Below are 42500 nucleotides of genomic sequence, written 5' to 3' on the forward strand. Positions count from 1 at the left end.
AAGTGCAGCGCGACAGTGGACTTGCCCGCGCCGCCCTTGAAGTTCGCGATGGCTGCCCGAATCGCGCGCTTGCCCGTCGGACGCACGGGCATCATGGATTTGCGGTTGATCCGAATGCGGCGGCGCAACTCGTTGATCTCGTCCAACGTATACCAGCGCTGCCGCCCGTCACCTTCAACCAGACCCTGGGGCAGGGAGGGGTCAGCCGCCAAACGCCCACGCAGGGTGGATTGGTTGACCTTGAAGATCAACTCCGCCACCTCCCAGGATGAAAAGCGGCGCAGCGTCTTCTCCATCTCGGGCGAATATGTCTGCTGCCTGATCCATCCCTGCATTTTCAGCGATTGCGCCTGTAGCTGCGCCAAATCTTCGTGGGTAAACATCCTGACTCCTGCTCTTATAGGACGTAAATTATCTGTGCTTTCTGATTTACGCGGAATTTGGGAAAAATGCAAAAGGGAAATCCAAATCAACGGTGAAAGCACCGCCCCAAGGGGACACCATTGTTTTCAAACGGTTTTCTTATTTTCTGCGCCATAGGCAGGCCAATAAAGGGACACAAGATGTTCGATTGGAATAGATTGGGGGACATATATCTCGTATTAAGGGACAGACAGCATGTCCCCCTATACCAATAAACCCTTTTTCTTTTTGATTTGAAAAGGTTTTGGGGCACATACCTGCAAGGGCTTGACAGAATCGCAGCCAAGGACGCTAATCAGAGCAGTGTTGGCAAAAGCGTTGAGTTCAGCGTAGACTGCCTTCAAATGACCGGGCGCCAGATTCGGTATTTGATAACACACCCCGGATATCACCGGGATCGAGGCAACCGCGAAAGCGGGCAGAACAGGCAAGCTGGGGGCAGTATGCAGCAGCTCAGGGCGACCGGTCGCAATGCGGCCGCGTTGAAATACGATCTTCTCACGGCCATGGGCGCCTACGCCCTGGCCGAAGGGAAAGGGCCGCAGCGGTTGGTGTTGCGACTGATGACCTTGGTCACGGCGCGCTACAACTGGGTGCGCAATGAACTGACCGTCGGCCAGCGCGAGATTGCGAGACTTTGGTCCGTTGATGAACGCACGGTGAAACGCGAGATGGCAAAGCTGCGCGCGATGGGCTGGCTGGTCGTCAAGCGACAGGGCGCGCGCGGACGCGTCACCCAATATCAGATGGATATCGAGAAGATCCTGCGGACCACTCAGGGCAGTTGGGCTGCAATAGGGCCTGATTACGAACAGCGCATGACCCGAGACGAGGTCAAGGACGACAATGTTGTGCCACTGCCGGTCGGATTATCGCGCGGTGGTGCGACCGGGGCAGGAGCGGGCGAAACCCCGCCGCCGGATATGACAGACGGAACCGAATGGACGATGGTCCAGACCTTGCTGCACGGCGAGGATCAGACCTTGTTCAACGCATGGTTCCGCGCCCTGTCCCGGCGGGGACGCGAAGGCAGCAAGCTGATCCTGCACGCACCCAGCCGGTTTCATGCCGATTATGTCGATACACATTTCCGCAATCGAATACTCTATGCCTGCCAATCCGTGGACAAATCCGTGGATGAGGTGGTGATCAGGCACTAATCCTGCACAAATGGTCAATCTTGACCGGGTCTAGTCGCCGGTTCTGCGACGATCGACCATGCGCTGCACCATCGGGGCGAAATGCCAGAAATCCGGCGTCTCCATATCATCGCGCTTGCCAGCATCGTCCAGATAACGCACCGCGATGATCTGCTTCAGGTTCGGGTTCTTTTCAAACGCGGCGATCTCTTCATCGCTCATCGGCCCACCTTGCAGCATCAGCGAATGCACCGAGGCTTCGCTGAGCCGGTCGAAATAGGCGGGCTTGGTGGCGCAGAGATAGCGTTTCGCGGCCACGTGATACCGCACGCAATCGGTGATGACGCTGGGAAAGAACCGCTCCAACACTTCGGCGCCGGCGTCTTCGTGGTGACGATCCTCGGTGTCGTCCATCGAGTACGTGCCGAATTCAGAGGTGAAATGGCCGATGTCGTGCAACAGGGCGCCGACGATGATTTCCTCGGGCTGGCCGCTTTGCTCGGCTATGGTCGCACCTTGCAGCATATGTTCGGCCATGGTGACAGGCTCGCCCAGATATTCCTCGCCGCCGCGCCGGTCGAAGATGCCGCCGATGAAATCGACAATATTGGCAGGCGAGAGCGTGTCGATATCGGGTTTCATTCTGCGGCTTCCTTCATGTCGGCGCGGCGCATCGCGGCGTAGGTTGACCGTAAACCGTCCTTGTCGGAATAACAGCCCTGAAGCCAGCGCGTCCCAGCGCCGGAATAGGCTTTGCGGGCGTGCAGAACGCGGGTGTTGTCGACGACGAAGGCTTCGCCGGGTTCCAGACGAAAGGTGACTTCCATGGCGGGATCGTCAATGATTTCGCCCAGGCGGCGATAGGCGGCGTAGTAGATCTGCATCTTGTCAAACGGCACGTCCGTCACCGCCGCCAGCGAGCGGTTGTTGAAGCGCACCGCGATCAGTTCGCCATCCGGGGCAAGCTCGATCATCGGACGTCGGGATTGCAAGCAAACGCCATCTTCCCCCGCATATTCAAACCGGGCGCAATAGGACGATAATGCGGTGAAATAGTCAGGGTATTCGTCGCGCAGACGTAAGGCAGCAGCAAATCCGTCCACCACCATGTTTTCCCCACCGGCCGCCGAGCTTTCCAGGCAATAGAGCACCTGAACCGACGGCACCGGGTCACGGTAAGGGTTGTCGGTATGCGCCTGAAGCCCAAGCCCGGTGAAGGCCAGGTTGGTCGGGTTCACCTCTGTGCGCACCTCGAACTTGCGGCCGTAATTCGTTTCGCGCACATAGCCAAACAGATCGACCACCTTGAACAGCGCGCCGTCCTCGATCGGGCCGTTTTCCAGCTTGCCGAAACCGTAGCGGTTGACCAGCGCGAGCCAGTCGCCCAGGGCCGCATCATCCTGCGTCATCCTGGCGAAGTCACCAACCGGAACGGACCCCATCAGGCGGGCGTCCCAAGGCTCTATTTCTGCGCTGGTCCAGCCTTTTTGCGCCGGGGCAGGGCGGTCATAGGCGTTGGCCGACAGCCAACCCGCCTCATAGGTAATCGTTTTACCTTCCGGGCTGAAACTCACGGTGATCCGGTCGTCGGACACGGCCACCTTTGTCATTTTCGTATCTGCCGGAATGTCGCGCAGGGCGACAAGCCGTTGGCCGTTGCCGGGCGCGCGGGTGTCTGCGTCCCACGCATTGTCGCGCAGCCACATGGCATGGAAGCGTTGGGGGCCGTCAGGGCCGGTGAGGGTCAGGATATGTCCTGTCGGGTCAAGCTGGGCATCAAACATCGCGCGTCTTTCCTTCGGGTGAATTTCAATGACAGTGTCGCGCGTTTGATAGATAAGCACAATTTAGACGAAACGTCCCTGAGGCATGGGTTGGCTTATGGTAAAAACACCGCTTTCAAATCTGCCCCTCGATTGGGTCCGCGCGTTCGAGGCCGCGGGACGCACCGGCAGTTTCACCGCCGCCGCAGCGGAAACGGGTCTGACGCAAGCCGCGATCAGCCAGCGGATCGGCAATCTTGAGACGCGTCTGGGTGCGACCCTGTTCATCCGCCAGCCGCGCGGCGTCATCCTGTCGGTCGAGGGCGAAGCCTGGTTGCCCTATGTCACCCATGCGTTGGGGACGCTGCGCCAAAGTTCGGAGGAGTTGTTCGGCATTCAACGGCGGCGGGTGACGGTTTGGGCCAGTGCGTCGGTCTTGCAATTGTGGATCGCGCCGCGCCTGTCCGGGCTGTCGCTTGGTGACGAGGTGGAGCTGAGCTTCAAGACGCTGGTTCTGGCGTCCGAGGATGGACCGGGCGCGTCGGGCGTGCGCATCCGATATGGCAACGGCGATTGGGACATCGCGCGGCGCGCGCGGCTGTATGACGAGGCGCTGACGCCGGTGGCCGCACCCGCACTGCTGACATCGGCAGGGCAGGGGGGGTGGCAGGGTTTGCCACGCCTTGGCTTGTCGGGGCCGCGCGGGGGTTGGCACGACTGGGCGCGCGCGACGGGGGATGCGCCGACGCCGGTGCCGTTGTTGCGGTTTGACACGTTCACCGCCGCACTGTCGGCGGCTGAGGCCGGGGCTGGTGTGCTTCTCGCCTCGTTGCCTTTGGTGCAGGGCGCGATCGAGGCAGGGCGGCTTGCGCGCCTGTCCGAGGCGGTGCTGCCATCGGAAAACTCCTATTGGATGGTGGCCGAAGATCGCGACGTGACCCGCCGCCAGTGGGAGGCGCTGACCCGTCAATTCTGCGCTTGACCTTACGTAAGGTAAAAGCGCGAGAAACACATTTTCTTGCGGCATTCCGTTGCATCCCCCGTTAAAAGGCGCGTGATAGGTGACGAAAGGGACGGAGTTCGGGTGAAAGACACGGGCGTTACGACACAGATTCGCTTTGACGCTGTCGATCATGTGATCGACGGACGAACGATTCTGTCTGACGTCTCGGTCAATCTGAGCGCGCGGCGGATCGGGGTGATCGGCCGCAACGGATCGGGCAAGACGACGTTCGCACGGATCCTGGCCGGCCTGATTGCGCCGAGCGCGGGCAAGGTGACAATCGACGGGATCGACCCGGCGAACGATCGGCGCGCGGCGCTGTCGCTGGTGGGCATCCTGTTTCAGAACCCCGATCACCAGATCATCTTTCCGACCGTGATCGAGGAGGTCGCCTTTGGCCTGCGCCAACAGGGCGTGGATGACCCTGATGCCCGCGCCGCGGCTGTCTTGACGCAATTCGGCAAGGCCCATTGGCGCGAGGCCCATGTGCACAGCCTGTCGCAGGGGCAAAAGCAGCTTGTCTGCCTGATGTCGATCCTTGCGATGACGCCACGCATCCTTATCCTGGACGAACCCTTCGCAGGGTTGGACATTCCGACCCGGATGCAGCTGGCCCGGTATCTGAACCATTACGACGGCACGCTGGTTCACGTCTCGCACGATCCGCGCGATCTGGCGGGATATGACCATCTGCTCTGGTTGGAACGTGGCGTGCTGCAAGGGCAGGGGGGTGATGTGCTGGACGATTTCACCAAGGACATGACGCGGCAAGGAGAGAGCGATGATATCTCTGACCTCGCCCGTTAGAACCCGCGCCCATGGCTGGCCCGCCGGGGTTAAGCTGGCGGCGCTGTGTGTGGCGACGGTGCTGTTGTTCAAAGCGCAAAGCCTGTGGGTTCATGGCGCGGCCTTTGCCGGGATGCTGGTGCTTTATCGCCTGCCCGGCCGGGTGTTTTTCCGGGCGGGGCTGCGGGCGCTGCGCGTGCTGTGGCCTTTCGTTGTGATGCTAGTGATCTATCACCTTGTGACGCGCACGCCCTATACGGGTGCGGTGATTGTCTTGCGGATGGTCACGGCGGTCGGTTTGGCGACGCTGGTCACGATGACCACGCAATTGTCCGACCTGATTGCCGTGGTGCGCTGGCTGGTGACGCCGCTGCGCACCATGGGGCTGAAAACCACCTATCTAGAGACTGCTATTGCGCTGGTCATCCGCTTCACCCCCGTTTTGCTGACCAAGGGCACCAAGCTGATCGACGCGTGGCGCGCCCGATCGCCGCGCCGCCCCGGTTGGCGGATCATCTTGCCGTTTACGGTCCTTGCGTTGGATGACGCGGACCACATCGCCGAGGCGCTGCGCGCGCGTGGCGGATTTGATGCTATGGAGAAGTAACGCATGGAAAAGAATGTCACCCTGATTGCCCTGTTTGCCGCCCTGATTGCGGCGCTGGGTCTGATCCCGCAAATCGCGCTGCCTTTCGGCGTGCCGATCACCGCCCAAAGCCTTGGCATCATGCTGTGCGGCACGGTGCTGGGCGCGAAACGCGGCGCGCTGGCGGTGCTGTTGTTCCTGCTTCTGGTGGCGCTGGGTTTGCCACTGCTGGCTGGTGGCCGTGGTGGTCTGGGTGTGTTCACCAGCCCAACGGCCGGGTTCCTTGTGGGCTTCCCGATTGCGGCTTTCGTCACCGGTCTGATCACCGAGACATGGCGCAAGGGGCCGCTGGCGGTCAGCGCGGGGGTCGCTTCGGTGATTGGCGGGATTGTGGTGCTCTACCTCTTCGGGATATCGGGCTTTGCGCTGGTCACGGGTAAAACCATGGGTGAAGCAACCGTGGTCATGGCGGCCTTCATCCCCGGCGACATCCTGAAAGCCGTAATTGCCGGGATGCTGACCGCAGCCCTGGCCAAGGCGCGCCCGGCCAGCGTCTTGTCGCGTGTCTGAACCGGGGGACTAGCCTTTATCAAACAGACGACCCAGCCCAGGGCGTGGGTCGTCGATCCCGGCCAGCCGGAGCATGTGCCACGCCAGCGCGGGATTGCTGGCGAGCACGGGTTTGCCGGTCACATCTTCGATCGTCGGGATCACGTCCAGACATCTGAGCGCCGTGCAGGACATCACGATCGCGTCGCAGGGCGCGGCGTCGGCCACTTGACGGGCCGCCGCGATGATGGATGCGGGCGCGATCCGCGACACGATCTGGTCATTGCTTTCCTCAAACGACCCGAAACTGGCGATCTGAAACCCGGCCTCGGTCAACCGGTCACGCATGGTTTGGGAAACCTCGGCGATATAGGGCGACATAAATCCCAGCCGCGTGACACCCAGATGGCGGCCGCCTGCGATGATCGCAGTCAGCGGGTCGGTGACGGCAGCACCGGGGCAGACCGACCGGATTGCGGCGGCGACCTTGTCCGGTCCGATGACCGAGGTGGCCGAGGTGCAGGCATAGCCGATGGCGTCAAAGCTCAGCGCCGGGGGCAGAAGCCGCGCGGCGGCGGGAAGGTCCGCCAACATTTGCGGCAGAGTGTCGGGGCGAATTTCCGGGCCCATCGGGATGCGCGTGTGGTAAAGTGCGACGCCGGGCACATCCATGATCCGCCGAAACTCGTTTTCCAGCGTTTCGTCGTTTTCCAGCACGATCACGCCCAGATTGGCGCGGGTGCCGATGCCCTGGTCGGTATCGAAGGAAAGTTTCATCTAGATCACCTGAAGGTCATGCGGCGCGCGGGTGGTCAGAAGCTCAGCCCCTTCGGCCCGCACGACGATGTTTTCTTCATGCACCATGATCCGCCCGTCGCCATAGCCAAGTGACGGCTCGAGCGTCAGAACCATGTTTTCTTGCAGCACAGTTTCGTCAAACGCGGCGTGGGACGGCCATTCGGTCAACTGCATCCCCAACCCGTGGCCCAATCGGCCCACATCGCCGCCCTGGTCGTCCATCTCGGCGATCACCGATTGCATCGCGTGGAACAGATCGCGGCAGGTGTTGCCGGGGCGAGCGGTGTCGATCCCGGCTTGGGTCGCGCGCCACAGCACGTCATAGGCGCGGCGGGAAGAGTCATCGGGCTGACCCACCGCCCAATTGCGGTCGAAATCGCAGAAATACCCGTCCCAGGTGGCACCGGTGTCCAGCATCACGATATCGCCATTCGCGAGCGGGCGCGAAGAGGGGGGTGAGATCACATCGTGATAGCCGCCCTGATCTGCGCCCCCGACCAGATAGGGCACATCGTCGGCCCCTTGCGCCAACGCCTCGCGTCGGAAGGCGCGAAACAGCGCGTCCAGCGGCAGGCCCTGATGCGCGATGTCCGGAACCTTGGCGAACGTGCGTGACCCGATGGCGCAGATATGGGCGATCTTTTCGATCTCGCGCCCGGATTTCACCATGCGCAGGCTGCGGATAATCCCGGTCGCGTCGTTGATGCGCAGTCCCGGCAGACCCGCCATCAGCCGTTCATAGTCTCCAAGGGGCATGCGCAGCATCGTCTCGTGCCCCTTCAGCACACCGATTACCGCCCCTTCGCGGGCCATGGGGCTGAGCAGATCGGTCAACAGGCTGATCCCGTCATCGTCGGGCGCGGGGGCGGACCAAGTGCGAATGTCGTCAAGCCACGTTGTGCGCATCAGCGCCGCGCCGATTTCGGGGATGATCGCGATGGGCGTGCCGGTGGCGGGCACGAACAGGAACCACGGACGGGTGGGGCTTTGCCAGAACAGCGTGTGAAAGCCCGAGAAATATCGCACCTCTGGTTCCGTCATCAATAGAAGCCCAGCCAAACCCGCGTCAGCCATCCGGGCCTGCGCGCGGGCGGTGCGGGCCGCAAATTCTTGCTTTGGAAACCCTCGGGCTGGGTCGGGCATATACGGTCCTTTCGGGCGCAAAAGAGTGCTCCGGCATAGACTAACCACAGATTTGCCCGTGGGAATAAATATTTCCACCCGCTCGGCAGACCGTGCATTCGCCAACCCGTTGGGTGGACCCGTTAATTTTGCATCAAATCGGCGAATCTGTCTGGCTTGGCCCTTGGCGCAAAAGCACATTCTGGCTAACGTAGGACGGTCGGTAAAACCGACAGAGGACATCACCGGGACAAACGCGATGGATCGGAAGAACACGTCCTCTCAGACACAGGAAGACAGTCTGACAGGAAGAACACGGGAAGAAGCGATCGAGCGGCTTTATGATGTGGCGCTTGATCCGACGCGGTATGAGACATTGCTGGATGTCTGGGAAACCGCCATCGCGCCCCTTAGGGAAGGCGCGGATTTCAGCGCGCCGCGCCTGTTGGACGATGCCACCATCTCAAGCCATTTTGAACGCGCGGGGGCCTTTCTGGATCGGCTGGATCAAAGCAGCACGCAGACCCAGTTAAGCGCGGTTCTGGCCCATTTCGACAAGGTGGCGGCCTTTCTGTTTGACGCAGATCACAAGGTGGCTGCGGTGAACCCGGCGGCGCGCGCGCTGTTGGGGCTTGAGGTCGGGGCCGAGCTTGGCTCGATGCTGGTCAACCCGGACGATATCGATAGCATCCTGACGACCTCGCACGCGTTGCTGAAAGGGCACGGGGAAAACGCGGCGGTGCTGCGGCTGAGGTCACGCGGCAAGGGGCATTTCATCGTGGTGCGCTTGCAGGTGCGGCAGGTGAGATCGGGCGAGCGTTATGTGCTGGCGGCCTCGTCCGAGGTCAGTTGCCCGGCGGGGTTTTCCGACATTCTGAAACGCGCCTTTGATCTGACCACCGCCGAGGCCGACGTGGTGCAAAGCCTTGTCGAATGTTGCTCGGTCAAGGATATCGCGGAACAGCGGGGGCGGTCGATCGACACGGTGCGGGCGCAGATCAGGTCGATCCTGTCCAAGACGGAAACGCGGTCGCAGGTCGAACTTGTGCGGCTGGCCTTGTCGCTGATGGACATGTCAAACCTGACGATCAAGGCGGACCCCGGTCCGCGGCTGTTGAGCCGCGGTTATGCCAGCCTGACGGAACGGCCCTTCAAGACGCTGGTCACGCCGGACGGACGGCGGTTGGATTACCTTGTGCTGGGCGCGGCCGACGGTGTGCCGCTGTTGTTTCTGCCGCTGGATTACGGGCTGGTGCGCTGGCCCGCCTCGGCCGAGGCGGAAGCGACCCGGCGCGGCATTCGCATCATCGTTCCGGTCCGCGCGGGCTATGGCATGTCGGACATGATCGCCAAGGCGCAGGATTACGATACGCTCGCCACGCAGGACACGTTGCAGATACTGGATGCCGAAGCGGTCACGCGTTGCCCTGTGATCAGCCTTGGATCGGACAGTTTCTATGCGATGAAACTGGCCACGCACGACCCGCACCGGATCAGCGCGATCATCGCCACGGCGGGCATTCTGCCGATGACCCGTCGCGAGCAATACGAGCGGATGGAAAAATGGCACCGGTTCATTCTGGCTGGTGCGAAATACACTCCGCATTTGCTTCCGTTCATGGTGAAGGCCGGGTTCTATCTGGCGCGCAAGATCGGCAAGCGGGGGTTCATCCATGCGGTCTATGGCAATTGTCCGGCGGATGTCGAAACCTTCGAAAATCCCGAAGTGTTCGAAGCCATGGTGACGGGGTCGGAAACCGCGCTGACCGAGGACTTTTCGGCCCACGAGGCGTTCTCGCGCATGGTGCTGGGCGAACAGAAAAGCGACTGGACCCCAATGGTCAACGCGTTGAGCGGCAGGTTGCCCGTGGTGTTTTTCAACGGCACCCACGATCCGCAGGTTCCGGTCGCGTCGCTGGACGAGTTTCGGCAGGACCACGACTGGATTGATTACCGTGTTTACGACGACAGCGGGCAGTTGATCTTTTTCCGGCATTGGCAAGACGTGCTGGACGAGGCGGAAAAACATCTGGCGCGTTAACTTTTACCCAATGTTGGGTATGACCTGTGCAGCCAATGCTTCTAACTTTTAATCTATTGAAACCAAGGATTTTAAGTTGCCAGACGTATTCTCAATTACAGGGATATTCCCGAACTGTTGCTGTGCAGGAGTTCATGGATCATTTGCCCATTTCGATGGGTTTCGCGTTGATCCGAGAAGGGGGTGGGCGTGTGGTGATGGCGCGGGGCTTTTGCTGTCGGGGATATCGACAGCAACCCCCGTGTTCTAGACCCATATTCATGCCACCGGACCGCGGACTTCCTGCCGTGGTTTGGTGGCATTTCTTTTTGGGTGATATTGGGGTGCTTTGCCGAGGGGTAGAGTGATACCAAAGGGCAACCCGCCGCTGGGCGCGTCAATTACTGGCTCGGTTTGGCAAGGCGGCGGGTTGCTTTTTACGAGCGCGCCCCAATGACCGGATGAGCCTAGCGCATCGGACCGCAGGCTTGTTCAACCGAACCGAAAACCGGTGCCACGGTGTCATAGAAATTCGCGATGGTCATATCCTCGGGCAGATTGGTGCGCAGGGTGGCGGGATCGAGTTGCCAATTGAGAGTTATGCCGAACATCCCGGGCGTCATCTGATCTTTCAATCCGGCAAATGAACACGGGCAGTTTGCAACCGCATCAGAATTATCCGACCAGTCATAGGCTTGAGCCATCTGCGTGCAGAAGGCTGCGGGATCGTCCAGGTCGATCATGTCCGCGCGGCCGACGGTTGCGGTGAGAATTGCAATCAGGATCGTCGAAAGCCGCATGATTTACACCTGAACAAAGAAATGAATGAAGACAGAATGCCTTAATCCGGCGCAACAATCAATTTTTGCTGATGAACGGAAAGCAGGCGCGGACTTTTTGCAGACAGCCGATTTCCTGTCAAAAACAGTCGGGAAACTTCGGTTTTGTTGACATATGTCAAGCTGTTTTCATCACGAATCCGTTATCCAGAAGCTTGGATAACTGAACTGGAGGCCAATATGCGAGAAGTCATGACCAAGACCATGGCGCGTAACGTGTTCTATGGCGGCTCGTTGTTTTTCATTGTGGTCTTTTTGATCCTGTCGGCGCATTCGGTGCGGTACGTAGTTACCAAATCGACAGCAAATGCCGAACTGACAGACAGCGTGGCGCGTGGCAAACATGTGTGGGAAAGAAACGCCTGCATCAACTGCCATACTTTGATGGGCGAGGGCGCGTATTTCGCACCCGAGCTGCAAAACGTGATGTCCCGATGGGGTGTCGCCGACGATCCCGAGGCAGCGTTCGAGGTGCTGAAGGGTTGGATGGAAGCACAACCGAGCGGCATCGAGGGACGGCGTCAAATGCCGCAATTCAACCTGAGCGACGAACAGATTCGAGAACTTGCAGACTTCTTCCTGTGGGTGAACACCATCGACGCACAGGGCTGGCCCCCCAACGAGGCGGGCTAAGGCCGGAAGAGGAGACGTGAAATGAAATACCAAACACAAAAAATTGCCTATTGGTACTTCCTGGCAGCGATGGCGGTGTTCGCCGTTCAGGTGCTGGGGGGTCTGTGGGCCGGCTGGATTTATGTCAGCCCGAACTTCCTGTCCGAGCTCATGCCGTTCAACATCGTTCGCATGTTGCACACCAACGCGCTGATCGTCTGGCTGTTGCTGGGCTTTTTCGGGGCAGCCTATTTCCTGATACCGGAAGAAGCTGAGCGCGAAATGCATTCGCCGATGCTGGCCTATATCCAGCTGGGCATCATGCTTCTGGGCACGGCCGGTGCAGTCTTGACCTATGTGTTCGACCTGTTCCACGGCAACTGGCTTCTGGGCATGGAAGGGCGCGAGTTCATCGAACAACCCGTCTGGGTCAAGGTGGGCATCGTCGTCGCCGCCTTGATCTTCCTGTTCAACGTGTCAATGACGGTTCTGAAGGGTCGCAAGACGGCCATTTCGAACGTGCTGCTTCTGGGGCTTTGGGGCCTGGCGCTGCTGTTCCTGTTTGCCTTCTATAACCCGGCCAACCTTTCGCTGGACAAAATGTTCTGGTGGTACATCGTTCACCTTTGGGTGGAGGGGACCTGGGAACTGGTCATGGCGTCGATCCTTGCCTTCCTGCTGTTGAAGCTGACCGGTGTTGACCGTGAGATCATTGAAAAGTGGCTTTATATCATCGTCGCGACCGCCTTGTTCTCGGGTATTCTGGGCACTGGGCACCACTACTACTGGATCGGTCTGCCCGGTTACTGGCAGTGGATTGGTTCGATCTTCTCATCGCTTGAGGTGATCCCCTTCTTCGCAATGATGAGCTTCAGCTTCATCATGGTGTGGAAAGGCAGACGCGACCACCCGAACAAGGCGGCCCTTCTGTGGGCGCTGGGGGCTGCAACTGTTGCCTTCTTCGGCGCTGGTGTCTGGGGTTTCCTGCATACGCTGCACGGTGTGAACTATTACACCCACGGCACACAGATCACCGCAGCCCACGGTCACTTGGCCTTCTATGGCGCCTATGTGTCGGTGAACCTGGCGATCATCACCTATGCCATGCCGATCCTGCGCGGACGTGATCCGTACAACCAGGTTTTGAACATGGTCAGCTTCTGGCTGATGACTGGCGGTATGTCTTTCATGACCTTTGTCCTGACCTTTGCAGGAATCATCCAAACGCATTTGCAACGTGTGCTGGGCGAGAACTACATGGATGTTCAGGATAGCGTGCAGCTCTTCTACATCATGCGGTGGGGCGCGGGCCTTACGGTTGTGATCGGTGCAATCCTGTTCATCTATTCGCAGCTAGTGCCGCGTCGTGAGATCATTGAACCGACCGATGAATATGAAAGCGAAGGTGCCTGATATGGCTGCCGTTGACAAGAAAACGGAGGGGGCTTCGGCCCCCTTCTACTCACCCGTTTCTGACGAATGCGATGTTTTCGAAGCCGCTGAACGCCATGGGCTGCCGCTGCTTCTGAAAGGTCCGACCGGTTGTGGCAAGACCCGCTTCGTCGCCCATATGGCCGCCCGTCTGGGTCGCCCACTTTATACCGTTGCCTGTCACGACGACCTGTCCGCGTCCGACCTTGTGGGGCGTTACCTGCTGAAAGGCGGGGAAACGGTCTGGGTCGATGGCCCGCTGACCCGCGCGGTGCGGGAAGGGGCGATCTGCTATCTTGACGAGGTGGTCGAGGCCCGCAAGGACGTTACCGTCGTTCTGCACCCGCTGACCGACGACCGCCGCATCCTGCCGCTGGACAAAACCGGCGAGGAAATCGAGGCCGCACCCGGCTTCATGCTCGTGGCAAGTTACAATCCGGGCTATCAGAACATCCTGAAAACCCTGAAACCTTCCACCCGCCAGCGCTTCCTTTCGATTGACTTCGATTTCCCCTCCCACGACCGGGAAGTTGATATTGTGACGCGTGAAAGTGGGCTGGATGCCAACCGGGCGACGTCCCTTGTCCGGTTGGCAAACAAATTGCGTGGCCTGAAAGGTCAGGATCTGGAAGAGGGCGTTTCGACCCGTCTGGTGATCTATTGCGCCACGCTGATCGAAGACGGCATGTCCGTCGACCGCGCCATTCGCGTGGCGATGATCGAACCTCTGTCCGATGACGACGATGTCAAGCAGGGGCTGATGGATCTGGTCACGGCGATCTATGGCTAGTGCCACATCCGCGACCGGCCAATAGGCCGGTTGCGGGTTCTTTTGCACAGGACGCAAACCTGACACCCGAGGTTCCCCATGTCCGAACGAATTTTCGACCCTTTCGAGCCGGAAGAAACCGTTGGCAAGCTCTGGCACAGATATGCCAGCCGACTGGACGCCCCCGGCATTCACGATGAAAACGCCGTCACCCTGACCGAAGTCGAGGGGCGTCTGGGCGTCTTCTTCCGTGGCCTTGGCGGGTCACACGCGACCGAGATCAAGCAGGCCACCGTTGCGGCCTCGCATCACCGCCTGTCGTTCCGCCGGTCGCTTGGCACATGGCGCGAAACGCAGGCGCGCCCCAGCTTTGACGGCGAGGCATTGCGCCTGCCCGAAATTATCGCGGAATTTCCGGCCCGCGAAGCCAATGCGGCGCTGTATTTCTGGCTGGTCGCATCGGTCGCACACGCGCCTGATCCGGTAGGCGACGCCGATCCGCTGCGTGCCGATCTTCGGGCGCTGCGCGCATCAATCGCGATGACGCAGGCGACGTTGAAGGAATGTCCCGGCCTGCGTGGGTTTTATGAAACGCTTGTCGGCGCGTGTCGTGCCATGCGACCGGATGCAAAGCTCCCATCCGTCGAGGCCGCGATGGAAGCGGCGATTGATCATCTTCTGGGTGGGCCGGAACCAACCCGCAAGATGGCGATGGAATTTGTGGCACTGATCCGCACGCCCGATGCAGACCTGTCGCATTTGGTGGCGCCGCGCGGCTATCGTCCTTTCCGACCTGTGCCGATGTGGCCCGACCTGCGCCCAATGGCGGCGCGGATGCCAGCGGACCGGCTGGACGAAGGCGACGAAGAACAAGGCAGTGGCCCCGGCGACGAGGCCGAGGGCACCAAGGCAGCGCGCCGGTCAGAAAGCGATCTGGCCGAACGCCGTGACAGCCTGATCCTGCACAAGTTCGAAGCGATCTTTTCCTGGGTCGAAAGCCTGAACATGAACCGTCGCATCGAAGATGACGACGAAGACAACGCCCGCCGGGCCGCCGAAGATCAGGACGAGCTGGCGCTGGGGCAGGTGTCGAAAAAGACCGCCACGCGGCTGAAATTCCACCTTGATCTGTCGCCTGAAGATGCTGAACGCGAGCGTCTGTCGGGCAAGCACCTCTATCCTGAATGGGACCACCGCACATCGAGCTATATCCCCGATCACGCCCGCGTCCTGTCCAGCGTCGCAGACGAGGTTGAGGTGATCGAACATGACCCCGCCACCAACCGCCGCATCCGCGCCGTAAAACGCCAGTTCGAGGCGTTGCGCCCGAAACGGGTGATCCTGCCGCGTCAACTGGACGGCGACGAACTGGATCTGGAAGCCGCAATTGCCGCGCAGGTCGAGCTGCGCGCCACCGGCCGATCCAGCGACCGGGTCTATCGCGCCACGCGGGTGATGGAACGAGATCTGGCGATCTCGGTCCTGATGGATGTGTCGCGTTCGACCGAAAGCGCGATTGGCGACCGGCAGGTGATCGACGTGGAAAAAGAGGCGCTGACCGCGATGGCGTGGGGGCTTGAGGCATGTGGCGATGATTTCGCGATCCACACCTTTTCATCCCTGAAGCGGGGCCGTGTCTTCGTGCAGGAATGCAAGGGGTTCGACGAGCGTATGGGACCGGTGGTCGAAGCACGGATCGGAGGGCTGACCCCTGCCTTTTATACACGGTTGGGCGCGGCGATCCGCCATGCCACCGCCGGGTTGGACGAGCGCCCGAACACCCGCCGCCTGCTGTTGGTCATCACCGACGGCAAGCCCAACGATCTGGACCATTACGAAGGCCGCCACGGCATCGAGGACAGCCGCATGGCGGTGCGCGAGGCGCGGATGAAGGGTCATGCCGTGTATGGTGTGGTCGTCGACCAGAAAGGGCAGGGCTGGGTGAACCGCATCTTTGGCGCGGATGGGTTTTCCATCGTGCCAGACCCCACGCGACTGACCGCCGCATTGCCCGAGATCTATCGCCAGATTACCGGTGGCGCATGACGGATCAAACCTCGGTGCTGGATGAATTGCCCGGTGATCTGATGATCTGGGTTCTGATCGTATCGGAGCTTCTGGTCTTCGGCGCAGGGCTTTTGGCATTCCTTGGCATGCGGGCGATGGACCCTGTGGGGTTCGCAGCTGACCAAGCGGCGCTGAACCGCGTGGCGGGTGCGGCCAACACCATTGTGCTTGTCACCAGCGGCTATTGCGCGGCGCGCGCTGTGCATTCGGCGCATTCTGTGCGTCATATGCGCTTGTGGCTGGCGGCGGCGATGGCGTTTGGCGTCGTGTTTCTGATCGTCAAATGGTATGAATACGCCGAGAAGGCCCGCCACGGCATCGGTATCGAGACCAGCGATTTCTTCACCTTCTACTATCTTCTGACCGGGTTTCACGCGCTGCATGTGGTGGCCGGGTTGATCATCTTCGCGCTTCTGATGCGCTGGGGAAACCCCCGCAACCTGGAAGCCGGTGCCGCGTTCTGGCACATGGTCGATCTGGTCTGGGTGCTATTGTTTCCTATCATTTATCTGGTGCACTGATGTCGAACGCTGTCCTGACCCGCGCGCTTGTGTTGCTGATCGCCCTGAGCATGGCGACCACTGTGTTTGCCGGTGTCCTGCCTGATGCCGGACCGATCTTCGTGCTGACCGTGCTGATCCTGTCGGGTCTGAAATCCTTCGTGATCCTGTCGGATTATCTGGGCCTGCGTGCCGCCCCAACATTTCGTGGCGGGTTCACTGCGTTTCTGATCGGTTTTCTGGGTCTGGCCGCACTGCTTTACGCGCTGCCCTTCGCGATGTAGGGGCGATTGACCATGATCAAGTTAACCAACCGCGAAAAACGCTAAACTCATCCAAGAACATGACAGGAGTCCTGAAATGAAAACGCTCTATCTGGCCATACTGGCCGGCATCATGGCCTCACCCGCCTTTGCCAATCACGACCAAACATTGCTGCACGAGGCGGTGAATGATGGACATTCGCACGGTGTTGGTGTGGCTACGGCCTGGCTGGGCGGCACTGCGGTTGCCATGATCATTGCCCTGGTCGCCGTGCAAAAAGTGGTATACCGCAAGAGATGACGGAACATGACAAAAACTCTGGCCGCTGGCCCGTTTGGGCCGTGGCCGCTGTGCTGTATCCGCTGGCCATGGGGGCGGCGGCGGTTAACCTGTTTTTCCTGTTTCTGATGCTGCAAGCTGTCGGCTTGCGTTCATTGACCCCGATCGAGGCTATCGTTGGCGGCATCGTCCTTGGCGTTCCCTTCACCTGGATCACCGGCAAATGGATACATGGTCTGATCGTGCAGGCGGAAGACGACGCCTGATACCAGGTGTTTTTCTGCCGTCCCCGCCGGACTTGACTTTGGTCATTCGGCCGAACCGATCAGCCCTTAACCTGCCGAACATATGCCACCAAAGGGGCTTCTCATGGCGAACCTGTTCAAACGAGTTTTCAGCGAAGGGTTTCGCGCCTTCTTTTTGGCGGCCGCGATCTGGGCGATCCTGTCTGGCGTGATGTGGGAGCTGTGGTTGGGCGCGCAAGCGTCAGGCGGCACGGCGGGCTTGTCGGATCTGTCGATGCCCCCCCATCTGTGGCACGCTCATGAAATGCTGTTCGGCTATGCAGGTGCCGCTGTCGCAGGGTTTTTCCTGACCGCTGTGGCCAGTGGGCGGGGCATGATCATCGGCGCGCTGGCTGCGTTGTGGCTGGCAGGGCGGGTGGTGCTCTGGTCCTCTGCCGCGCTGCCACCTGTGTTGGTCGCGGTGGTTGATTTGTCTTTTCTGGCGGCGCTGGTCGTGCGGATCGCAGGCCAGTTGCGCAAACGCCTGAACCCACAACACGCGATCTTTCTGGTCTTTCTTGTCACGCTGCTGGTCGCCAATCTTCTGGTGCATCTGGAGTGGGCGGGCGTCACGTTGGACACGGCCAGCGCGGGACTTCGCGTCGGGTTGTTGGCGCTGTGCGGGCTGATCGTGGTGCTGGGCGGGCGGGTTACGCCGGGCTTTATCCGCAATGCAATGAATCGCGCGGGAAAGCCGCCTGAAACCCTGCCGCCGCACACCCCGCGCCTTGATCGGCTGGCGGTGCTGATGGCGATCGCCCTGCCGTGGAGCGTGCTGATCCCGATGCTCGCACCCGTCGTGGCGCTGGCACTGGCTGTCATCCACGGGCTGAGACTCAGCCGGTGGCGCCCACATTGGGCGTTGCGCGACCCGCTTCTGTGGTCGCTGTTTGCCGCGCAATTCCTGATGGTGATCGGATTTGTTCTGTGGGCCTTCGCGGGTTGGGGCATCGGGGACGAAGTTGGCGCGTTGCACGTGTTGGGGCTTGGCGGCATCGGCGGCATGACGCTTGCGGTGATGAGCCGTGCGACGCTGGGCCATACGGGTCGCGCGCCCATTGTGCCGGGCATCGTCGCGGTGGGGTATGGGTTGATGATCCTGTCAGCCCTGACCCGATGGCTGGCCGCAGAGCTTTTGTATCGCTGGTATGACCCGCTGATCCTGTTGGCCGGGGCTGCGTGGATCGGGGCTTTTACACTGTTCCTGGTCGGTATGATTCCGGCGCTGACCGGACCACGGGTGGCGCGCGCGGCCCCACCCCCGCCGCCACCAACGCCACCGCATATGAAATCTTCGGCGACTTGACGTTGGTTAAGTGTGGCGGGGCAAAGCTGTGCCACAAATCGACCATGGCCCACCCAGCGAGGTTGTTCCCACATCCTCGTCCTGTTCTGCGAATACGGCCTCTGTGATCCTGTCGCCTCTGTTCTTGGGTGAGGCCGGCGGCGCAACCGATCACGTTCGGGTTTACGAACCCATGGACCAACCGCCCGGGCGCATCTGATGCGTTTCGAGGCCGGAGCCATCCGCAAGGGTGGCGGGCGGTTGGTCTATCTTACACCTTACCCGTCGATTCGCATTTCTGCCCGAGACTTGACAAACATCATGTCTGGCTGCGCCCCGGTGCGGTTCAATAACCAAACAGATAATCCACCCAAGGGGCACCCCATGAATTATCAGGACTATTTCAAAACCCGCCTTGATGCGCTGCGCGAGGACGGAAACTATCGGGTGTTTGCCGACCTGCAACGCAAACGCGGTGCCTTTCCCAAAGCCCACCATACGGGCAAGGATGGCGCGGGCGATGTGACGATCTGGTGTTCGAACGACTATCTTGGCATGGGGCAACACCCAGATGTTCTGGCCGCGATGCACAACGCGATTGATACGGTGGGCGCGGGGGCCGGGGGCACACGCAATATTTCCGGCACCACCCATGACCACGTGTTGTTGGAGGCCGAACTGGCCGATCTGCACGGCAAGCAAGCCGCGCTTCTGTTCACGTCAGGCTATGTCTCGAACTGGGCGGCGCTTGGCACGCTGGCGTCACAAATTCCCGGCTGCATCGTGTTTTCGGACGCGCTGAACCATGCCTCGATGATCGAAGGTATTCGCCATTCGAAAGCCGCGCGAGTGATCTGGAAACATAACGATCTGGATGATCTTGAGGCCAGGTTGGCCGCCGCCGACCCCGACGCGCCAAAACTGATCGCCTTTGAAAGCGTCTATTCGATGGATGGCGACATTGCCCCGATCAAAGAGATTTGCGACCTGGCAGAAAAATATGGCGCAATGACCTATCTGGACGAGGTGCATGCGGTTGGGCTTTATGGGCCACACGGGGCAGGGGTTGCCGAACGTGAAGGTCTGATGGATCGCCTGACGGTGATCGAAGGCACGCTGGGCAAAGCCTTTGGCGTGATGGGCGGCTATATCGCGGCCTCGGCCGAGCTGTGTGATTTCGTGCGCAGCTTTGCCAGCGGGTTCATCTTCACGACGGCGCTGCCGCCTGCCGTGGCCGCAGGCGCGCGCGCGTCGGTGCAGCATCTGAAACGCTCGAATGTCGAACGCGACCGCCAGAAGGAACGCGTCGCGAAGGTGCGCGAAGGGCTGGATGCGATGGGCATTCCGCATATCGACAACCCCTCTCACATCATCCCTGTGATGGTGGGCGATCCGGTGAAATGCAAGTTCATCTCGGACACGCTGATGCGCGATTATGGCGTTTACATCCAGCCGATCAATTATCCCACCGTGCCCAAAGGCACCGAACGTCTGCGCATCACCCCGTCGCCGGTGCATTCGGACGCGGATATCGCGCATCTGTTGGGAGCATTGGAAGAGCTGTGGCACCAGTGCGAGGTTGCGCGGGTTCCGATGGCGGCGCAGTAGGCGCCTAGCCCTTCCAGTCCAGCGCGATCGGCGGCGCGATGTGCAGAAGGTCCACCGCCCGCGCGGCGATTTGGTCGACCACCTGATCCACGCTTTTCGGCAGCATATAGAAGGCTGGCACCGGCGGCAGGATGATTGCTCCCATTTCCGTGGCTTGCGTCATGTTGCGCAGATGGGCAAGCGTCAGGGGCGCTTCGCGGGTCATCAGAACCAGCGGACGGCGTTCCTTGAGCTGCACACTGGCGGCGCGCGTCAGAAGGTTGTCGTCCAATCCGTTTGCGATGGCGGCCAGGCTGCGCATCGAGCAGGGCGCGACGATCATCCCCGCAACGGGGGCGGAGCCAGAGGCAATCGACGCGCCGATATTGCCACGTTCGTGGAACCGGGTCGCCACGGCGGTGATCTGGTCAAAGGCATCGGCGCCGCATTCTTCGGCCAAGGTGCGTTCGGCGGCGGCGCTGACCACAAGGTCGATCTCGGCCCCGATCGCCGCAAGGTGCCGCGCGGTGGCAAGGCCAAGCGCCGCCCCCGATGCGCCCGCGATGCCAAGGACGACGCGGGTCATTGGGACAGCTCTGGCAAATGTCGCGCCAGAATGTCGGCGGCAAAGGCCGCGTCTTGCGCGTTGGTGTGCATGACGTCGCCCCATTCGCGGCTGGTTTCTGCGCCGATCTTGTTGGTGGCGTCGATGCCGATCTTGCCGGCAAGCCCCGGCTCGGGCGACGCGAAATCAAGGTAATCCATCGGCGTCCTCTCCAATATCGTCACATCGCGCGACGGATCCATCCGCGTGGCGAGCGCCCATGCGATGTCATCCCAATTGCGCGGGTCGATGTCATCATCCACGACAATGATCATCTTGGTATAGCTGAATTGCGGCAACATCCCCCACAACGCCATCATCACGCGGCGCGCCTGCCCCGGATAGCGCTTGTCGATGGCAATCACCGCCATGCGATAGGACGCGGCGGCGGGGGGCAGCCACAGGTCGCGGATTTCAGGAATTTGCGCGCGGATCAGGGGCAGGGCGAGGCGGTTGAACACCTCGCCAATGATCGCTGGTTCGTCGGGCGGACGTCCGGTGTAGGTGGACAGATATATCGGGTCTTTGCGGTGGGTCAGCGCGCTGACCTGCATCACGGGGAAGGGGTCGACCTGGTTGTAATATCCGGTGTGATCGCCAAACGGGCCTTCGGGCGCGGTTTGGGTCGGGTGAACCCAGCCTTCGATCACCATCTCGGCATCCGCGGGCACCATCAGGGGGATGGTCTTGGCGGGCACAACGCGGGGCCGCGCGCCGGAAAACACGCCCGCGAAACCAAGTTCCGACACCGTTTCGGGCAGGGGAAGGGCGGCGGACAGAAGCGTGGCCGGGTCCGCGCCCAAGGCGATTGCCACGGGCATCGGTTCACCTTGCGCGGCCCAGCTTCGGTGATGCGCAGCGCCGCCCCGATGCGCCAGCCAGCGCATGATGATGCGGTCGCGGTCAATGACCTGCGCGCGGTAGACGCCCGCGTTGTAGCGGTTCACGTCGCCTGCATCGCCGCCAAATGGGCGGGTCAGAACAACGGGCCATGTGATCAGCGGCCCTGCGTCGCTGGGCCAATGGGTCTGGATCGGCAGGGCGGAGAGGTCCACGGCAGTGTGAACCTCGGCCTGCACCGGCGCGCGGCGCATGATCTTCGGTCGCGTGGCAAGGGCTGCTTTCAGCATCGGCCAGCGCGACAGTGCGTCGCGCATCCCGTCGGGCGGCGTGGGTGCGCGTAAGGCGGCCAGAAACGCGCCAAGCTCATCCAGCTTGTCTTGTGTGATCCCCAGCCCTGCGGCGACGCGTTCGGGCGTGCCGAACAGGTTCACCACGACCGGAATGTCGGACACGCTGCCCCCATCCAGCACGGGTTTGTCAAAGCGCAGAACCGGGCCGCCACGGTCCAACACCGCGCGGTGCACGGCGGTCATCTGGTGACGCACCGACACGGGGTCGGGCACGGCGGTCAGGTCGCCGCGCGCCGCCGCCCAATCGAGATAGGCGCGCAGGGTGGGGAAGGGGGGCAGGGTGCGGATGGTCGGCTCCTTTTGGCTGATCGTTTACCGCTATCACCCGGCTGTGATCGGGCAATTGACCTTGATCAAGTTGCTCCGCGCTGGGGCTGTTATCAAGGCCTGGCGGAAACACCCGTTTGCCCGTGTTCAAGAGGTGCGCCATGCAGGACCATGCCGTCCAACTGCCTGTTTTTCCACGCCTTCCGGCATTCGCCCTGCGCGGGTTGCCATTGACACCTATCGCACTTGCGCTTGGCGCGTTTGCCCGCCGGATGGGCGCGCGGCACCCGTCGATGTTCAAGCGGCTGGGCGACTATGGCAATGCGCGTTTCGTGCTGGACCCGACCGACCTGCCCGTCACGCTTTTGCTGGAACCCCGCGCGGGCCATCCCCGCCTGCGCCTGTCGCGCAAACCGATTGAGGGCGACGCGCGGATCGCCGGGCCTCTGTCCGGGCTTCTGGGCATGGTGCACGGGGCCTACGATGGCGATGCGCTGTTTTTCTCGCGTGATCTGGTGATTGAAGGCGACACCGCCGCGGTTCTGGCCCTGCGCAACGCCATTGATGATGCCGAGCTTGATCTGGCCGCCGAAGCCGAGGCGATGTCCGGTCCGTTCGCGGCTCAGGTCAAGCGCCTGATTGGGCTTGCTGAAACCAAAACCGGCGTGGCCCTGTCGCGCCACGAGGAGGACCCCCTGTGGTAATGGAAATCGTTTGCCCCGCCGGCACGCCCGCATCCCTGCGCGCGGCTGTGAAAGCGGGGGCGCATACCGTCTATTGCGGGTTTGCCGATGAAACCAACGCGCGCAACTTCCCCGGTCTGAACTTCGACCGGGACGAAATGCGCGAAGGCGTGAAATTTGCCCATGACCACGGCGCGCAAGTGCTGGTGGCGATCAACACTTACCCCCGCGCGGGGGCCGAGGCGATCTGGCACCGCGCGGTGGCGGACGCGGAAAAATGCGGCGTCGATGCGGTGATTCTGGCCGATCTGGGCCTGCTGGCCTATGCCGCGAAACACCACCCCGGCTTGCGTCGGCACCTGTCGGTGCAAGCCGCCGCTGCCAATGCCGATATGTTGAATTTCTATGCCAGCGAATTTGGCGTGAAGCGCGTCGTGCTGCCGCGCGTTCTGTCGGTGCCGGAAATTGCCGCGATCAACGCCGAAACCGAGGTCGAGACCGAGGTGTTCGTCTTTGGCGGCCTGTGCGTGATGGCGGAAGGGCGCTGTTCGCTCTCCTCTTACGCCACTGGGCTGTCGCCCAACATGAACGGCGTGTGTTCACCCGCAAGCCATGTGGAATACCACGATGACCACGGCGCGTTGTCGGCCAAGCTGGGCGGGTTCACCATTCACAAGGTTGGCGCGGATGAACCCGCGCCTTACCCCACGCTGTGCAAGGGGTGTTTCAGCGCAGGCGACGCGACCGGGCATCTGTTCGAAGATCCGGTCAGTTTGAATGCCGAGAAGCTGATCCCTCAACTGGCGAAGGCCGGGGTGACGGCGTTGAAGATCGAGGGGCGGCAACGCTCGCGATCCTATGTCGCGCAAGTGGTGCGCAATTTCCGTGCCGCTGTCGAGGCGCAAGCCGCAGGCCGCCCCATGCCCCAGGGGATGTTGGCACAACTGACCGAAGGGCAGGCCGCGACCGCGGGTGCCTATAAGAAAACCTGGAGGTAGCCATGCAGTTGACCGTCGGACCAAACCAGTTTTTCTGGAAAGCAGACGCGTGGAGCGCGTTTTACGACCAGATGGCCGCCGCCCCCGTGGACCGCGTTGTGCTGGGCGAGCTTGTGTGCTCGAAACGCTTGCCATTCTACCAGGACCGCATGCCGGGCGCGATTGAAACGCTGCTGGAGGCGGGGAAAGAGGTTGCCGTGACCTCGCTTGCCCTTGTGACGTTGAAACGCGAACGTAAACTGACCGCCGAACTTGTCGATGCAGGTGTCGAGGTCGAGGTGAACGACCTGACCACGCTGGCCTATCTGCCCAAGGACGTGCCGTTCTCGGTCGGGCCTTTGGTCAATGTCTATAACGAAGGCACGCTGGCATGGCTCGCCGATCGTGGGGCCACGCGCATTTGCCTGCCGCCGGAATTGCCGTTGGCATCTGTCACCGCGCTGGCGGCTGAGGGCGCGGCGCGCGGCGTGGCGATCGAAGTGTGGGGGCATGGCCGTTTGCCGCTGGCGATCTCGGGCCGTTGCTATCACGCGCGGCTGCACAAACGCACCAAGGACAATTGCCAGTTTGCCTGCGAGGATGACCCCGATGGGCTGTCGGTGCGCACCTTGGAAGACCAACCATTCCTGGCAATGAACGGCGTGCAAACCCTGTCGGACAGTTGCGCCAGTATGGCCAATCAGTTGGAGGTGTTGGACAAAGCCGGCGTGAATGCGCTGCGACTGTCACCGCAAACCGGTGATTTTCTGCGCGTCTGTCAGGCGTGGCGCGACCGGATTGACGGGACGCTGGACGCAGCCGCATTGTCTGAAAAACTGGAAACCCTGTCGGGCGGTATGCGTCTGTCGGATGGATTTTTGACCGGTGCACGCGGTGCCGATTGGTCGCGTGCCAAAGAAGGAGAACCCGCATGAGGATTGCGTATATCACCGCAGACGGGCGGGGCGAAACCGACCGCCTGATCGCCGAGGCCGCCGCCACCCTGGAAGCCGAAGGCTTTTTGCTGAACGGAATCGTGAAAGTCTTGCAGGACCAGCCCGCAGGGTCGCATCATTGCGATATGGACGTGCGGGTGCTGGCGGACAATCGCACCATTCGCATCACGCAATCCTTGGGCGCAGGGTCCGAAGGATGCCGTCTGAACCCCGAGGCGATAGCCGAAGCCGTGGCCGCCGTCGATCAGGCCAGCGTCAATGAGGCCGACGCGTTCATCCTGAACAAGTTTGGCCCGGAAGAGGCCGAAGGGCGCGGGTTTCGCGCTGCCATCGCGGCCGCATTGGAGCAGGACATTCCGGTGTTGGTCGGGCTTGGCGGGGGGGAGGCCAGCCGCAAAGGCTTTGCCGAGTTTGTCGGCGATATGGCCGAAACCCTGCCCGCCGACCCCGATGCGATCCTGACGTGGGTGCGCGGCTGACCTGTCAGGCCGATGCCGCTTTGCGCGCGCCGGTCAATTCTGCGCTGATCGCAGCGGCAACCATCGCGTCCACGCCGGGCAATTGGCTGATCACCGGCAACAGGCGGCCTTTGAAGGCGCAAGCGCCCAGTTCCTCGTGCACGTCCTCGCGCACATGGTCGCCCTCCATCGCGAAGAAGGGCAGGCACAGGATGTTGTCTGGCAGGGCTTTCGCGACCTCGGGGATGGTCGGGGATTGTTCCAAAAAGCCCACCGAGATCGCGGCGTCGGATAAAGCCGCGGCCAGCAGGTCTGCAAAATCATAGGTGGCGCGCGCGGGGGCGTGACGTCCGCTTCCCGACCCATGCGCGACCAGCAACAGCGGATCGCCATCGTTCCAGCCCTCGGCCCGCAGGCCAGCGGCGGCCAGACCAGGCAGGGCCGGGTCCATGCCAAATGGCGTCATCACAGCGTAAGGTGCGTCGCCAAGCCGTCCGGCCAGACAGGTGCGCACGAACCAGCCGTCGGACATGAACAGCGGATAGACCACCGCACCGGGGGACATCTTGGCAAGCTGCGCCTCAAGGCTGCCGGGCCTGGCCAGTGTGGCCGATCCCAGCCGCAGGTCGGGCATATGGGCTTGCACCTTTGTGACATAATCCGCCAACGCGGCTTCGGCCGGGTCGGGCAATGACGGTTGCCCGTGCGAGACGATCAGGGCGTCGATATGGTCCAATGGCTGGCTCCTTTTGAAAGCTGGCGCGCGGTTAAGGCGTTTCCACAACAACCTGGTTCATCTGCTTTTGTCAAAACGCCTGCGACAAACGAGTTGTGCGAGCGTTTCGAGGTATCTTCGTGTCTCAAGTATAACTCGAAACGCTTTAGTGGCTGGTGCCTTCTTCGAAGGTGATCTTGTTCCAGACGTTGTATTTGCCCGAAGGCTTGCGCATCGGCAAGCGTTTCACGATCTCAAGCGTTTTGGCGTCATAAACCAGAACTTCGCCATCGTCTTCCCAGACGGACACCAGTGCGCGGCTGCCATCCTTGGTAAACTCGACATGTGCGACCGTTGCGCCCGGCACGGGTTGCAGGGTGCGCACGATCTCAAGCGATTGTTTGTCGATGATATGAATCTTGTCCTTGTTCGGCCCGAAGAACACATCGGCCCAGACATAGGGCGAATTCTTGTGGCTGCGCATGAAGAAGCCCGGCCCTTCGGTGGTGATCCGCTTGACGGTTTTCCAGCTGTTCATGTCGATCACCGACACCACGCCTTCTTTCAGGTGCGGGGTCGCCATGACCTTGGTGTCATTCCAGTCCCATGTAATGCCGGATCCAAGGTGAGGCATCCCCGGCAAGTCCAGGTCGGCCACTTTCTGGCCAATCACAAGGTCGATGACCAAGCCATCTTCGCCTTTGCGGGAGGCGCCCATGATATGTTCGTATTTCTGATCGAAGAAGAAATCGTCCAGATAATCGGGCGTGGTGATCTTGCGGATCGGGAAGGGTGTGTCCTGCCTGGTCGGGCCTTCGATGCGCCAATCATGGGTGAAGCCCGCAGCAAACAATCCCATGTCGGGGTTGTCGCTATAGGACACTTCCCAGATTTCCGGCACGTCTTTCAGCGCCAGCACGAAACTTTCGCGCGGTGGGGCCTGATAGACGGCCGACACCCGGCTGGGCGTGCCGTCCTTGCCCACAACCTCGTGCACCTCGGCGACCGACAAATCATCGGTGGACAGGATGGTCAGCGTGTTGGGCAGGTAGTTCGCCACCGCCAGCCATTTCCCATCGCCTGACATGGCAATGTTTCGGCTGTTCAGACCGGCCCGCACGCGGCCCACCTGTTTCAGGGCGTAGATGTCGTATTTCTGCACCCAGCCATCGCGCGACATGATGAACACGAACTTGCCGTCGGGGGTGAACTTGGGTCCGCCATGCACGGCAAAGGGGGTTTCGAACCGGTCCAGAACCTCGAACGTGTCGCCATCCAGGACCGAGACGTGGTGATCGCCCGTTTCCACCACCAGCGTGATGTTCATCGGGTCCGACGGCCAGACCGGCGCACCCACCGGCGCGTAATCTTCATCCATCACGCGGCTGGCCATGATCTCGGGTTCAGTCCAAGGCGGAATGACATCCAGCGGCGTATTCAGATAGGCGGCGAGTTCGGCAATTTGTTCACCCGACAGCTCTTCGCCATAGGCGGGCATCTGGGTGGTGACGCGGCCATCGCGGATTACCGCCTCGATCTTCGGGCCGCGCATTCGGGCCAGTGTTTCGGGAATCAAGGCCGGACCTTGCGCACCCAGCCGGTTATCGGCGTGGCATTCGGCGCAATAGTCCTGATAATCCTGCGCCGGATCGGCGCTTGCCGCGAAAGGCAGGGCGGTCAGGGCTGCCGCCAGCGCAAGAGCTTTAGAAAAACTGGTGTTTCGGGTCATTGCTTTTGCCTCGGAAGGGGGTGACTTCAAGCCGGTCGGCATCGGTCACGCCGATTTCGTCATTCGTCAGATAGCAGGCCGGATCTTCGGCCCACGGATCGCCCGTCACCTGCAACGCGCGGATGCGGGTGTTGCCGCCGCAGACATCCTTGATCGCGCAGGCGCCACACCGACCTTTCAGCGGGCGGGGCCGGGTGCGCAGGGTGGCAAGCATCGGGTCATCGCCGGTCCACAGTTGGGAAAACGGCGTGTCCTTCACATTGCCGACGGTGTAGTCGGACCAATATGTGTCGGGGTGAACCTTGCCCAGAAAGTCGATATTGGCGACCCCCATGCCCGAGGAGTTGCCGCCCCAGGCCACAAGATGTTCGCGCAGATGGGCGACTTTCTCGGCGTCAAAATTCTCGGCCGCCCATTGCAGGAAATAGCCGGCATCGGCATCATTGTTGCCGGTGACAATGTCCAACTGCCGCCCGCCCGACGCGCTTTCCCACGCGCGGTCGATCAGCATATCCATGCCCTTGCGGGTCATCAAATGGTGCGCATCTTCGCCCCGGTTCTTGTCGCCGCGACCGGCATAGACAAGGTGGGACAGGTAGAATTTATCAACCCCTTCGTCATCGCAGAGTTTCAGAAGATCGGGCAGATGGTGCTGCGTGCCTTCGGTGAGGCAAAAGCGCAGGCCAACGCGAACGTCACGCTTTTTCAGCTCGCGCACACCGCGCACGGCATCGTCAAAGGCACCATCCACGCCGCGGAACCAGTCGTTGGTTTCGCCAATCCCGTCGATCGAGATGCCGACATAGTTGAACCCGATCTCGGCCACCTGATCGGCGGTCTCGCCATGGATCTTGGTGCCGTTGGTGGACAGGGCCAGAACGCGTGTCAGCTTGCGGGCGCGCTTTGCCAGTGGGAACAGATAGGGGCTGTCCAGCGGCTCGCCGCCTGACAGGATGATCGCGGGAACCTTGAATTGGCCGAGGTCCTCCAACGTGTCCATCGCTTGCGCTTCAGACAGTTCGCCGGGGAAATTCACGTCTGCCGACACCGTGTAGCAGTGACGGCATTTCAGGTTGCAGCGGCGCGTCAGGTTCCAGATCACCACGGGTTTCACCATCCCGTCGCCCCGGCGCTGGCGCACGGGGGTGGGTTTGGCAAGTTGGTGCATGTATTCGGTCAGGCGGAACATATCAGCCCCCTTTCTTGCGAAGCCGAAGCCCCGTCTTTTTCAGAATGCGAGTGGAATAAAGCGTGTCCGAGCCGCGCAGCGCATCGCCCAGAAGCTCGACGATCTGCTGGCGCTTTTCCTCGACCTCGTCGCGCGATGATCCGTGGACCATGGCAAACAGGTTATAGGGCCAGTCGGGCAGCGCGCGCGGGCGTTCATAGCTGTGGGTGACGAAGGGCAGTGCGCCGATCTTGGGGCCGACTTCGGCCAGCACCGCGTCATCCACATCCCAAACGGTCATGCCATTGGCGGTCATGCCCAGTTTGTAATGGTTTGGCGCTGCGGCGATACGGCGGATGACGCCGCTTTCCTTCATCGCGGCAAGGCGGGCGGTCAGGTCGGACTCCGCCAGCCCCAGTTTCTTGGCCACTTCGGCGTAGGGGGCAGGGACCAGCGGCAGGCCGGATTGCAGCGCTTCGATGATCGCGCGGTCTGTTGCGTCAATGCTCATGCCGCCACCCTGAAGCCGATGAAGAATTCCTGAAGTTTCGGGAAGCGGAACACGGGCAGGCCGGTTTCATCCTCGATCTGGTCGGCGATGTCGGCGATGCCTTCGGGTGTTTCACAAGCCAGCACGAACCACATGTTCAGCTTGTGGGTGCGTTCATAGTTGTGGGCCACTTCCGGGTGCGCGTTCACTTGGTCGCACACTGCGTCAAACCGGTCGGCGGGCACATTCATGGCGCACAGGCAGAACGCCCCGCCCATGGCGGCGGCGTCAAAGAACGGGCCGAAGCGGGTCAGGACGCCGGAGGTGCGCAGGGCGCAGACACGGTCCAGCAGAGCCTGTTCCGTCAGACCAAGTTTCTCGGCCAACGGCGCGAAGGGGCGGTGATCCAACGGCAGGTCGTCTTGCAGGGCGTTGACCAGTGCGCGGTCGATATCGTCAAGGGCGGTCATTCGGCGGCCTCCTTTTCTTTCGCGATCATCGCGCCGGTTTGGCGGAAGCAGCGGGTGGAAAACAGGACCTTGTGCTTGATGTTTTCCAGTGCGGGCAGGGCGCGGGCTTTCTCCAGCACCGCTATTGCAGCCTCGCGCGATTGGGCGTGGATCATGCAATACAGGCGATAGGGCCAGACATCCGCGACCGGGCGGCGTTCATAGCACAGTGTGACACCGGGCAGGGCGGCCAGTTGGGTGCCTGCTTCAGGAATGTCGTCTTTGGCCACGTGCCAGACAACCATGGCGTTCGACGTCCAGCCCAGCTTTCGGTGGCGCACGATGACACCCAGACGCGACAACACGCCGGCCTCGGTCAAGGCAGTGACGCGCGACAGAACCTGAGCTTCGCTCTGGCCAAGTTGATCGGCAATCACGGCATAGGGGGCGGGAACCAGGGGCATACCTTTGGTCAGGATGTTCATCAGGGTCTTGTCGCCGTCGCGGATCGCGGACAGATCCAGCGCCCGTGGGGTGGCGTGCATGACCGGCGTGTCTTGTCCCGCCATCTTGAAGCCAAGGTCGATGTTGAAGGGTTGCACCAAGCGCAGGTCGATCACCCGCAGCCCGGTGCGTTGAGAAATACGATCAAGCGAGGCGTTCACCGCGTCCCGATCCGGCCCGGTGGCGACGAACCAGATGTTCCACTGGTCCTCACGCTCGTATGAATGGTTCACGCCGGGGTCTTCGTTGATGATCGCCGCGACCTCTTCTATGCGGGTTTCGGGCGCGGCGACGGCGGCGAGCGTGGAGGCAGACAGCGTGTTCGGCGCACAGGTCGCGCCAACCCGCGTGATGGTGCCGTTTTCCTGCATGTCCGCCAAGCGGTTCAGCACGTCAATTTCGCTGGTGCAAAGCGTGTTTGCCAAATGCGCAAATGGGCGCGGGATCGCGGGGAAGTCGCGCTGCCAATCGTCCAGCAGGGCGCGGTCAATGGGATCGGCGACCTCTCTCATAACCTACAGTCCCGTCCGGTGCGCGCGGGCGGTGAAGAAGATGCCTGACGGGCTGTCGGCCTCAATCTCGCGCAGAAGCTCGAAGGTTTGCGTGTCGTAGACCTTGACCTTGTTTTCGTCGCGCACGCTGATCCAGATTTCGTGACCGCGCGGGGTAAACTCCATGTGCAGCACGGCGGGGCCGGGTTTGAATTGGTGGATCACCGCTTTCGTTACCGTGTCGATCACCTGAATGGTGTCGTTCATCGGGTGGGCGAAATTGACCCAGACCTGACGGCCATCGGGGCGCGCCATGGCGAAAACGGGTTGGGAATAGGTCTTGGTGCGGCCGGTTTCCTTTAGCGTCTGGGCGTCGATCCACAGAACCTCGTGGTGGCCCACGGCGGGCAGCACGAATTCGGACCCGGTCAGTGCCCAGCCTTCAAGGTGGGGCATTTTATAGACCGGCAGTTCCTCCTGTCCGCGACCATAGTTCGGCATGACGCGGATCGGTTCGGGATCATCCTCCCACAGGTCCAACGCGGTCAGACCATCTTCGCCAAACAGACCGGTGATATAGGTGCGACCATTGCCTGTGACCAGCGCGTCATAGGGGTTTTTGCCCATGTCGGCGATCTTGGTGATCTCAGGCTCGTTGCCGTTTGACATATCGGCAATCCATGTTTCGCCCGTGTCCCACATGGTGAACACGAAGCGGCGGCCAGGGATGTCGACAAGCCCGATGGTTTTCGACCCCGTGGGAATGTCCGCCACCAGTTCCAGCGTATCGGCGTCAAAGACACGGACGCCGCCGGGTTCATAGTTTGACACGGCGACCAATTTGCCGTCGTCAGAAATTGCCCCGCCGATCGAGTTGCCGCCCTGCACCACGCGGTTGGCGATCTTGCGTTCGACGATATCGACCTTGGTCAGCCCGCCGTCACGGCCAAACACATAGGCGAACCGTTCATCGGGCGAATAGACCAGCGAGGCATGGGACAGATCGCCCAGGCCTTCGATGCGGGCCAGCGATGCGCGGTCGGATTGATCGACCAGCAGGACCGAACCTTTGGCCCGTTCGATCACCAGCCCCAGATCGCCCGTGGCAATGGTGTCGGAAAGCGCCGCAGTGCCAAGGGTGGTGGCCAGCGCAAGGGCGGAAATCAGCGTTTTCATTCGGTGTCGCCTTTCAGAAGATAGTCAGCGATCCATGCGGCCTCGGCCTCGGAAATCAGCGGGCGCCAAGGGGGCATGGCGGTGTCGGGGATGCCGTCGAGGATCACCGATTGCAGAACCTCCGGGTCATAATGCTCGATGGTCTCGGGGCGGATGTCCGGCCCCAACCCGCCTTTCAGGGTCAACCCATGACAAGATCCGCAATCCTGTTGCACCAGACGCGTCAGGGCGATGGGGTCAATCGGCGCTTCGCCCGCATGGGCGGCACCTGACAGAAGAAGAAGGGCCAGAAGGCTACGCATGGGCGGCGAGCTCTGGCGCGGGATCGAACCGGGCGGCGTCATAAAGCGACACGACCTTGCCGATGATGAACAGGGTGGGGGGCTTCAGCCCGGCGCGCCGGGCATCCTGTGCCACGTGATCGAGGGTCGAGATCATGCGCGCCTCGTCAGGTGTTGACGCGCGCGAGATTGCCAGGACAGGCGTGTTGCCCGGCAGGCCTTCGGTCATCAGGCCCACGGCGATCTGGCCGATATTGGCCACGCCCATGTAAACGACAAGCGTCGTGTCGGGGTTGGCCAGGCATTTCCAGTCAAGATCCAGCACGCCATCCGCCTGTCGGTGGCCGGTGACATATTGCACGCCGGTGGCCAGACCCCGATGGGTCAGCGGCACGCCGGTCACACTGGACGCACCCTGGGCTGCGGTGATGCCGGGGGCGTATTGGACTTCGACCCCTTGCGAGACGGCATAGCCCGCCTCTTCCGAGCCGCGCCCGAAGATCAGCGGGTCGCCCCCCTTCAGACGCGCCACGGTAAGACCGGCGCGCGCCTTTTCGACCAGAATCTCGTTGATCCGGTTTTGCGGCACCGTATGACATTTCGAGGCTTTGCCGACGAAAATCATCTGTGCATCGGGCGGGGCCATCGCGACGATGTCATCGGACACCAGCCGGTCGTAAACCACCACGTCAGCCTCGTTCAGCATACGGATGGCTTTCATGGTCATCAGCTCGGGGTCTCCGGGTCCTGCGCCAATCAGATAGATTTTGCCGGTCATATCGTGTCTCGCTCGTCCTATGGATGGCTGGAAGCCAGATACCCGAGGAGCGTGACAGCATCGAACATGCGCCAGAAGACAGACATCGCCAGCGGGTGAGGCTTGGGCCGGTTTGTAAGGCTAAAATGGCCCGTCCGGTGATCTGCTTCCTTGATCTAAGTTAAGGCGCAGCCAATTAACCGCGCCCTTTTTCATGTCAAAAAAGGTATAAAACAATCAGTGGGTTGTGCCGACTACTCGTCGGTCACAGTGACCATACCGATCATTTTTTGCGTTTCCCAATGTGGACCACAAAGATATTGCTGCTCGCCTGCGGTCAGAAAGGTGAATTCGACGCTTTCTTCGGGGAAGGCGCGGTCGCTTTCGGGTTGGTCAGGCAGAATCACACTGTGGCTGGTGCGCTTGTCGACATTGACCCAGCGCACGGTCGTGCCGACGGGCACGGACAGATTGCCGGGGCAGAAGTTATACTTGTACATCTTGACGATGGTAACGCCTTCGGCCTCGGAAGAAGGGGCGCCAAACAGTTCGACATATCGGTCTTCGGCTTCGGCACAAAGCTCGGTTTTGTCTTCATCTGCGAAAACGGGAAACGCCGTGGAAAGCACGGCGGCAGAGGACAGGGCAAGTGCATGAACAGAGCGTTTCATAAGCGTTCCTTTCTGAGCCTCGGGGAAAGACGCTGCGGCTGGTTGAGGCAGCCGCAGCGCAGTTCTTATTGTTTGACCACGTTAATCGTGGCTTCTGGATTGTCCAGTGCAAGGCTGGTGTCCAGCGTCACATGGTGGAAACGTGCCGCCGCATAGTCGTCATGGATCGCAAAGCCGACCGTGTAGGTCTTGCCAGCTTCCAGAGCGACATCGCCTTCGCCACCCATCAAGGGCCGCGAGAACGTGACGGTCCACATGCCATCGGCACCCAGGTTGGCTTCGGCGGCCATATCGCCGTCGTTCACCACGCGGCGATCCAGCAGATAGCCGTTTTCAGAGGAACCATCCGCATAGACGCGCATCAGGTCCAGGAAAGTGCCATCGGCCAAGAGCTGATCGATCTCGGCGGGATCTTTCACCTTGTCCCATCCACCCAACGGTTTGTCGCCGCGGCCTTTCAGCTCGATCTCTGTGCGGCTTTCAGCCAGATACTTGGTGATGGTTTGTTCGGCCTGAAGCTGCGTGGCGATGTCGCCGCTGGCGGCAATCGCGTCCGCACCCGGGTCGAAGGGCATATAGGTGTTGTCAGCGTGACAGCTTGCCCAGCAGCCCACTTGCTCACCCATCTCGATCCCTGTTCCGGTGATCATCATACCAACCTTGATCTGGTTGTCCGGGTCCATCTTGCCACCGTCCACAAACGGAACGGGGTTGTGTTCGGCATTCATCCATTGCAGGCGGAAATAGACGTTCTCGTCGTCATATGCGGCCTTCAAGGTGGCGGCGATCGTGCCGCGTTTGCCGGGGATGGGGGTCGGCTCAAGCCCGCCTTCGTCCGAACCGGTGACAATCTTGTTGCCGATGGTTTCCAGTTCCTTCGCGTGACAGGTGGAACACTGGTCGCCGCCTTTGGTCAGCGGGCGTGCGCCGCCGTGATTGCGACCGTTTTGCACCCATTCGAACGAGGCCTGGCCCGGATAGAACAGCGTCAGGTCAGACGATGCGACAGCGTCCCAATCGACATTCGCCCCAACCGTGCCACCAGCACTTGCACCGTCGGATGCACCCGCGTCACCGCCTGCCGATCCGTCCGTGGCAGAGCCTGACATTTCGGCTTCAACCTTGGCGCGTTCATCTGCACGAGCGGCTTCGACGGCGGCTGTTACACGGGCGCGGGCGGCTTCGGCCTCGGCCTTGCGGGCGGTTTCTTCCTCGGCTTCCGTCGCTTCTATTCGGGCAAGGCTGTCCAGATAGGCCTGCGGCACTTCACGTATGAATTTCGGGTTCGGCGCTTCCAGCGCTTCCAGATACCCTTCTTCGGCGCGGTCGCGTAGATCCGAGTGTGCGATGCCTTTGTGGCAGTCGATACAGGTCTGCCCGGTTTCCATCGCGTTCAGGTGTTGCTGACGGGCGCGCGGGGCCTGGAATTCCGGCATCATCGACTGGAAGTCGTGACAGTTTCGGCATTCCCGGCTATCGGAGTTTTTCATCCTTTCCCATTCGTTCATTGCCAATTTCAGTCGTTTGGCTTCGAACTTCTCTTCGGTGTTGATGGTCCCGATCATCTTGCCCCAAAGCTCTTTCGAAGCTTTGATCTTGCGGATCATCTTGTGGGTCCAGTCCTTCGGCACGTGACAGTCGGAACACACCGCGCCCACGCCCGAGCGGTTCACGTCGTGAATCGTGCCCTGGTATTCCTGATAGACGAAATCTTCCATTTCGTGGCAGGAAATACAGAATTCCTTGGTGTTTGTGGCTTCCATGGCGGTATTGAAACCACCCCAGAAGATGATACCGGCGACAAAGACGCCTAGAATCCCGGCAAGCGGCATTCCCCACAGGAAATACCGCCGCCAGATTGGCTTTTTCGGGTCGCTACCGTTGGTCTGGGGCATGTCCAGGCTCCGTTCTGGCTTCGTGTTTGGTCCGTGTTCAGACCTGCTTATCAGAAAAGGGGCGGGCGCTGTGCCCGCCCCCCTGGGTTCGTTTCAACTCACCGTCAGGTGACGTGGTTCGACCGGTTATAGACGTTGAATTTGCCGGTCGGGGCATAGAGACCTTTCACGCGGGCTTTTTCTTCCAGCGTTTCGGCGTCGTAGATCACGATCTCGCCATTTGGCTCAAGCGAATCTGCGAGGTTCCAGTTCGAGACCCAGACTTCGGTGCCGTCTGCGTTGAACTCGAAGTGCACAGCGGCGTTGCCCTCCGTATCTGTCACCTGAATCGTTTTCACGATTTCGCCGGTCTCTTTCGAGATGACCTGAACAGATTGCTGAACTTCAGGATCGGGGTGTTTGGTCTGGTCCGCCCATACATACTTGGAGTTCGGGTGGGTCCGGATAAACAGGCCAGCGCCGTCGGTTTCAACTTCGTAACAGGTTTTCCAGGCGTCATCCGGGCGACCTTCGGGGTCGTTGCCCCAAACCGTCACGGTGCCGACACCCAAGTGGGTGGTGCCTGCAACCGGGCCACAGTTCGGATCTTCCCAGTTGGCGCCGGGGCCGGGGTGCGGCAGGGCGGCAACGTCGATCATGGATTCCAGCTTGCGTTCCTTGGTGTCGACGACAACCATTTTGTTCGAGGCGTTCGCCGCGATCTGGAAGTAGCGACCTGTCGGGTCAAAGAACCCGTCGTGCAGGAACTTGGCGCTGTCGATCTTGTCGATGCGAAGATTGTCGAGGTCGGAGTAATCGACCTGCCACATCTGTCCCAACTCCTTCACGGCAACCAGCCATGTCGGTTCATTGGGTGTGTTATAGATCGCGGCCACACGGGCCTCTTCAACATAATCACCATCGATGTTCACGCCGCGTGTCGAAACGACCTTCAGCGGTTCCAGCGTTTTCGCATCCGCAATCACGAAGTGCGGGGGCCAGTAACCACCACCGATCACGTATTTGCCGTCACCGGATACCGCCACGTCGCGGGCGTCGTAGGCGATCTTGACTTCGGAAACCAGCATCTTGTCCGGTGTTTGCCACAGGTCGATCTTGGTCATCTTGCCGTCACGGCCCATAGTGTACCAGAACCGGCCAGGGTTTTCCGGTTCAGAGATTTCGCTTTTCTCTGATGCTTTGATCACGTGCACGGCATAGCCGGTCGGGATGTGGGTCAGAACTTCTTTGGTGTCGCCGTCGATGACAGCCACTTTACCGGCATCACGTTCGATGACGACGAAGAAGTTTTCCCAGTTGCGCCCGTGCAGCGGCTCGGTCGGATAGTCGGCTTCTTCGACATAGACCTTGCGGGTCTCTTTCATCTGCGCCAGCGACATTTCCGGCGGCTTGGGCGGATCCATCTGGATATAGGTCGCCATGTCTTTGATCTGCTCCTCGGTCATGATGTCCGAGAAGTTGTTCATACCGCCTTCGGTGCCCCACTGAATGATTTTCTCAAGACGTTCTTGTCCGAGTTTCAGCGTGCCGCCTTCGGTCACTGTGCCGTCAGCAGCTGTTTTCTTCCATTGGGGTTCCAGGTTCTTCCCTGTCGCACCTTTGCGAAGCACGCCGTGACAGCCGGCACATTGTTCAAAATATAGTTGCTTGGAAGCTTCGAATGCTTCATCGCTCAACGTCGGCTCTTGGGCAAAAGCCGGCATTGCAACGCTGCTGAGCATCATGGCAAAGCCGATCCCTAGCGAACTGCGGATTTTCTTTTGGGTGGTTCCAAGTGACATGATCACTCTCCGTTTGCTTGGTGAGGCAAGAAGAAGATGACGGTTCTGGACAAAACGCGTCTTGATATATGTCAACGAAGTTCACGAAAACGAGAGCAGCTTTGTTAAGTGTCTGGGAAGTCTGCTCTTTATGTTTTGGTCACGGTTCAAGTTTGTCAAACAAGACCGGGTTACTGAGTGTCAGTTTGCAAATGAATTTGTTACCGAGCCGACAAATTTGGCAATCAAACTGATTGGGTGCCCCTGAATTCTTTGGATCAGGCTATCGAAGTTCTTGTCGAGCAGAGAGTGTGCAAATCAGATCTTCAAGTGCTTTTTCATAGGCCAGAAGCTTTTGCTGCCCCAACTTGAACGCCTGTGCCATTTCATTTGCAACCAGTGACCTGTTCTCAAACGCACTGAATATATCTTCGATGATGGTTTCACTTGCGTCGGCGGTGCAGTCGACTGTGTAATGGTATCCCAAGCTGTCAAACAATCCTGCAAATTTTCGGCTGTATGCCATTGGCACAACGGGCACACCGGACGAAAACGCAGCGATGCAACTGTGCATTCGGGCGCCCATGAAAAAATCCAAACCCGAAATATAAGATTTTGCTTCACTTGGAGACCGGAATTCGGGCGCTACCTTCGCTGACGGGTATGTCTTTGCAAGTTCATTGCAGGCATGAAGGTCGTCTTCCACACTTCCTTTTACTGCGGAAATAACGTGTGGAACCAAATGGAGTTCGCAGTCAATTTTGTGATTGATAAATCGTTCGATAATATCTGTGATGAGCTTTCGGTAATCGATATGCAGACCAAACATGTTCTTGCCTGTGTAGCCGCCGCTCATCAGCAGGCCTGATACGTTAATTCCCACTTTGACCGGGCCGCCCTCGGCCTTGGATGTTTCAGTGTAGGGCAAGCGCAGAGCAACATCCGATGCCTCGATGATCGAGCCATTTATCCCCAGTTCACGCGCGCATTGAGTGGAAAGCTTGTCGCGTGTCGCAACGATGGCGGATCTACGTAGCGAGCCTTTTGCAAGAAACCTTGAAACGGGTTTGGTGAATGGACCAATTGTTTGCGGCGCGGTCACCAAAGGACACCGTGTGATATGAGCAATATATTTTAGTATGAAAAGGACATTAAGCCGCCTGCGCCCATAAATATCGGTAAAGCTGTCGCCAGCACCGATATCGATCACCAAATCTGCCTGACGCATCAAACGCAGAACCTTGTGAGGTTGGCGCAGCACACGAACATTCTCGACCGTGATGTCCGGGCCGGTTATATAGGCTTCTCGCGTTCCTAAAGCATCGATGACTGTTATTTGCACATCGATGCCGGTTCGTTTGGCAATTCCCCGAAGAATCTCTACTTCCGACGCAGTAAGAGCGCCGACACCAAGGTTGTCATTGCGTGCTCCGTGGAACGTGAGGACAACATTAATCATCAAAAAACCTGCCTGAAATTACCTGCTCGCGCCTTCCACGACGCTATTTATCTTGGCGCCTGTTGGGTCTATAGCACGGTTTTCCCGCTCCGCGATATCCCGAAAATTCACCGCTGCATACTGTGCCAAAACTGCAAAGAACGAGATCTTCTGGAAGGGCGCCATGGGAAACAGTCACTCTTCCCGTGGGCTCGCAAGTCTGGCACCAAACACGCAGTTCCGGGGGCAGATTTTGGAATAGATGCAGTCCGGACGCAGAGTGGGGAAGGCGCTTCATGAACGCCGGGGCGGTCCGGATACAACCCGCACCTTCACCCATAGGATCGCCGGCCGGTAAAAATGGTTCGATCATTACTCAATAGACTTGCATCTGAAAGCGTGCGCCCATTCTTCTGTTTGTGCGTAACACTGTTGACCATGCTCTCACTTTCTACAGCAAGTTTGAATGTTACGAAAGCATGGAGCCTGGCCCAGAAGTGTCGCCATGCGGCTTTCTTGTCAGAGCTTGACTGCCCAGCAAGATGATTGAACAAAGGCTTTGGGCGGGATGCAGATTGTGCCGGTTCGACTCCAATTTGAGCGCTAGGATATTGTCATATGTTTAGGTCTGCCCTTCTTATTTTGTCTGGCAATGCTTCCACATCAATTTTGTTGTTTGCACGAAACTTACTTGTGGCGCGGTTGGTCAGCGTTGAAGACTATGGGATTGCAGCTACATTTGCCATCAGCATGGCCATCGTGGAGATGATGTCGACGTTGGGCTTGCAGTCGTTGATTGTGCAAGACCGTGAAGGGGATGACCCCGCTCTTCAGGCCGGACTTCAAGGGTTTCACCTTCTGCGAAGCGTCATATCAGGCGCGGTGCTTTTTTTCATTTCTCACCCGATTGCAAATCTTCTGGGTATCCCAGAGGTCGCCTGGGCATACCAAGTTTTGGCTGTGGTGCCAGTTCTGCGTGGTTTCATCCACTTTGACATCTACAGAATGCACCGCAGTATGGTTTTCCTGCCCTCTGTGATCAGCACGTCTGGACCCGCGCTTCTTGCGGTTCTGATAATCTGGCCGCTGTATCAGGTTCTTGGCGACTACCGGGTAATGCTGTATTCTGTGGTGGTTCAGGGTTTTGCCCTGATGATTGTTTCTCACCTGACGGCAACCCGGACATATAGACTGGCTTTGGATGGCACCATCGTTCGGCGCGCGTTGTTGTTCGGATGGCCGCTGTTGATAAACAACATTCTGTTGCTGGCTATTTTTCAGGGCGAGAAATTGATCGTTGGCAGCGAACTCGGGTTAGAGTCGCTGGCGATCTTTGCGATGGGTATGACGCTGACATTGACCCCCACGTTGCTGTTCTCGAAGAGCTTGCAGTCCTTTATGCTTCCACAACTCTCTGCCGTGAAGGAATCTCCGAAAGAATTTCGCCACCTCGCCAGAGTGTCGCTGGAGGCGAGTTTGTGCTTTAGCCTTGTCCTGGTGTTGGGGTTTGTCCTTCTTGGGGCACCAGTCGTGAATATCCTGCTGGGCGACAAGTACAGTAACCTCATCCCGTTTCTGACATGGTTGGCTATATTGCAGGCCTTGCGCGGTTTTAAGACAGGCGCGTCTGTCGTGGCGGTTTCACAAGCCAAGACGGAAAACGCGATGATATCGAATGCCATTCGGGCGGCACTGCTGATCCCCGCGTGGTACCTGGCAACACGTGGTTACAGTCTTGAGGTCATCGTATGGCTTGCGATTGTTGGCGAGTTTCTGGGTTATCTCGCGTCCATGGTCTTGCTGCGATATCGAATAGGATTGCCCTTGCGCAAATCCATTGTGTCGGCGATGTGCGCGATTGCGGTTCTGTTTGTTGTCGCCGTTTTTTCGTGGCAGCCGTTCGGTGATGGGCAATCTTCTTCAGTTATTTCCGCGATTGCATTGCTTCTATTCTCGACCGCTTCTTTCATGACAATGCGTGATCTTCACCGATATGTCCGGGAGCACTTTCTGAAAAAGGTCTTAGGGTAGTCTGGCAGACGCCGTATCGACAAAAACTTTCTACCTATGTCGCGCATAGTCAGCCAAGGGCCATTCAGATCATTGCGTGCATATCGTCGCGAGGAGCTAAGCGCTCTTGGCGCAGAGCAGCGTTGACAGCGCCGCTGAACCGTTGGCTGCTTGATCCTGACCATAGGATGCCAGGGCCAGATTCGGAATCCGGTCCGCGCAATATGTCTTGTGGTTTTTGGACGGTGTTGGATGTCCGCAGGGTCGCAGGATACGGCCCCAATTCTACGGATTTCATCTTCGGGCTGAGCGAAAAACCACTTACCTGCCACAATCTCGGCGCTAATCTGCCGCATAGCGAAGGAATGTTCACCTTCGGGGTGCTTTTATCAATTCGCCTGCGTAGTGACACGCGGGAAACCGAGATTTGCAGGAGAAAATGAATGGCAGTCTTCAATGTTAGCAATGCAGCCGAACTAAAAGACGCGCTTAGCAAAGCGAATGGTGGCGATGAGATCGTATTGGCTTCCGGTGACTACGGTCACTTGGGATTGGACTCCAAGACCGATTTCAACGTGAAATACTCTTCGGAGATCGTGATCAGATCAGGGAACTCTAATGATCCTGCGGTCTTCTCATCGATGAAGCTGGGCCAAGTCGAAAACATCACATTTGACGGAATCCTGTTCGACTATGAGTATAGTTCGGGCGACACCAAATATTCGAAACCGTTCCTGGTAACGAAAAGTGAAAACGTCACAATCAAGAACTCTGAGTTCCGTGGTGATGTTGCAGGAAGCGAAAATCTTGGAACGGCACAAGGCCTGAACGTCAAGGAAAGTACCGGTGTAACCGTTGAAAGCACAGAGTTTTCTCTGTGGCACCGCGGGCTTATCGTCACTGATAGTTCGGACATCAAGGTGTTGAACAACGACGTGCATTCCATGCGATCCGACGGTTTGGACTTCGCAGCGGTCCAAAACGTTCTGATCGAAGGCAACTACATCCACGATTTCACCGGCTCATCTGATCCGGGTGATCACCGCGACTTCATTCAGTTCTGGACCAACGGAACAGACGTCCCCAGCACCAATGTGACCATTCGGGACAACATTTTGGATATCGGCGAAGGAAGCTGGGCCCAGTCGATCTTCATTCGCAATGAAGAAGTCGACAACGGCCGCGCTGGCGAAGAAATGTTCTATCAGGACTTCGTGATCGAAGGAAACTATATCAGGAACGTTCACCTGCACGGAATCACCACCGGTGAATCCAATGGTCTGACCATCAAGGACAACGTGCTGATCTCTGCCGAGCCCAATCTGGACGATACCGCAAACGCATATCACTTCGATACATATGGTGATCGCTCACTGATGCGGGTTCCAACGATCCGCGTGAATCCAGAAAGCGACGACGTTTCGATAAAGGGCAACCAGTTCTTCGGTTCTGAAGGCTATGCCGAACGCAGCGACGATCGCATTTTCGATACCCAGACGGACAAAGGTATCGACAATGTTCCCAACGGTTGGGAAATCAGCAACAACTCGATAGATGCGAGCTCGCAGGGACCTGCCGTACCTGATTACGCGTCGAGTTCTTCGTCAAACAATAACTCAGATGCCGCAGATGATGCAGCGGCTCAGGCAGCAGCAGAAGCGGCGGCTCAGGCAGCAGCAGAAGCGGCGGCTCAGGCAGCAGCGGAAGCGGCGGCTCAGGCAG

43 protein-coding genes (1 of these 43 cut by a window edge) are annotated in these 42500 nt (G+C 59.8%); 22 read left to right on the forward strand and 21 right to left on the reverse strand.

Features of this window, described 5'->3' with window-relative positions; translation table 11 throughout:
• Window positions 1-383, reverse strand: partial view of an AAA family ATPase gene (locus BMY55_RS16435; RefSeq protein ID WP_091433546.1) — the start only. The gene continues 922 nt to the left of window position 1, outside the view; 383 of the gene's 1305 nt are visible here — the first part of the coding sequence; it begins with the start codon at window positions 381-383; the stop codon falls past the left edge of the window.
• A 483-nt stretch (window positions 384-866) separates the two neighbouring features.
• Between BMY55_RS16435 and BMY55_RS16440 the strand changes: the two genes are divergently transcribed.
• Complete coding sequence (locus BMY55_RS16440) at window positions 867-1583, forward strand: DnaA N-terminal domain-containing protein (RefSeq protein ID WP_091433756.1); 717 nt, start codon at window positions 867-869, stop codon at window positions 1581-1583.
• A gap of 30 nt (window positions 1584-1613) precedes the next feature.
• On the opposite strand, the gene tmpB is transcribed toward BMY55_RS16440, so the two are convergent.
• Together tmpB and tmpA are read right to left on the reverse strand one after the other, a co-directional pair.
• The gene (gene tmpB / locus BMY55_RS16445; RefSeq protein ID WP_091433547.1) at window positions 1614-2204 is read right to left on the reverse strand and encodes a (R)-1-hydroxy-2-trimethylaminoethylphosphonate oxygenase; all 591 of its coding nucleotides are present in this window, start codon (window positions 2202-2204) and stop codon (window positions 1614-1616) included.
• Complete coding sequence (gene tmpA, locus BMY55_RS16450; protein ID WP_091433759.1) at window positions 2201-3346, reverse strand: 2-trimethylaminoethylphosphonate dioxygenase; 1146 nt, start codon at window positions 3344-3346, stop codon at window positions 2201-2203. Before tmpA ends, tmpB begins: the two co-directional genes overlap by 4 nt.
• An 85-nt stretch (window positions 3347-3431) precedes the next feature.
• Here tmpA and BMY55_RS16455 point away from each other — a divergent pair, with 85 nt between their 5' ends.
• From BMY55_RS16455 to BMY55_RS16470, 4 genes are all read left to right on the forward strand, one after another.
• Window positions 3432-4307 (forward strand): LysR family transcriptional regulator, encoded by an 876-nt coding sequence (locus tag BMY55_RS16455; protein ID WP_245744805.1) that lies wholly within the window; start codon window positions 3432-3434, stop codon window positions 4305-4307.
• Window positions 4308-4409: 102 nt separating this feature from the next.
• On the forward strand, window positions 4410-5135 hold the full coding sequence (locus tag BMY55_RS16460) for an energy-coupling factor ABC transporter ATP-binding protein (RefSeq protein WP_245744806.1): 726 nt from the start codon (window positions 4410-4412) through the stop codon (window positions 5133-5135).
• Window positions 5110-5721 (forward strand): energy-coupling factor transporter transmembrane component T family protein, encoded by a 612-nt coding sequence (locus BMY55_RS16465; RefSeq protein ID WP_091433550.1) that lies wholly within the window; start codon window positions 5110-5112, stop codon window positions 5719-5721. The genes BMY55_RS16460 and BMY55_RS16465 overlap by 26 nt, the downstream gene beginning before the upstream one ends.
• 3 nt (window positions 5722-5724) lie before the next feature.
• Window positions 5725-6270: a biotin transporter BioY gene (locus BMY55_RS16470; protein WP_091433553.1), complete on the forward strand. Its 546-nt coding sequence runs from the start codon at window positions 5725-5727 to the stop codon at window positions 6268-6270.
• 9 nt (window positions 6271-6279) lie between these two features.
• Here BMY55_RS16470 and BMY55_RS16475 read toward each other — a convergent pair whose 3' ends face one another.
• Together BMY55_RS16475 and BMY55_RS16480 are read right to left on the reverse strand one after the other, a co-directional pair.
• Complete coding sequence (locus BMY55_RS16475) at window positions 6280-7026, reverse strand: maleate cis-trans isomerase family protein (protein WP_091433554.1); 747 nt, start codon at window positions 7024-7026, stop codon at window positions 6280-6282.
• The gene (locus BMY55_RS16480; protein WP_091433557.1) at window positions 7027-8190 is read right to left on the reverse strand and encodes a M24 family metallopeptidase; all 1164 of its coding nucleotides are present in this window, start codon (window positions 8188-8190) and stop codon (window positions 7027-7029) included.
• A gap of 238 nt (window positions 8191-8428) precedes the next feature.
• Between BMY55_RS16480 and BMY55_RS16485 the strand changes: the two genes are divergently transcribed.
• Window positions 8429-10210, forward strand: coding sequence for a LuxR C-terminal-related transcriptional regulator (locus BMY55_RS16485; protein ID WP_091433769.1), 1782 nt, complete (start codon window positions 8429-8431; stop codon window positions 10208-10210).
• 446 nt (window positions 10211-10656) lie between these two features.
• Here the strand turns inward: BMY55_RS16485 and BMY55_RS16490 are convergent, their stop codons facing one another.
• On the reverse strand, window positions 10657-10989 hold the full coding sequence (locus tag BMY55_RS16490; protein ID WP_091433559.1) for a hypothetical protein: 333 nt from the start codon (window positions 10987-10989) through the stop codon (window positions 10657-10659).
• Between the two features lie 219 nt (window positions 10990-11208).
• Between BMY55_RS16490 and BMY55_RS16495 the strand changes: the two genes are divergently transcribed.
• The 10 genes from BMY55_RS16495 to hemA all read left to right on the forward strand — a co-directional run bounded on the left by BMY55_RS16495 (window position 11209) and on the right by hemA (window position 20127).
• Window positions 11209-11661, forward strand: a complete 453-nt coding sequence (locus BMY55_RS16495) for a c-type cytochrome (RefSeq protein WP_091433773.1) — start codon at window positions 11209-11211, stop codon at window positions 11659-11661.
• A 21-nt stretch (window positions 11662-11682) separates the two neighbouring features.
• A complete protein-coding gene (locus tag BMY55_RS16500) occupies window positions 11683-13053 on the forward strand; it encodes a cbb3-type cytochrome c oxidase subunit I (RefSeq protein WP_091433562.1) in 1371 nt (456 codons plus the stop codon).
• Window position 13054: 1 nt separating this feature from the next.
• Entirely contained in the window at window positions 13055-13861 is an 807-nt protein-coding gene (locus BMY55_RS16505) for a CbbQ/NirQ/NorQ/GpvN family protein (RefSeq protein ID WP_091433776.1), read from the forward strand.
• Window positions 13862-13939: 78 nt separating this feature from the next.
• The gene (locus BMY55_RS16510) at window positions 13940-15886 is read left to right on the forward strand and encodes a nitric oxide reductase activation protein NorD (RefSeq protein ID WP_091433663.1); all 1947 of its coding nucleotides are present in this window, start codon (window positions 13940-13942) and stop codon (window positions 15884-15886) included.
• Window positions 15883-16428, forward strand: coding sequence for a cytochrome c oxidase subunit 3 (locus tag BMY55_RS16515; RefSeq protein ID WP_091433665.1), 546 nt, complete (start codon window positions 15883-15885; stop codon window positions 16426-16428). Before BMY55_RS16510 ends, BMY55_RS16515 begins: the two co-directional genes overlap by 4 nt.
• Window positions 16428-16691, forward strand: a complete 264-nt coding sequence (locus BMY55_RS16520) for a hypothetical protein (protein ID WP_091433667.1) — start codon at window positions 16428-16430, stop codon at window positions 16689-16691. Before BMY55_RS16515 ends, BMY55_RS16520 begins: the two co-directional genes overlap by 1 nt.
• A 76-nt stretch (window positions 16692-16767) precedes the next feature.
• A complete protein-coding gene (locus tag BMY55_RS16525; RefSeq protein WP_091433669.1) occupies window positions 16768-16971 on the forward strand; it encodes a hypothetical protein in 204 nt (67 codons plus the stop codon).
• A gap of 41 nt (window positions 16972-17012) precedes the next feature.
• Window positions 17013-17216: a hypothetical protein gene (locus tag BMY55_RS16530; RefSeq protein WP_245744807.1), complete on the forward strand. Its 204-nt coding sequence runs from the start codon at window positions 17013-17015 to the stop codon at window positions 17214-17216.
• A gap of 103 nt (window positions 17217-17319) precedes the next feature.
• Window positions 17320-18540, forward strand: a complete 1221-nt coding sequence (locus tag BMY55_RS16535) for an NnrS family protein (protein WP_091433676.1) — start codon at window positions 17320-17322, stop codon at window positions 18538-18540.
• A 363-nt stretch (window positions 18541-18903) separates the two neighbouring features.
• The gene (hemA, locus tag BMY55_RS16540) at window positions 18904-20127 is read left to right on the forward strand and encodes a 5-aminolevulinate synthase (RefSeq protein ID WP_091433779.1); all 1224 of its coding nucleotides are present in this window, start codon (window positions 18904-18906) and stop codon (window positions 20125-20127) included.
• Window positions 20128-20131: 4 nt separating this feature from the next.
• Here hemA and BMY55_RS16545 read toward each other — a convergent pair whose 3' ends face one another.
• Both BMY55_RS16545 and BMY55_RS16550 read right to left on the reverse strand, forming a co-directional pair.
• Window positions 20132-20692: a UbiX family flavin prenyltransferase gene (locus BMY55_RS16545; RefSeq protein ID WP_091433679.1), complete on the reverse strand. Its 561-nt coding sequence runs from the start codon at window positions 20690-20692 to the stop codon at window positions 20132-20134.
• Window positions 20689-22191, reverse strand: a complete 1503-nt coding sequence (locus BMY55_RS16550) for a UbiD family decarboxylase (protein ID WP_091433681.1) — start codon at window positions 22189-22191, stop codon at window positions 20689-20691. The genes BMY55_RS16545 and BMY55_RS16550 overlap by 4 nt, the downstream gene beginning before the upstream one ends.
• A 140-nt stretch (window positions 22192-22331) precedes the next feature.
• Here BMY55_RS16550 and ubiT point away from each other — a divergent pair, with 140 nt between their 5' ends.
• Genes ubiT through BMY55_RS16570 form a run of 4 tightly spaced genes read left to right on the forward strand, consistent with a single transcriptional unit; the run spans window position 22332 to window position 25265 of the window.
• The gene (gene ubiT, locus BMY55_RS16555; protein WP_091433684.1) at window positions 22332-22874 is read left to right on the forward strand and encodes a ubiquinone anaerobic biosynthesis accessory factor UbiT; all 543 of its coding nucleotides are present in this window, start codon (window positions 22332-22334) and stop codon (window positions 22872-22874) included.
• Complete coding sequence (ubiU, locus tag BMY55_RS16560; protein WP_091433685.1) at window positions 22874-23851, forward strand: ubiquinone anaerobic biosynthesis protein UbiU; 978 nt, start codon at window positions 22874-22876, stop codon at window positions 23849-23851. Before ubiT ends, ubiU begins: the two co-directional genes overlap by 1 nt.
• A gap of 2 nt (window positions 23852-23853) precedes the next feature.
• Window positions 23854-24765 (forward strand): ubiquinone anaerobic biosynthesis protein UbiV, encoded by a 912-nt coding sequence (ubiV, locus tag BMY55_RS16565; RefSeq protein ID WP_091433688.1) that lies wholly within the window; start codon window positions 23854-23856, stop codon window positions 24763-24765.
• Window positions 24762-25265 carry a DUF2478 domain-containing protein gene (locus BMY55_RS16570; RefSeq protein ID WP_091433691.1) on the forward strand — a complete coding sequence of 168 codons (504 nt, stop codon included), beginning with the start codon at window positions 24762-24764 and terminating at the stop codon, window positions 25263-25265. The genes ubiV and BMY55_RS16570 overlap by 4 nt, the downstream gene beginning before the upstream one ends.
• Window positions 25266-25269: 4 nt before the next feature.
• Here BMY55_RS16570 and BMY55_RS16575 read toward each other — a convergent pair whose 3' ends face one another.
• The 13 genes from BMY55_RS16575 to BMY55_RS16635 form a co-directional block, all read right to left on the reverse strand.
• Window positions 25270-25980: a CbiX/SirB N-terminal domain-containing protein gene (locus BMY55_RS16575; protein ID WP_091433695.1), complete on the reverse strand. Its 711-nt coding sequence runs from the start codon at window positions 25978-25980 to the stop codon at window positions 25270-25272.
• Between the two features lie 145 nt (window positions 25981-26125).
• A complete protein-coding gene (locus tag BMY55_RS16580; RefSeq protein ID WP_091433698.1) occupies window positions 26126-27688 on the reverse strand; it encodes a nitrite reductase in 1563 nt (520 codons plus the stop codon).
• Entirely contained in the window at window positions 27663-28877 is a 1215-nt protein-coding gene (gene nirJ, locus BMY55_RS16585; protein ID WP_091433702.1) for a heme d1 biosynthesis radical SAM protein NirJ, read from the reverse strand. Before nirJ ends, BMY55_RS16580 begins: the two co-directional genes overlap by 26 nt.
• A 1-nt stretch (window position 28878) precedes the next feature.
• On the reverse strand, window positions 28879-29367 hold the full coding sequence (ahbB, locus tag BMY55_RS16590; RefSeq protein ID WP_091433706.1) for a siroheme decarboxylase subunit beta: 489 nt from the start codon (window positions 29365-29367) through the stop codon (window positions 28879-28881).
• Window positions 29364-29816, reverse strand: coding sequence for an Lrp/AsnC family transcriptional regulator (locus BMY55_RS16595; protein ID WP_091433709.1), 453 nt, complete (start codon window positions 29814-29816; stop codon window positions 29364-29366). The genes ahbB (BMY55_RS16590) and BMY55_RS16595 overlap by 4 nt, the downstream gene beginning before the upstream one ends.
• Window positions 29813-30811 (reverse strand): siroheme decarboxylase subunit beta, encoded by a 999-nt coding sequence (gene ahbB / locus BMY55_RS16600; RefSeq protein WP_091433712.1) that lies wholly within the window; start codon window positions 30809-30811, stop codon window positions 29813-29815. The genes BMY55_RS16595 and ahbB (BMY55_RS16600) overlap by 4 nt, the downstream gene beginning before the upstream one ends.
• Window positions 30812-30814: 3 nt before the next feature.
• Window positions 30815-31966, reverse strand: a complete 1152-nt coding sequence (locus BMY55_RS16605; RefSeq protein WP_091433715.1) for a cytochrome D1 domain-containing protein — start codon at window positions 31964-31966, stop codon at window positions 30815-30817.
• Window positions 31963-32268 carry a c-type cytochrome gene (locus BMY55_RS16610; RefSeq protein ID WP_091433718.1) on the reverse strand — a complete coding sequence of 102 codons (306 nt, stop codon included), beginning with the start codon at window positions 32266-32268 and terminating at the stop codon, window positions 31963-31965. Before BMY55_RS16610 ends, BMY55_RS16605 begins: the two co-directional genes overlap by 4 nt.
• The gene (cobA, locus tag BMY55_RS16615; RefSeq protein WP_091433720.1) at window positions 32261-33025 is read right to left on the reverse strand and encodes a uroporphyrinogen-III C-methyltransferase; all 765 of its coding nucleotides are present in this window, start codon (window positions 33023-33025) and stop codon (window positions 32261-32263) included. The genes BMY55_RS16610 and cobA overlap by 8 nt, the downstream gene beginning before the upstream one ends.
• Window positions 33026-33258: 233 nt before the next feature.
• On the reverse strand, window positions 33259-33675 hold the full coding sequence (locus tag BMY55_RS16620; protein WP_218142267.1) for a cupredoxin domain-containing protein: 417 nt from the start codon (window positions 33673-33675) through the stop codon (window positions 33259-33261).
• A gap of 65 nt (window positions 33676-33740) precedes the next feature.
• Window positions 33741-35570, reverse strand: a complete 1830-nt coding sequence (locus tag BMY55_RS16625) for a NapC/NirT family cytochrome c (protein WP_091433723.1) — start codon at window positions 35568-35570, stop codon at window positions 33741-33743.
• Between the two features lie 104 nt (window positions 35571-35674).
• The gene (locus BMY55_RS16630) at window positions 35675-37351 is read right to left on the reverse strand and encodes a cytochrome D1 domain-containing protein (protein WP_218142268.1); all 1677 of its coding nucleotides are present in this window, start codon (window positions 37349-37351) and stop codon (window positions 35675-35677) included.
• Window positions 37352-37613: 262 nt separating this feature from the next.
• Complete coding sequence (locus BMY55_RS16635; protein WP_091433724.1) at window positions 37614-38789, reverse strand: polysaccharide pyruvyl transferase family protein; 1176 nt, start codon at window positions 38787-38789, stop codon at window positions 37614-37616.
• Window positions 38790-39386: 597 nt separating this feature from the next.
• Between BMY55_RS16635 and BMY55_RS16640 the strand changes: the two genes are divergently transcribed.
• Entirely contained in the window at window positions 39387-40799 is a 1413-nt protein-coding gene (locus tag BMY55_RS16640) for an oligosaccharide flippase family protein (RefSeq protein ID WP_091433726.1), read from the forward strand.
• A gap of 422 nt (window positions 40800-41221) precedes the next feature.
• Window positions 41222-42500, forward strand: a 1279-nt coding sequence (locus tag BMY55_RS16645) for a right-handed parallel beta-helix repeat-containing protein (protein ID WP_177179412.1), incomplete at its 3' end; no start/stop codon positions are given.

The organism is Aliiroseovarius sediminilitoris, assembly GCF_900109955.1.
Lineage (GTDB): Bacteria > Pseudomonadota > Alphaproteobacteria > Rhodobacterales > Rhodobacteraceae > Aliiroseovarius > Aliiroseovarius sediminilitoris.

Coding starts and splice junctions, on each gene's coding strand:
- tmpB (WP_091433547.1), bottom strand. CDS start 2,204: ATGAAACCCGATATCGACACGCTCTCGCCTGCCAATATTGTCGATTTC.
- BMY55_RS16580 (WP_091433698.1), bottom strand. CDS start 27,688: ATGACCCGAAACACCAGTTTTTCTAAAGCTCTTGCGCTGGCGGCAGCC.
- BMY55_RS16490 (WP_091433559.1), bottom strand. CDS start 10,989: ATGCGGCTTTCGACGATCCTGATTGCAATTCTCACCGCAACCGTCGGC.
- BMY55_RS16455 (WP_245744805.1), top strand. CDS start 3,432: ATGGGTTGGCTTATGGTAAAAACACCGCTTTCAAATCTGCCCCTCGAT.
- BMY55_RS16515 (WP_091433665.1), top strand. CDS start 15,883: ATGACGGATCAAACCTCGGTGCTGGATGAATTGCCCGGTGATCTGATG.
- ahbB (WP_091433712.1), bottom strand. CDS start 30,811: ATGAGAGAGGTCGCCGATCCCATTGACCGCGCCCTGCTGGACGATTGG.
- BMY55_RS16595 (WP_091433709.1), bottom strand. CDS start 29,816: ATGACCGCCCTTGACGATATCGACCGCGCACTGGTCAACGCCCTGCAA.
- BMY55_RS16505 (WP_091433776.1), top strand. CDS start 13,055: ATGGCTGCCGTTGACAAGAAAACGGAGGGGGCTTCGGCCCCCTTCTAC.
- BMY55_RS16440 (WP_091433756.1), top strand. CDS start 867: ATGCAGCAGCTCAGGGCGACCGGTCGCAATGCGGCCGCGTTGAAATAC.
- BMY55_RS16620 (WP_218142267.1), bottom strand. CDS start 33,675: ATGAAACGCTCTGTTCATGCACTTGCCCTGTCCTCTGCCGCCGTGCTT.
- BMY55_RS16635 (WP_091433724.1), bottom strand. CDS start 38,789: ATGATTAATGTTGTCCTCACGTTCCACGGAGCACGCAATGACAACCTT.
- BMY55_RS16480 (WP_091433557.1), bottom strand. CDS start 8,190: ATGCCCGACCCAGCCCGAGGGTTTCCAAAGCAAGAATTTGCGGCCCGC.
- nirJ (WP_091433702.1), bottom strand. CDS start 28,877: ATGTTCCGCCTGACCGAATACATGCACCAACTTGCCAAACCCACCCCC.
- BMY55_RS16605 (WP_091433715.1), bottom strand. CDS start 31,966: ATGAAAACGCTGATTTCCGCCCTTGCGCTGGCCACCACCCTTGGCACT.
- BMY55_RS16625 (WP_091433723.1), bottom strand. CDS start 35,570: ATGCCCCAGACCAACGGTAGCGACCCGAAAAAGCCAATCTGGCGGCGG.
- ahbB (WP_091433706.1), bottom strand. CDS start 29,367: ATGAGCATTGACGCAACAGACCGCGCGATCATCGAAGCGCTGCAATCC.
- BMY55_RS16640 (WP_091433726.1), top strand. CDS start 39,387: ATGTTTAGGTCTGCCCTTCTTATTTTGTCTGGCAATGCTTCCACATCA.
- BMY55_RS16535 (WP_091433676.1), top strand. CDS start 17,320: ATGGCGAACCTGTTCAAACGAGTTTTCAGCGAAGGGTTTCGCGCCTTC.
- BMY55_RS16510 (WP_091433663.1), top strand. CDS start 13,940: ATGTCCGAACGAATTTTCGACCCTTTCGAGCCGGAAGAAACCGTTGGC.
- BMY55_RS16525 (WP_091433669.1), top strand. CDS start 16,768: ATGAAAACGCTCTATCTGGCCATACTGGCCGGCATCATGGCCTCACCC.
- BMY55_RS16520 (WP_091433667.1), top strand. CDS start 16,428: ATGTCGAACGCTGTCCTGACCCGCGCGCTTGTGTTGCTGATCGCCCTG.
- BMY55_RS16610 (WP_091433718.1), bottom strand. CDS start 32,268: ATGCGTAGCCTTCTGGCCCTTCTTCTTCTGTCAGGTGCCGCCCATGCG.
- BMY55_RS16545 (WP_091433679.1), bottom strand. CDS start 20,692: ATGACCCGCGTCGTCCTTGGCATCGCGGGCGCATCGGGGGCGGCGCTT.
- tmpA (WP_091433759.1), bottom strand. CDS start 3,346: ATGTTTGATGCCCAGCTTGACCCGACAGGACATATCCTGACCCTCACC.
- cobA (WP_091433720.1), bottom strand. CDS start 33,025: ATGACCGGCAAAATCTATCTGATTGGCGCAGGACCCGGAGACCCCGAG.
- BMY55_RS16570 (WP_091433691.1), top strand. CDS start 24,762: ATGAGGATTGCGTATATCACCGCAGACGGGCGGGGCGAAACCGACCGC.
- ubiT (WP_091433684.1), top strand. CDS start 22,332: ATGCAGGACCATGCCGTCCAACTGCCTGTTTTTCCACGCCTTCCGGCA.
- ubiV (WP_091433688.1), top strand. CDS start 23,854: ATGCAGTTGACCGTCGGACCAAACCAGTTTTTCTGGAAAGCAGACGCG.
- BMY55_RS16465 (WP_091433550.1), top strand. CDS start 5,110: ATGATATCTCTGACCTCGCCCGTTAGAACCCGCGCCCATGGCTGGCCC.
- BMY55_RS16500 (WP_091433562.1), top strand. CDS start 11,683: ATGAAATACCAAACACAAAAAATTGCCTATTGGTACTTCCTGGCAGCG.
- BMY55_RS16475 (WP_091433554.1), bottom strand. CDS start 7,026: ATGAAACTTTCCTTCGATACCGACCAGGGCATCGGCACCCGCGCCAAT.
- BMY55_RS16485 (WP_091433769.1), top strand. CDS start 8,429: ATGGATCGGAAGAACACGTCCTCTCAGACACAGGAAGACAGTCTGACA.
- ubiU (WP_091433685.1), top strand. CDS start 22,874: ATGGAAATCGTTTGCCCCGCCGGCACGCCCGCATCCCTGCGCGCGGCT.
- BMY55_RS16630 (WP_218142268.1), bottom strand. CDS start 37,351: ATGTCACTTGGAACCACCCAAAAGAAAATCCGCAGTTCGCTAGGGATC.
- hemA (WP_091433779.1), top strand. CDS start 18,904: ATGAATTATCAGGACTATTTCAAAACCCGCCTTGATGCGCTGCGCGAG.
- BMY55_RS16495 (WP_091433773.1), top strand. CDS start 11,209: ATGCGAGAAGTCATGACCAAGACCATGGCGCGTAACGTGTTCTATGGC.
- BMY55_RS16470 (WP_091433553.1), top strand. CDS start 5,725: ATGGAAAAGAATGTCACCCTGATTGCCCTGTTTGCCGCCCTGATTGCG.